Annotated in this window: 60 protein-coding genes and 1 riboswitch (2 of these 61 cut by a window edge); of the genes, 30 read left to right on the forward strand and 30 right to left on the reverse strand. The window is 72.9% G+C overall.

Annotation, left to right across the window (positions count from 1 at the left end; all coding sequences use genetic code 11):
• The 7 genes from O7546_RS26075 to O7546_RS26105 form a co-directional block, all read left to right on the forward strand.
• Positions 1-225, forward strand: the end of a protein-coding gene (locus O7546_RS26075; protein ID WP_269697722.1) for a maleylpyruvate isomerase family mycothiol-dependent enzyme. It extends 531 nt beyond the left edge of the window; the window shows 225 of its 756 coding nt (coding positions 532-756); the start codon falls outside the window, past its left edge; its stop codon occupies positions 223-225.
• 178 nt (positions 226-403) lie between these two features.
• On the forward strand, positions 404-1711 hold the full coding sequence (locus O7546_RS26080) for an extracellular solute-binding protein (protein WP_121683308.1): 1308 nt from the start codon (positions 404-406) through the stop codon (positions 1709-1711).
• Between the two features lie 70 nt (positions 1712-1781).
• The gene (locus O7546_RS26085) at positions 1782-2771 is read left to right on the forward strand and encodes a sugar ABC transporter permease (RefSeq protein ID WP_194801812.1); all 990 of its coding nucleotides are present in this window, start codon (positions 1782-1784) and stop codon (positions 2769-2771) included.
• On the forward strand, positions 2768-3601 hold the full coding sequence (locus tag O7546_RS26090) for a carbohydrate ABC transporter permease (protein WP_121683310.1): 834 nt from the start codon (positions 2768-2770) through the stop codon (positions 3599-3601). The genes O7546_RS26085 and O7546_RS26090 overlap by 4 nt, the downstream gene beginning before the upstream one ends.
• Positions 3598-4965 (forward strand): GH1 family beta-glucosidase, encoded by a 1368-nt coding sequence (locus tag O7546_RS26095; protein ID WP_194801813.1) that lies wholly within the window; start codon positions 3598-3600, stop codon positions 4963-4965. The genes O7546_RS26090 and O7546_RS26095 overlap by 4 nt, the downstream gene beginning before the upstream one ends.
• Positions 4966-4984: 19 nt before the next feature.
• Entirely contained in the window at positions 4985-5992 is a 1008-nt protein-coding gene (locus O7546_RS26100; RefSeq protein ID WP_194801814.1) for a LacI family DNA-binding transcriptional regulator, read from the forward strand.
• A 61-nt stretch (positions 5993-6053) separates the two neighbouring features.
• Positions 6054-6959 (forward strand): GNAT family N-acetyltransferase, encoded by a 906-nt coding sequence (locus O7546_RS26105; RefSeq protein WP_194801815.1) that lies wholly within the window; start codon positions 6054-6056, stop codon positions 6957-6959.
• Here O7546_RS26105 and O7546_RS26110 read toward each other — a convergent pair.
• Together O7546_RS26110 and O7546_RS26115 are read right to left on the reverse strand one after the other, a co-directional pair.
• Positions 6952-7470 carry an O-acetyl-ADP-ribose deacetylase gene (locus O7546_RS26110; RefSeq protein ID WP_194801816.1) on the reverse strand — a complete coding sequence of 173 codons (519 nt, stop codon included), beginning with the start codon at positions 7468-7470 and terminating at the stop codon, positions 6952-6954. The two genes, O7546_RS26105 and O7546_RS26110, sit on opposite strands and share 8 nt — an antisense overlap.
• A 1-nt stretch (position 7471) precedes the next feature.
• Positions 7472-8263 carry an EI24 domain-containing protein gene (locus tag O7546_RS26115; RefSeq protein ID WP_194801817.1) on the reverse strand — a complete coding sequence of 264 codons (792 nt, stop codon included), beginning with the start codon at positions 8261-8263 and terminating at the stop codon, positions 7472-7474.
• A 40-nt stretch (positions 8264-8303) separates the two neighbouring features.
• On the opposite strand from O7546_RS26115, the gene O7546_RS26120 reads away from it, so the two are divergent.
• On the forward strand, positions 8304-9296 hold the full coding sequence (locus O7546_RS26120) for a YafY family protein (protein WP_194801818.1): 993 nt from the start codon (positions 8304-8306) through the stop codon (positions 9294-9296).
• On the opposite strand, the gene O7546_RS26125 is transcribed toward O7546_RS26120, so the two are convergent.
• The gene (locus tag O7546_RS26125; protein WP_269697724.1) at positions 9287-10201 is read right to left on the reverse strand and encodes an SDR family oxidoreductase; all 915 of its coding nucleotides are present in this window, start codon (positions 10199-10201) and stop codon (positions 9287-9289) included. The genes O7546_RS26120 and O7546_RS26125 overlap by 10 nt on opposite strands.
• A gap of 76 nt (positions 10202-10277) precedes the next feature.
• On the opposite strand from O7546_RS26125, the gene O7546_RS26130 reads away from it, so the two are divergent.
• Positions 10278-10949, forward strand: coding sequence for a nucleotidyltransferase domain-containing protein (locus O7546_RS26130; RefSeq protein ID WP_194801820.1), 672 nt, complete (start codon positions 10278-10280; stop codon positions 10947-10949).
• Between the two features lie 5 nt (positions 10950-10954).
• Here O7546_RS26130 and O7546_RS26135 read toward each other — a convergent pair whose 3' ends face one another.
• From O7546_RS26135 to O7546_RS26155, 5 genes are all read right to left on the reverse strand, one after another.
• The gene (locus tag O7546_RS26135; protein ID WP_194801821.1) at positions 10955-11692 is read right to left on the reverse strand and encodes an alanyl-tRNA editing protein; all 738 of its coding nucleotides are present in this window, start codon (positions 11690-11692) and stop codon (positions 10955-10957) included.
• 11 nt (positions 11693-11703) lie between these two features.
• The gene (locus O7546_RS26140) at positions 11704-12591 is read right to left on the reverse strand and encodes an alpha/beta hydrolase (protein ID WP_194801822.1); all 888 of its coding nucleotides are present in this window, start codon (positions 12589-12591) and stop codon (positions 11704-11706) included.
• Entirely contained in the window at positions 12588-12902 is a 315-nt protein-coding gene (locus O7546_RS26145; RefSeq protein WP_013288803.1) for a DUF2516 family protein, read from the reverse strand. The genes O7546_RS26140 and O7546_RS26145 overlap by 4 nt, the downstream gene beginning before the upstream one ends.
• A 71-nt stretch (positions 12903-12973) precedes the next feature.
• Entirely contained in the window at positions 12974-13726 is a 753-nt protein-coding gene (locus tag O7546_RS26150) for a hypothetical protein (RefSeq protein WP_269697725.1), read from the reverse strand.
• Positions 13723-14367, reverse strand: coding sequence for a helix-turn-helix transcriptional regulator (locus O7546_RS26155; RefSeq protein WP_281600132.1), 645 nt, complete (start codon positions 14365-14367; stop codon positions 13723-13725). The genes O7546_RS26150 and O7546_RS26155 overlap by 4 nt, the downstream gene beginning before the upstream one ends.
• Before the next feature lie 113 nt (positions 14368-14480).
• On the opposite strand from O7546_RS26155, the gene O7546_RS26160 reads away from it, so the two are divergent.
• Positions 14481-15278: an alpha/beta hydrolase gene (locus O7546_RS26160; protein WP_194801825.1), complete on the forward strand. Its 798-nt coding sequence runs from the start codon at positions 14481-14483 to the stop codon at positions 15276-15278.
• Between the two features lie 111 nt (positions 15279-15389).
• Here the strand turns inward: O7546_RS26160 and O7546_RS26165 are convergent, their stop codons facing one another.
• The 4 genes from O7546_RS26165 to O7546_RS26180 all read right to left on the reverse strand — a co-directional run bounded on the left by O7546_RS26165 (position 15390) and on the right by O7546_RS26180 (position 18912).
• Positions 15390-16370, reverse strand: a complete 981-nt coding sequence (locus O7546_RS26165) for an asparaginase (protein ID WP_194801997.1) — start codon at positions 16368-16370, stop codon at positions 15390-15392.
• Positions 16371-16443: 73 nt separating this feature from the next.
• Positions 16444-17286, reverse strand: coding sequence for a 3-keto-5-aminohexanoate cleavage protein (locus O7546_RS26170; RefSeq protein WP_194801826.1), 843 nt, complete (start codon positions 17284-17286; stop codon positions 16444-16446).
• A gap of 112 nt (positions 17287-17398) precedes the next feature.
• Positions 17399-18508, reverse strand: coding sequence for a folate-binding protein YgfZ (locus O7546_RS26175; protein WP_194801827.1), 1110 nt, complete (start codon positions 18506-18508; stop codon positions 17399-17401).
• Positions 18505-18912, reverse strand: coding sequence for a Fur family transcriptional regulator (locus tag O7546_RS26180; RefSeq protein ID WP_194801998.1), 408 nt, complete (start codon positions 18910-18912; stop codon positions 18505-18507). Before O7546_RS26180 ends, O7546_RS26175 begins: the two co-directional genes overlap by 4 nt.
• A gap of 92 nt (positions 18913-19004) precedes the next feature.
• Between O7546_RS26180 and O7546_RS26185 the strand changes: the two genes are divergently transcribed.
• The gene (locus O7546_RS26185) at positions 19005-19868 is read left to right on the forward strand and encodes an aminotransferase class IV (RefSeq protein WP_269697727.1); all 864 of its coding nucleotides are present in this window, start codon (positions 19005-19007) and stop codon (positions 19866-19868) included.
• An 84-nt stretch (positions 19869-19952) separates the two neighbouring features.
• Here the strand turns inward: O7546_RS26185 and O7546_RS26190 are convergent, their stop codons facing one another.
• Complete coding sequence (locus tag O7546_RS26190; protein WP_026268511.1) at positions 19953-20543, reverse strand: FABP family protein; 591 nt, start codon at positions 20541-20543, stop codon at positions 19953-19955.
• A 55-nt stretch (positions 20544-20598) separates the two neighbouring features.
• Positions 20599-20703 carry a small membrane protein MtfM gene (mtfM, locus tag O7546_RS26195; RefSeq protein ID WP_013288813.1) on the reverse strand — a complete coding sequence of 35 codons (105 nt, stop codon included), beginning with the start codon at positions 20701-20703 and terminating at the stop codon, positions 20599-20601.
• Between the two features lie 23 nt (positions 20704-20726).
• Here mtfM and O7546_RS26200 point away from each other — a divergent pair, with 23 nt between their 5' ends.
• The 3 genes from O7546_RS26200 to O7546_RS26210 all read left to right on the forward strand — a co-directional run bounded on the left by O7546_RS26200 (position 20727) and on the right by O7546_RS26210 (position 23628).
• Entirely contained in the window at positions 20727-21089 is a 363-nt protein-coding gene (locus O7546_RS26200) for a DsrE family protein (protein WP_135242222.1), read from the forward strand.
• Positions 21090-21163: 74 nt separating this feature from the next.
• On the forward strand, positions 21164-21553 hold the full coding sequence (locus O7546_RS26205; protein WP_194801830.1) for an SCP2 sterol-binding domain-containing protein: 390 nt from the start codon (positions 21164-21166) through the stop codon (positions 21551-21553).
• Positions 21550-23628: a glycogen debranching N-terminal domain-containing protein gene (locus O7546_RS26210; RefSeq protein ID WP_269697728.1), complete on the forward strand. Its 2079-nt coding sequence runs from the start codon at positions 21550-21552 to the stop codon at positions 23626-23628. Before O7546_RS26205 ends, O7546_RS26210 begins: the two co-directional genes overlap by 4 nt.
• A 2-nt stretch (positions 23629-23630) precedes the next feature.
• On the opposite strand, the gene O7546_RS26215 is transcribed toward O7546_RS26210, so the two are convergent.
• From O7546_RS26215 to O7546_RS26240, 7 genes are all read right to left on the reverse strand, one after another.
• Positions 23631-24482 carry a hypothetical protein gene (locus O7546_RS26215; RefSeq protein ID WP_194801832.1) on the reverse strand — a complete coding sequence of 284 codons (852 nt, stop codon included), beginning with the start codon at positions 24480-24482 and terminating at the stop codon, positions 23631-23633.
• A gap of 55 nt (positions 24483-24537) precedes the next feature.
• Entirely contained in the window at positions 24538-25590 is a 1053-nt protein-coding gene (locus O7546_RS26220; RefSeq protein ID WP_194801833.1) for a hypothetical protein, read from the reverse strand.
• Between the two features lie 130 nt (positions 25591-25720).
• Positions 25721-26059, reverse strand: coding sequence for a DUF1416 domain-containing protein (locus O7546_RS26225; protein WP_135242226.1), 339 nt, complete (start codon positions 26057-26059; stop codon positions 25721-25723).
• A complete protein-coding gene (locus tag O7546_RS26230) occupies positions 26059-26907 on the reverse strand; it encodes a sulfurtransferase (protein WP_194801834.1) in 849 nt (282 codons plus the stop codon). The genes O7546_RS26225 and O7546_RS26230 overlap by 1 nt, the downstream gene beginning before the upstream one ends.
• Positions 26908-27113: 206 nt before the next feature.
• Positions 27114-27191: an Ms5788A family Cys-rich leader peptide gene (locus O7546_RS30795; RefSeq protein ID WP_310503780.1), complete on the reverse strand. Its 78-nt coding sequence runs from the start codon at positions 27189-27191 to the stop codon at positions 27114-27116.
• 95 nt (positions 27192-27286) lie between these two features.
• A complete protein-coding gene (locus O7546_RS26235; RefSeq protein WP_194801835.1) occupies positions 27287-28069 on the reverse strand; it encodes a DUF2993 domain-containing protein in 783 nt (260 codons plus the stop codon).
• 79 nt (positions 28070-28148) lie between these two features.
• The gene (locus O7546_RS26240; RefSeq protein WP_194801836.1) at positions 28149-29198 is read right to left on the reverse strand and encodes a hypothetical protein; all 1050 of its coding nucleotides are present in this window, start codon (positions 29196-29198) and stop codon (positions 28149-28151) included.
• Positions 29199-29443: 245 nt separating this feature from the next.
• Between O7546_RS26240 and O7546_RS26245 the strand changes: the two genes are divergently transcribed.
• From O7546_RS26245 to pstB, 7 genes are all read left to right on the forward strand, one after another.
• The gene (locus O7546_RS26245) at positions 29444-30163 is read left to right on the forward strand and encodes a response regulator transcription factor (protein ID WP_176739763.1); all 720 of its coding nucleotides are present in this window, start codon (positions 29444-29446) and stop codon (positions 30161-30163) included.
• Between the two features lie 150 nt (positions 30164-30313).
• Complete coding sequence (locus O7546_RS26250) at positions 30314-31168, forward strand: polysaccharide deacetylase family protein (RefSeq protein WP_194801837.1); 855 nt, start codon at positions 30314-30316, stop codon at positions 31166-31168.
• Between the two features lie 67 nt (positions 31169-31235).
• Positions 31236-32207 (forward strand): mycothiol synthase, encoded by a 972-nt coding sequence (gene mshD, locus O7546_RS26255; RefSeq protein WP_269697729.1) that lies wholly within the window; start codon positions 31236-31238, stop codon positions 32205-32207.
• Between the two features lie 232 nt (positions 32208-32439).
• On the forward strand, positions 32440-33543 hold the full coding sequence (pstS, locus tag O7546_RS26260; RefSeq protein ID WP_281600133.1) for a phosphate ABC transporter substrate-binding protein PstS: 1104 nt from the start codon (positions 32440-32442) through the stop codon (positions 33541-33543).
• 41 nt (positions 33544-33584) lie between these two features.
• A complete protein-coding gene (pstC, locus tag O7546_RS26265) occupies positions 33585-34670 on the forward strand; it encodes a phosphate ABC transporter permease subunit PstC (RefSeq protein WP_194801839.1) in 1086 nt (361 codons plus the stop codon).
• Positions 34667-35755 (forward strand): phosphate ABC transporter permease PstA, encoded by a 1089-nt coding sequence (gene pstA / locus O7546_RS26270; protein WP_281600134.1) that lies wholly within the window; start codon positions 34667-34669, stop codon positions 35753-35755. The genes pstC and pstA overlap by 4 nt, the downstream gene beginning before the upstream one ends.
• A 20-nt stretch (positions 35756-35775) precedes the next feature.
• Entirely contained in the window at positions 35776-36552 is a 777-nt protein-coding gene (pstB, locus tag O7546_RS26275) for a phosphate ABC transporter ATP-binding protein PstB (RefSeq protein WP_013288829.1), read from the forward strand.
• Position 36553: 1 nt separating this feature from the next.
• On the opposite strand, the gene O7546_RS26280 is transcribed toward pstB, so the two are convergent.
• Complete coding sequence (locus O7546_RS26280; protein ID WP_281600135.1) at positions 36554-37381, reverse strand: NUDIX hydrolase; 828 nt, start codon at positions 37379-37381, stop codon at positions 36554-36556.
• A gap of 448 nt (positions 37382-37829) precedes the next feature.
• On the opposite strand from O7546_RS26280, the gene O7546_RS26285 reads away from it, so the two are divergent.
• Both O7546_RS26285 and O7546_RS26290 read left to right on the forward strand, forming a co-directional pair.
• A complete protein-coding gene (locus O7546_RS26285; protein ID WP_194801843.1) occupies positions 37830-38423 on the forward strand; it encodes a DinB family protein in 594 nt (197 codons plus the stop codon).
• A 59-nt stretch (positions 38424-38482) separates the two neighbouring features.
• Positions 38483-39451: a Gfo/Idh/MocA family oxidoreductase gene (locus O7546_RS26290; RefSeq protein WP_194801844.1), complete on the forward strand. Its 969-nt coding sequence runs from the start codon at positions 38483-38485 to the stop codon at positions 39449-39451.
• A gap of 43 nt (positions 39452-39494) precedes the next feature.
• On the opposite strand, the gene O7546_RS26295 is transcribed toward O7546_RS26290, so the two are convergent.
• The 3 genes from O7546_RS26295 to O7546_RS26305 form a co-directional block, all read right to left on the reverse strand.
• Positions 39495-40499, reverse strand: coding sequence for an inorganic phosphate transporter (locus tag O7546_RS26295; RefSeq protein WP_194801845.1), 1005 nt, complete (start codon positions 40497-40499; stop codon positions 39495-39497).
• Between the two features lie 4 nt (positions 40500-40503).
• Positions 40504-41130, reverse strand: coding sequence for a DUF47 family protein (locus O7546_RS26300; protein ID WP_013288834.1), 627 nt, complete (start codon positions 41128-41130; stop codon positions 40504-40506).
• A 149-nt stretch (positions 41131-41279) separates the two neighbouring features.
• Positions 41280-42230: a PPK2 family polyphosphate kinase gene (locus tag O7546_RS26305; protein ID WP_194801846.1), complete on the reverse strand. Its 951-nt coding sequence runs from the start codon at positions 42228-42230 to the stop codon at positions 41280-41282.
• A 167-nt stretch (positions 42231-42397) separates the two neighbouring features.
• Between O7546_RS26305 and sigJ the strand changes: the two genes are divergently transcribed.
• Positions 42398-43351 carry an RNA polymerase sigma factor SigJ gene (gene sigJ / locus O7546_RS26310; protein WP_194801847.1) on the forward strand — a complete coding sequence of 318 codons (954 nt, stop codon included), beginning with the start codon at positions 42398-42400 and terminating at the stop codon, positions 43349-43351.
• Positions 43352-43357: 6 nt separating this feature from the next.
• On the opposite strand, the gene O7546_RS26315 is transcribed toward sigJ, so the two are convergent.
• On the reverse strand, positions 43358-43864 hold the full coding sequence (locus O7546_RS26315; protein ID WP_123110811.1) for a DUF402 domain-containing protein: 507 nt from the start codon (positions 43862-43864) through the stop codon (positions 43358-43360).
• A 124-nt stretch (positions 43865-43988) separates the two neighbouring features.
• Between O7546_RS26315 and O7546_RS26320 the strand changes: the two genes are divergently transcribed.
• A complete protein-coding gene (locus O7546_RS26320; RefSeq protein WP_194801848.1) occupies positions 43989-46133 on the forward strand; it encodes an ATP-dependent DNA helicase in 2145 nt (714 codons plus the stop codon).
• 52 nt (positions 46134-46185) lie between these two features.
• Here O7546_RS26320 and O7546_RS26325 read toward each other — a convergent pair whose 3' ends face one another.
• Positions 46186-47472: an AI-2E family transporter gene (locus O7546_RS26325; protein WP_194802000.1), complete on the reverse strand. Its 1287-nt coding sequence runs from the start codon at positions 47470-47472 to the stop codon at positions 46186-46188.
• A 162-nt stretch (positions 47473-47634) separates the two neighbouring features.
• Here O7546_RS26325 and O7546_RS26330 point away from each other — a divergent pair, with 162 nt between their 5' ends.
• Together O7546_RS26330 and O7546_RS26335 are read left to right on the forward strand one after the other, a co-directional pair.
• Entirely contained in the window at positions 47635-47982 is a 348-nt protein-coding gene (locus tag O7546_RS26330; protein WP_013288840.1) for a co-chaperone GroES, read from the forward strand.
• 97 nt (positions 47983-48079) lie between these two features.
• Entirely contained in the window at positions 48080-48247 is a 168-nt protein-coding gene (locus O7546_RS26335) for a hypothetical protein (RefSeq protein ID WP_167796936.1), read from the forward strand.
• A gap of 18 nt (positions 48248-48265) precedes the next feature.
• On the opposite strand, the gene O7546_RS26340 is transcribed toward O7546_RS26335, so the two are convergent.
• Entirely contained in the window at positions 48266-49759 is a 1494-nt protein-coding gene (locus O7546_RS26340) for a PrsW family intramembrane metalloprotease (protein ID WP_194802001.1), read from the reverse strand.
• Positions 49760-49782: 23 nt separating this feature from the next.
• Positions 49783-49905: riboswitch (SAM riboswitch) on the forward strand.
• 44 nt (positions 49906-49949) lie between these two features.
• On the opposite strand from O7546_RS26340, the gene O7546_RS26345 reads away from it, so the two are divergent.
• Complete coding sequence (locus O7546_RS26345; protein WP_269697730.1) at positions 49950-51221, forward strand: aminotransferase class V-fold PLP-dependent enzyme; 1272 nt, start codon at positions 49950-49952, stop codon at positions 51219-51221.
• 68 nt (positions 51222-51289) lie between these two features.
• On the opposite strand, the gene O7546_RS26350 is transcribed toward O7546_RS26345, so the two are convergent.
• Positions 51290-52543 carry an FUSC family protein gene (locus O7546_RS26350; RefSeq protein ID WP_281600136.1) on the reverse strand — a complete coding sequence of 418 codons (1254 nt, stop codon included), beginning with the start codon at positions 52541-52543 and terminating at the stop codon, positions 51290-51292.
• 69 nt (positions 52544-52612) lie between these two features.
• Between O7546_RS26350 and O7546_RS26355 the strand changes: the two genes are divergently transcribed.
• Positions 52613-53248, forward strand: coding sequence for a metal-dependent phosphohydrolase (locus O7546_RS26355; RefSeq protein ID WP_281600137.1), 636 nt, complete (start codon positions 52613-52615; stop codon positions 53246-53248).
• On the opposite strand, the gene O7546_RS26360 is transcribed toward O7546_RS26355, so the two are convergent.
• Complete coding sequence (locus tag O7546_RS26360; protein ID WP_194801852.1) at positions 53174-53506, reverse strand: DUF4031 domain-containing protein; 333 nt, start codon at positions 53504-53506, stop codon at positions 53174-53176. The genes O7546_RS26355 and O7546_RS26360 overlap by 75 nt on opposite strands.
• A gap of 33 nt (positions 53507-53539) precedes the next feature.
• Between O7546_RS26360 and O7546_RS26365 the strand changes: the two genes are divergently transcribed.
• Positions 53540-54500, forward strand: the 5' portion of a protein-coding gene (locus O7546_RS26365) for an FAD-linked oxidase C-terminal domain-containing protein (protein WP_281600138.1). It continues 440 nt past the right edge of the window; 961 of the gene's 1401 nt are visible here — the first part of the coding sequence; its start codon is at positions 53540-53542; the stop codon falls past the right edge of the window.

Raw genomic sequence — 54500 nt, forward strand, 5'->3', positions numbered from 1 at the left:
CTGAACGCGACCGACGCGGCACAGGAGTGGTACCTGCGGTTGCGGGGTGAGGGGGTCGCGCTGCTGGACACCGCGACGATCCTCGACCACGACGACCACCGCGCGCGGGCGCAGGTGTCGGGTACGGCGAGCGATCTGCTGCTGGCGCTGATGGGCCGGATCAGCTTCGACGCGCTGGACGTGGCGGGCGACCCGGCCCTGCTGGGGGGCCTGCGGGTCGGCTGACGACGGGCACCGGGCGGAGAGGGGCGGAGGCCGCTCCTCTCCGCTTCTTTTCGGACCGCTCTGAGAGCGCTCTCTTGACAAGGTCCGGGACCCTCCACCACGCTGTCGTGAGAGCGCTCTCTTAGTTCCGGAACCGCCTTCCACCACCCGTTTCGACGACCCGAGAGGTCAGGACAGCATGCTCACCTTCACGCGCCGCCGCCTGGCGGCGGTTGCAGTGGTCGCCGCCACCGCGCTGCTCGGCACCACCGCCTGCGGCGGCGGCGACGATGCCGCCGCCGACGGGCCGATAACGCTCACCGTCGACGTCTTCGGCCAGTTCGGTTACGCCGATCTCTACCAGGAGTACATGGCCAGCCACCCCGGCGTGAAGATCGTCGAGCGCGGCACCGGCGGCAACCTCGACGAGTACTCCCCGAAGCTCACCCAGTGGCTCGCCGCGGGCAAGGGCGCCGGTGACGTGGTCGCCATCGAGGAGGGCCTGCTCGTCGAGTACAAGGCCAACCCGCAGAACTTCGTCAACCTGCTCGACCACGGCGCGGCCGACCTGAAGGGCAACTTCCTCGACTGGAAGTGGAACCAGGGGCTCACCGCCGACGGCAAGCAGCTCATCGGCCTCGGCACTGATGTCGGCGGCATGGCGATGTGCTACCGCACCGACCTGTTCGCCAAGGCCGGCCTGCCCACCGACCGGGAGGCGGTCTCCAAGCTCTGGCCCACCTGGCAGGACTACATCAAGGTCGGCGAGCAGTTCACCGCGAAGAAGACCGGCGCGTCGTTCCTGGACGCCGCGACGAACACGTTCAACACGATCCTGCTCCAGACCGCCGGCAACAGCAGCGGCTACAGCTACTACGACACCGGCAACAACCTGGTCGTCGGCAGCAACCCGGCGGTGAAGCAGGCGTACGACACCACGATGGACATCATCGACTCGGGGCTGTCCGGCAAGTACGGCTCCTGGTCCGAGGAGTGGGTGTCGGCGTTCAAGCAGTCGAAGTTCGCCACCATCGCCTGCCCGGCCTGGATGACCGGCGTGATCGAGGGCAACGCGGGCGCGGGCGCCAAGGGCAAGTGGGACATCGCCCAGATCCCCGGCAACGGTGGCAACTGGGGCGGCTCGTTCCTCGCCGTGCCGAAGCAGAGCAAGCACCAGGCCGAGGCGATCGAGCTGGCCAAGTTCCTGACCAGCGCCAAGGGTCAGATCGGCGCGTTCAAGGCGAAGGGTCCCCTGCCCTCCTCGCCGCAGGCGCTGGAGGACCCGGCGATCATCGACTCGAAGAACGCCTACTTCTCCGAGGCGCCGGTCGGGAAGATCTTCGCCGAGGGCGCCAAGAGCCTGAAGCCGGTCTACATGGGACCGAAGAACCAGGCCGTACGCACCGAGGTCGAGAACGCCGTCCGCAGCGTCGAGCTGGGCAAGCGCTCACCGGAGCAGGGCTGGACCGACGCGGTCGCCAACGCCGAGAAGGCCGCCGCCAAGTAACCCGAGCAGCGCGTGCGGGCGGCCACCCGGCCACGGGGGCCGCCCGCACGGCGGAAAGGAGTCCCGGGTCATGGCCGTCCAGCTCGACGCCCGCCCGCCGGTCGCACCGGCACCCCGCCCCACCCGTCCCGGCCTGGGCAACCGGCTCAGCCGACTCGACACGAAGTACTCGCCGTACCTGTTCATCGCCCCGTTCTTCCTGCTGTTCGGCGTCTTCGGGGCGTACCCGCTGGCGTACACGTTCTGGGTCTCGCTGCACGACTGGGACCTGCTCGGCGCCGAGCACCCGTTCATCGGCTTCGACAACTACACCCAGTTGCTCGCCGACTCGGACTTCTGGCACTCGGTGGTCAACACGCTGGGCATCTTCGTGATCTCCACGGTGCCCCAGCTGCTGGCCGCGCTCTGGCTGGCCAACCTGCTCAACCGGCAGCTGCGCGCCCGTACCACCTGGCGGATGGCGGTGCTGATCCCGAACGTCACCTCGACCGCCGCCGTGGCGATCGTGTTCGCGGTACTGTTCGGCCGCGAGTTCGGCATGATCAACTGGCTGCTCGACCACGTCGGGATCAACGCGATCGACTGGAAGGCGAACCGGTTCGCCGCCTGGGTCGCCATCTCCACGATGGTCGACTGGCGCTGGACCGGCTACAACGCGCTGATCTTCCTCGCCGCCATGCAGGCCATCCCCCGCGACCTGTACGAGTCGGCGTCGATCGACGGCGCCGGCCGGGCCCGGCAGTTCTGGTCCATCACGGTGCCGCTGCTCAAGCCGACGATCATCTTCGCGGTCATCATCTCCACCATCGGCGGCCTCCAGCTCTTCACCGAGCCCCGGATGTTCAACTCCGGCACCAACGCGATCCGCGGCGGACCGCTGCGCGAGTCGCAGACGGTGACCATGTACATGTTCGAGAACGCCTTCGCACCGCACTACAACTTCGGCTACGGCTCCGCCGTCGCCTGGCTGCTGTTCGCCCTCATCGCCGTGGTCGCGGCGATAAACGTCCTGCTCCTGCGCCGGCTCGGCGGCGGCTCCCGCAAGGAGGTCTCCCGATGACCCGCCTCTGGTCGGCCAGCCGGCTCACCTACCTGGCGCTGACGCTCTCCGCCGTCCTGTCGATCTTCCCGATCTACTGGATGTTCGTGGTGGCCAGCCGGACCAGCGACACGATGGGCCAGGTGCCGCCGCCGCTCACCCCCGGCGGCAACCTCGGCGCCAACATCGCCCGGCTGTTCGACAACACCGACGCGTACTTCCTGACCGGCCTGATCAACTCGGCGATCGTGGCCACCACCGTCACGATCTCGGTGGTGTTCTTCTCCACGCTGGCCGGGTTCGCGTTCGCCAAGCTGCGCTTCCGCGGGCGCAACGCGCTGCTGCTGGTCATCGTCGCCACCATGATGGTCCCCACCCAGCTCGGCGTGATCCCGCTCTACCTGCTCATGACGAAGCTGAACTGGAACGACCGGCTGCCCGCCGTGATCGTGCCGGCGCTGGTCACCGGCTTCGGCGTGTTCATGATGCGCCAGTACGCCGGCCAGGCCGTGAGCACCGAGCTGATCGAGGCGGCCCGGATGGACGGCTGCAACACCGCGCGGATCTACTGGAACGTGGTGCTGCCCGCGCTGCGCCCGGCCGCCGCCGTCCTCGGCCTGCTCACGTTCATGACCACCTGGAACGACTTCCTGTGGCCGTACGCGGTGCTGAACGACCCGGAGAACCCGACTGTCCAGCTGTCGCTGCGGGCCCTCTCCGACGGGTACTACCAGGACATGTCGCAGGTGTTCACCGGCACGGCCATCGCCACGCTGCCGCTGCTGCTGGTGTTCGTCGTCTTCGGCCGCCAGATCATCGGCGGGATCATGGAAGGTGCGGTCAAGGCATGAGCAACGTCCGATTCCCGGAGGGCTTCGTCTGGGGCGGGGCCACCGCCGCGTACCAGATCGAGGGCGCCGCCCGCGACGACGGTCGCGGCCCGTCGATCTGGGACACCTTCAGCCGTACGCCGGGCGCGGTGTTCGCCGGCCACACCGGCGACGTGGCCTGCGACCACTACCACCGGTACGCCGAGGACGTCGCGCTGATGGCCGAGCTGGGGCTGCGGGCGTACCGGTTCTCGGTGTCCTGGCCCCGGGTGCGGCCGGACGGCACCGGCCCGGTCGAGCCGCGCGGGCTGGACTTCTACGACCGGCTGACCGACGCGCTGCTGGACGCCGGCATCGACCCGATCGTCACGCTCTACCACTGGGACCTGCCGCAGGCGCTGGAGGACCGGGGCGGCTGGACGGTACGGGAGACCGCCGAGCACTTCGCCGAGTACGCGCTCGCCGTGCACGGCCGCCTCGGCGACCGGGTCCGCACCTGGACCACGCTCAACGAGCCGTGGTGCTCGGCCTACCTCGGGTACGGCTCCGGGGTGCACGCGCCGGGACGCCGCGACGCCGGTGACGCGTTCCGCGCCGTACACCATCTGCTGCTCGGCCACGGCCTGGCGGCGCGGGCGCTGCGCGCGGCCGGCGCGGAGACGCTCGGGATCACGCTCAACCTGGCCGACGTGCAGCCGGCGGACGCGGGCAGCGCCGCCGACGCCGAGGCGGTCCGGCTGGTCGACGGCCTGCACAACCGGATCTTCCTGGACCCGCTCACCGGCGGCGGCTACCCGGCGGACGTGCTGGCCCACGTCAGCCGGATCGTCGCGCCGGACTTCGTCAGGGACGGGGACGAGAAGCTGATCGCCGCGCCGCTGGACCTGCTCGGCCTGAACTACTACGCGCCCACCTACGTGGCCGGGCGTGCGGGCGGCGCAGGCGGCGACGCGTACCCGGGGACCGCCGGGACCGTCGAGTTCCTGCCGCCGGCCGGGCCGCTGACCGACATGGGCTGGTCGATCGAGCCGGCCGGGCTGACCCGGCTGCTGGAACGCGTGGCGGCCGACTGTCCCGGGCTCCCCCTGATGATCACCGAGAACGGCGGGGCGTTTCCGGACACCGACGTCGACGAGCAGGGCGGGGTTGCCGACGCCGACCGGGTCGCCTACCTCGACGGGCACCTGCGCGCCGCGCACGAAGCCATCGCCCGCGGCGTGGACCTGCGCGGTTATCTCGTATGGTCGGTGCTGGACAACTTCGAATGGGCCGAGGGTTACCGGAAGCGGTTCGGGATCGTCCACGTCGACTACCTGACCCAGCGGCGCACACCAAAGCACAGCGCCCGCTGGTACCAGGAGGTGATCGCCCGGAACGGGCTGTGACGAGGTGGTGGTTACGGGGATGACGACGGCACAGCGACCGACCCTGGAGGCGGTGGCCCGGCTGGCCGGCGTGTCCCGGGCCACCGTCTCCCGGGTGGTGAACGGCTCGACCACAGTCGCCGAGCCGATCCGGCAGGCGGTACGCCGGGCGGTCGAGGAACTCGGGTACGTCCCGAACCTCGCCGCCCGCAGCCTGGTCACCCAGCGGACCGACTCGGTGGCGCTGGTGCTGCCCGAGGCGGCCACCCGGGTGTTCTCCGACGACCAGGTGTTCCCGGGCATCATCCGGGGCGCGGCACAGGAGCTGGAGGCGGCGGACAAGCAGCTCGTGCTGATGCTCGCCGGTTCGCCGGCCGGGCACGAACGGGTCGAGCGGTACACCACCGGGCGGCACGTCGACGGGGTGCTGTTCGCCTCGCTGCACGGCGAGGACCCGCTGCCCGGCCGGCTCGCCCGCCTCGGCATCCCGGTGGTGTGCAGCGGGCGGCCACTCGACGGCGCCGACGTGCCGTACGTGGACGTCGACCACGAGGGCGGCGTGAGCACAGCCGTCCAGCACCTGATCGCAAACGGGCGGCGGCGGATCGCCACCATCGCCGGGCCGCAGGACATGGTCGCCGGGATCGAGCGGCTGATCGGCTACCGCAGCGCGATCACCGACGCCGGGCTGCCGGAGCTGGTCGCGTACGGCGACTTCACCCGGGAGTCCGGCACCGCCGCGATGCGCGAGCTGCTCGCCGCCGACCCGGAACTGGACGCCGTGTTCGCCGCCTCCGACCTGATGGCGCACGCCGCCCTGCGGTCGCTGCGGGAGGCCGGGCGGCGGGTGCCCGAGGACGTGGCGGTGATCGGGTTCGACGACATCGAGACGGCCGCGTACACCGAGCCGCCGCTGACCACGGTGCGGCAGCCGATAGTGGAGCTGGGCCGGTCGATGACCCGGCAACTGCTGCGCATCGCCGCGGGCGAGCAGGTCGAGCAGGCGCTGGTGCTGCCGACGGAGCTGGTGCTGCGCGAGTCCGCGTGATCATCCGGTCGCGCTGATTATCCGGTCGCGGGCGGGCGGCGGCGGGGCTAGGGTCCGCCGGATGAGTGGAGCCGAGATCCGTCCCGCCCGCCCCGACGACGCGCCCGCCGTGGTGGCGTTGCGCGCGCTCGTCTTTCCCTATCTGGTGCGCGGAGTCGAGTCGACCCGCCGCATGATCGCCGAACCACCGCCCGGCGAGGACTGGGCCGGCTGGGTCGCCGAGGCGGACGGGCAGATCGTCGGCTGGGTGTCGGCGTACCGCAACACGCAGACCTCGACACCGGGCGTGGGCGAGATCGCCCTGCTGCACGTGCATCCGGAGCACCGCCGCCAAGGCGCCGGCACCGCGCTGTTCGACACCGCGCTCGGTCACCTGCGGACGCTCGGGACCACCCGGGTGCTCACCCACGCGCGCACCGAGTCGCTGCCGTTCGCGCAGCGGCACGGCTTCACCGCCAGCCGGGAGTTGCGCTACTCGGCGCTGGACCTAACCACCGCCCCGCCGATGCCGCAGCCGCCGCCGGGCGTACGGCTGGTGTCCGCCGCCGGGCTCGACCCGCGCCAGGTGCACCGGGTCGACGCCGAGTCGTCCCGGGACGAGCCGGGGGACGTGCCGACGGACGCGCTCGGCTTCGACCTGTGGCGGCACGAGTGCTGGGACAACCCGGGGCTGGACCGGGAGGCGAGCACGCTCGCCGAGGTGGACGGGGAACTGGTCGCGCTGAGCCTGGTCAAGCGGGACGGCGACCGGATGTGGTCGGACTTCACCGGCACGCTGCCCGCGTACCGGGGACGCGGGCTGGCCCGGCTGACCAAGCAGGCCGCGCTGCACGCCGCCGCCGCTCGCGGGGTACGGACCGCGTACACCTCGAACGACGAGGCGAACGCGCCGATGCTGGCGGTGAACGAGCGGCTCGGCTACCGGGCGGTGGACAGCCAGTGGTCGTGCCGGCGCAAACTCATGTGAGCCCGGCGGCCACCCGCACCGCCGTCGCGTACGTGTCGGCGCCGAACAGCACCAGCCGGGCCTCGGTGACGTGCGCCGGGGTGGCCGCGTGCAGCACGGTGAGCGCCTGCGCCACCGCGTCCTCGACCGGCCAGCCGTAGATCCCGGCGGAGATCAGCGGGAACGCGACCCGTGTCGCGCCCAGCCCGTCGGCGATGCGCAGGCTGTTGGCGTAGCAGTCGCGCAGCAGCGCCGAGCGGTCCTCGCGCGGCGAGAAGACCGGCCCGACCGTGTGCACCACCCAGCGGGCCGGCAGGTTGCCGGCGGTGGTGGCGACGGCCTGGCCGGTGGGCAGCCCGCGCGGGTAGCGGGAGGCGCGCAGCGCCTCGCACTCCTCCAGGATCGCCGGCCCGCCCCGGGCGTGGATCGCGCCGTCGACTCCCCCGCCGCCGAGCAGCGACGAGTTCGCGGCGTTGACTATCGCGTCGACCTGCTGCGCGGTGATGTCCCCCTCGATCAGGACGGTGTCCATCTCAGCTCTCCTCGACGGGCTGGCCCAGCGAGCGGCGGGCCAGCAGCGCGGCCCCGGCGACGGCGGCCGGCATGACCAGCACCGCGCCGAGCGGGATCAGGAAGCACAGGAAGACCGCCACCCCGAAACCGAGCGCGGTTGGGCGGTCGGCCCGCAGCCGCGCCCGCCGGTCCGGCAGCCGCATCCCGCGCCGGTAGAACGGCGCGCCGACCAGCTCCAGCGCCAGGAACCAGCCACCCACCAGGGCGCCGACCACCGGGACCACCGTCTGTCCCACCACCGGGATGAAACCGGCCGCGAACAGGGGTACGCCGATCAGCGCGGACAGCGCCACCAGGCGCAACGAGTCGGCGACGCTGCGCCGCAGCGAGGACCAGAGCGGCACGTCCACCGCGCCGGGGGTGCCGCCGAGGCGGTCCTCGACCCGCTCCGAGATCGCCTCGTAGAACGGGTCACCGATGACGAGCGTGACGGCGGTGAACGTGAGCACGCCGACCAGCCCGGCGACCCCGACCACCGCCAGCCCGGCGGCGACCCGCAGCAGCCCGCGCCAGGGCGACGACCAGTCGTCGGCGAACGGGGTGAGCCAGCCCGCCAGGTCGTCGACGAAGTAGAGCAGCGTGGCGAACAGGGCCACGTAGAGCGCGCCGGTGATCAGCGCCGGGATCACGCCGAGCAGCATCAGTTTCGGGCTGCGGACGTACATGCCGAAGCCGCGCAGCAGCAGCCCGGCGCCGCCGAGGAAGCGGGTGGCCGCGCCGGTGACCGGCGCGATCGTACGGGAGGCGTTCACGACGGCACAGCCTAGTGGGCCGGTGCACCACAATGGGCCGGTGCGTGCGTCCCGGCTGATCTCGCTTGTGCTGCTGCTCCAGTCCCGGGAGACGATGACCGCCGCCGAGCTGGCACGCGAGCTGGAGGTGTCCGAGCGGACCGTCTACCGGGACGTGCTGGCGCTCTCCGCCGCCGGTGTCCCGGTGTACGCGGACCGGGGCCGGGCCGGCGGCTACCGGCTGCTGGGCGGCTACCGGACCCGGCTGACCGGGTTGAGCCGGGACGAGGCCGAGGCGCTCTTCCTGGCCGGGTTGCCCGGACCCGCAGGGGACATGGGACTTGCCGACTCGGTGGCCGCCGCCGAGCTGAAGGTGCTGGCCGCGCTGCCGCCGAGCCTGCGGGACGCGCCGGCTCGTACCGGGCAGCGGTTCCACCTGGACGTGCCCGGCTGGTTCCGGGAGACCCCGGCGCCGCCGACGCTCGCCGAGCTGGCCCGGGCGGTCTGGCGGGACCTGATGGTGGAGCTGCGCTACCGGCGCGGGGACCGGGAGGTGACCCGCACGGTTGCGCCGTACGGGCTGGTGCTGAAGAACGGGGTCTGGTACCTGGTCGGCCGGGTCGGTGACGGCTGGCGGACGTACCGGGTGGACCGGGTGGTGGCGGTCGAGGTGAGCGCCGACGGCTTCGAGCGGGACGAGGACTTCGACCTCGGCGCGTACTGGCGGGAGCAGGCCGGCGCGTTCCTGCGCGAGCTGCTGCGGGAGCGGGTGACGGTGCGCCTGGGCCCGGCCGGGTTGCGGGCGCTGCGGCACCTGGTGGACGCACCGTTCGTCTACACCGAGGCGGTGGACGCGGCCGGGCCGCCGGACGAGCAGGGCCGGCTGGTGCTGCGGCTGCCCGTCGAGTCGGTCGACGTCGCGTACGGCCAGTTGCTGGCGCTCGGCCCGGAGGTGGAGGTGCTGGCGCCGCCGCGCCTGCGGGCACGCTTCGCCGAGGCGACCCGCCGCGCGGCGGCGCTCTACACCGATCCGCCGTCCGACGGTCAGCGGTAGCCGTCCGGGTCGGCCGGCTTGCCCGGCTTGACCACCTCCTCGTAGTAGCGGGCCCAGTGCGGGCGGCTGCCGTCGACGTCGGTGAAGCCGTACACCTGGGCCAGGCCGCCGCTGTCCAGCGACTGCCCGTTCCAGCGGGCCCGGTCCGGGTCGGCGGCCAGGGCGGCGACCGCGCGGCCGACGAACGCCGGCGTCTCCGACATGACGAAGTGCGGTTCGGTAGTCGCGGCGTCGCGCCAGTTGGACTCGGTGACGCCGTAGTGTTCCAGCATCGCCTCCGAACGCAGCCAGCCCGGCGTGAGCGCGACGGCGGTGCAGCCGTGCGGGGCCAGTTCGTGCGCCTGGCTGAAGCCGAGCCGGTTCACCGACACCTTCGCCAGGTCGTAGAAGACCGACAGGCGGTACTCCCTGTCGTTGTGCTCCTTGGTGCCGTCGCCGACCTCGACGACCAGGCCGCCCGGGTTGCGGATCAGCAGCGGCAGCGCGAAGTGGCTGGTGATGATGTGCGTGTCGACGGCCAGCCGCAGCGTGCGGAAACCGGCGTCGAGCGGCTGCTCCCAGACCGGCTTCTCCCAGGTGATCAGCGGGTCCGCGCCCCAGACGTCGTTCACCAGCACGTCGAGGCGGCCCTGCTCGGCGTCGATCCGCCCGACCAGGGCGCGTACCTGCTCGGGGTCGAGGTGGTCGACGGCGACGGCGATGCCGGTGCCTCCGGCTGCCGTGACCAGCTCGGCGGTCTCCTCGATCGTCTCCGGCCGGTCCATCTCGGAGCGGCGCTCCCGGGTGGTGCGGCCGGTGGCGTAGACGGTGGCCCCGGCGGCGCCGAGCTGCACGGCGATCTGCCGGCCGGCGCCCCGGGTCGCGCCCGCGACGAGCGCGACAGTTCCGGTCAGTGGTGAGTTCATGGGATCACCGTGTCAGCGATACCTGACAGCGGAAGTCCGGTTTCCCGAACGAATCGGATAAGCGATCATCACCGGTATGCACCTGCTGCTGTCCGGGATCGTCGGCTCGGTCGCGTACGGGCTGGCCGGTCCCGGCTCGGACACCGACCGGATCGGCGTGTTCGCCGCGCCCACAGTGGCGTTCCACGGCCTGCGCGCGCCGCGCGAGTCGGTGGTCACCACCGATCCGGACGTCACGCTGCACGAGGCCCGGAAGTACGCGCTGCTGGCGCTGAGCGGCAACCCGACCGCCACCGAGCTGATGTGGCTGCCCGAGGACTGCTACGAGACCCGTACCGGGTTCGGTGAGGAGCTGATCGCGATCCGCTCGGCGTTCCTCAGCGCGCCCCGGGTCCGCGCCGCCTACCTCGGGTACGCCTCGCAGCAGTTCCGCAAGCTCGCCACCCGCTCGGCGGACAGCGGCGGCCGGCGGCGCTCGGCGAAGCACGCCCGGCACCTGGCCCGGCTGCTGCACCAGGGCCGGACGCTGTACGCGACAGGCGTGCTGGAGATCCGCCTCGCCGATCCGGAGTGGTTCCGCACGTTCGGCGAACGGGTCGCCGGTGGCGCGCTGGACGAGGCGCAGGCCCTGGTGGCGGCCGCCGAGGCGGAGTTCGGCCGGATCCGCTCACCGCTGCCGGAGCGCCCGGACGAGGAGACGGTGGAACGCTGGCTGCTCGCCGTCCGGGCGGCGTACCTGCCGCGCTGAGCGGGTCAGTCCGCCAGGCGTACGCGTACCCGGCGGTTGGCCCGCCCCTTGCTCTCCACCTTGACCACCTGGACCTTGCCGATCTGGGCGGTGGAGGCGACGTGCGTGCCGCCGTCTGCCTGCACGTCCAGCCCGACGATGTCGACGATCCGCACCTCCTGCTCCTCCGGCGGGATCAGGTTCGACTGGGTACGGATGATGTCCGGCAGGGCGAGCGCCTCGGCGCGCGGCAGCACCCGCACCGCCACCGACCGGTCGGCGGCCACCTCGGCGTTCACCAGTTCCTCGATGCGGGCCTTGAAGTCCGGCGGCACCTCGGGGAGGTTGAAGTCCATCCGCGCCTCGCCCGGCTCCATGTTGCCGCCGGTGACGAGCGCGCCGAAGTCGCGGAACACCACGCCGCAGAGCACGTGCAGGCCGGAGTGGGTACGCATCAGCATGGTCCGGCGGGCGTCCTCCACCGCGCCGGCCACCTCGGTGCCGACCGGCGGCACCGGATCACCCTCGGCCGGGATCAGCCACAGGTCGTCGCCCTTGCGGGTTCCGACGATCCGGGTCTGTACGCCCTGCCAGAGCAGCACCCCGTGATCCGGCGGCTGCCCGCCGCCACCGGGGTAGAACGCGGACCGGTCCAGCACGATGCCCTGCTCGGAATCGGCCTCCAGCACCCGGCAGGTCCACTCGCGCAGGGTCGGGTCGGCGAGGTCGAGCCGGTGCGTACGGCCGTGGTGTGTGACGCCCATGGTGGCCGACGTTACCCGTTCAGGAACTCCGAGACGCGCTCCCGCAGGTCGGCGCGCTCCGTCCAGAGGACGCCGGGGCGGTCGTACACGTGCAGTGTGGCGTTCGGCAGCGCGGCGGCGAGCCGCTCGGCCACGGCGACCGGATGCAGGTCGTCCTCGGCGGCGGCGATGACCAGGGCCGGCGCGGTGACCGCGGCGAGCGACCCGGCGTCGTCGAGCGGGGCCTGGGCGGGCAGGTCGGCCAGCCCCGGCGCGAGCCCGTCGCGCAGCAGTTGATCGAGCCGCTGCCGCAGGTACGCCCACCCGGCCGGGGTGTTGCGCACCGACGGCGGCAGTTCCAGCGACACCGCGTCGGCCAGTGCCGAGGCGTCGCCCTCGGCCACCGCGTCGAGCAGGCCGGTGAGCCGGGCGCGGGCCACCTCGCCGCGCGGTGTGTCCAGCACGGCGGGCAGGAAGAAGACGAGCCTCTCGAAGCGTTCCGGGCTCTCCGCGAGCAGCCGGCAGAGCGCGCCCGCGCCGAGGCTGGCACCGAACGCCCGGGTCGCGCCGCTCAGGTCCGCCATCGCGCGCAGGTCACGGGCGAGGTCCAGGTAGCTCCACCGCCCGGGCGGGGAGTCGGAGCGCCCGTGCCCGCGGAACTGGAAGAAGATGCGCCGCCCGGCGACGCCGCTGCCGAACGGGCGCGTGGTGGCGATGCCGCTGCCCAGCCCGTGCGCGAACACGGTGACCGGGTCACCGGTGCCGGTGACCAGTCGTTCCAGGCTCACCCCGTGCGGGGTGGCGACCAGCTCCGTCTCCGGCTCGGGCAGCGCGGGCCGCCCGGTCCGGGGCGCGCCGGGGCCGGGCCCCCAGGTGCGGGGACCGCCGTCCGGCGGCGGGGGCCAGCGGAAACCTCTCACCAGGACCCTCGGCCGTCGTGCAGATCCCGCAGGCCGGGCCGCACGTCGAGCAGGTAGATCAGACCGGCCGCGATGCCGATCAGTCCGAACAGGCTGATCGGGCCGAAGCCGAGCAGGGTCAGCAGCAGGCAGACCGCCAGAATGGCGACCCAACCGCCCTTGGGCAGCGTGCCGAGCGCGGCGAAACCGTCGCCGCGCTGGGTGACCGCGTGCACCAGCGCCACTCCCTGTACGACCAGGGCGAAGACGAGCAGGATCAGCTGGATCACGTCTTGGACTGCGAACGCGAAGATCGGCGCGGCGATGGCCATGGGGGCAAGCTTATGCCGAGACCCCGGAAACGTCCGACAAGACGTTGTCCGGGGTCCGGTGGAGCATCAGGTCACTCGGCGGCCGGGCGGGTCCGCTTCGTGGCCTTCGGCAGCTTCGCCGACGGGGTGGCCGGCTTGGTCGCCTTGGTGGCGGTCGTCTTGGCGGCGGCCTTGGTCGCGGTCGCCTTGGTGGCGCGGGTGCGCTTCACCGCGGCCGGCTTGGCGGCCACCGCCTCGGCCACCTCGGCCGGGGTGGGCACCTCGGTCGTCGCGGCGGCCTTCGGCGCGGTCTCCGGCTTCGCGGTGATCTCGGTCTTCGGGGCGACCTCGGTGCCGGTCGCCGCGGTGGCCTCGATGTCGGCGTTCACCGTGTCGGCGGCCTCCAGCACGCCGGCGCCGACGACGCGCTCACCGCGGGCGACCAGCTCGGCGTACGCGGCAAGCGCGCGCTCCTGCGCGGCGTGCGCCCCGGCCACCACGACGGCGGCGTTGCGGGTGGCGGCCTCGCGGAGCTTGTCCAGGTTCGCCGCCTCGCGGAGCTTCTCCAGGTTGGCGGCCTCGCGCAGCTGGTCGAGGTCGGTGGCGACGGCGCGCTCGCGCAGCCCGGTGGCGGTCTGGTTGGCGGTCTTCAGCGTCTCGGTGGCCTTCTGGCGCAGCTCGAAGCCGGTGACGACGGCCTTGCCGCCGAGGTCGGTCACGACCCGGGTGCCGAGGCCGCTGACCACGGTGGGCAGCTTGCGCAGCTGCTCCAGGGCCAGCTCGCCGGCGCCGGCGGCGGCGTAGAGGGGTGCGGGGATGCGGTTGGTCTTCGGCTGGGTGGTCATGACTGCTCCTCTTCGGCCGCACCGGCGGCCTTCCGGGCCGCCCGGCGGGCGGTCGTGTCCTGCGGGGCGGCGGTGGTCGGGGCGGGCGCGGTGGTCGGGGCGGGCGCGGTGGTCGGGGCGGGCGCGGCACCCGCTTCGGTGACGGCCACCGATTCGAGGACCGCTTCGGTCGGCGTGCCCTCCGGCGTGACCGGACCGGTCGCGGCCGCCGCCACCGTCGCCGGGGCCTGCGGCGCGGCGGCCGGCTCGGTCGCGCCGGCCGTCTCCGCCGTCGTGGCCGCCTCGGTCGCCTCGGCCAGGCGGGCGTTCTCGCGCCGGAACGTCTCGTAGATCTGGGTGAGCGACTGCTTCTGGGCCATGGTCAGCTCGGGGTCGACGGCGATCGCCGCGAGCACGCCCTGGCCCTCCTTGTCGTCCAGCAGCCCGGCACGCAGGTACATCGCCGGGGTGGAGACACGAAGCGCGCTGGCGAGCTGCTGGAGCACCTCGGCACTCGGCTTGCGCAGCCCGCGCTCGATCTGGCTCAGGTAGGGATTGCTGACGCCCGCCTGCTCGGCGAGCTGGCGCAGTGAGATCTTCGCGTTGCGCCGCAGGTCGCGAATGAACCCGCCGACATCGGGAAGGTCCTTGCTGGTGGCCATGACTCAACGCTAGCTCGGTCCGCTAACTCCTGCAAGCAAAACGCTAGCCAGAGTTAGCAGGGTCACCACAGGCGGGTTGCGGAGGCCATGTCCGGTCCGTACCGTTCTCCCCCGTGACCAAGATCGATATCAACGGTGCCCGGCTCGCGTACGACGAGAGCGGCACCGGCACCGCCGTGGTGCTGCTGCACGCCGGCATCGCCGACCGGCGGATGTGGCGCGGGCAGATCCCGGCGCTCGCGCAGCGGCACCGGGTGATCGCGCTGGACCTGCGCGGCTACGGCGAGTCGGAGCTGCCGCCCGCGCCGTTCGCCCACCACGACGACGTGGTCGGGCTGCTCGACGCGCTGGGGATCGAGCGGGCCGCTCTCGTCGGCTGCTCGTTCGGCGGCCGGGTCGCGGTGGACACCGCGCTCGCCCACCCGGAGCGGGTCTCGGCGCTGGCACTCTTCGGCGCCCCGGTCTCCGGCAACGAGTGGTCCGAGGAGACCGAGCAGCTCTGGGAGGAACTGGTCGGCGACGTGGACCCGGAGGACTTCGCCGCCACCGCCGCCGGCGAGGTGCGGTTCTGGGTGGTCGGCCCGACCCGCCGCCCGGAGGACGTCGACCCGGAGCTCATCCGGTTCGCCGAGGAGATGGACCGCCGCGCGCTCGCCGCCGAGCAGGCGCTGAGCGCGATCGAGGTGGGCGAGCTGGACCCGCCGGCCATCGACCGGCTGGGCGAGCTGCACGTACCGGTGCTGGTCGGCACCGGCGCCGACGACCTGGCCGACATCCGCCGCCTGGCCGACCGCATCGCCGACGAGGCCCCCCAGGGCGTACGTATGCCGGACGTCCCCGACGCGGCCCACCTGCTCCCCCTGGAGCGCCCCACCGAGACCAACGCCGCCCTCCTGCCCTTCCTCCCCTGACCTCCCCCTTTGCCCTGTTGATCTTGCACTTGCGGCCCTCGGTGTGCCCCGGGATGAGCGATTTGCCGGGGCAGCAAGTGCAAGATCGCCGGGGTGGAGGGCGGGGGCGGGTTACCAGAGAGGGCGGATGGCTCCTACCGGGAGGCCGCCGCCCAGCAGGGGTGACTCGGCGTACTCGGTCAGAACGGGGGCGCGCACGTCCAGGCGGGCCAGGGCGGACACCAGGACGGGCGTGCGGCCCCTCGCGGCGCCGTCGTCGATCTTCAGAGCCACGGCGCCGACCTCCGGGATCGCCGCCGCGATCACACCCTCCGCACCGATCTTGGCGAGCAGACCGGGTACGCCCCGCATCAGCCGGGTGTCCTCCGCCTGGGTGCCGCCTACCAACTCCGGGTACGTCCGCATCGCGTCCGCCACCGTCCGCTCGACGGTGCCCGGCTCGGCCTCGACCAGCCGCAGGAACGCCCGCGCCAGCCCGGTCAGCGAGACGGCGAGCACCGGCGCGCCGCAGCCGTCCACCCCGACCGCCGCCGCCCGCTCACCGGCGAACTCCTCGATCGTCGCGGTCAGGCACTGCTGGAGCGGGTGCTCCGGCTGCCAGTAGCCGTCCAGCGGCCAGCCCGCCGCCAGGCAGGTACGCACCATGCCGGCGTGCTTGCCGGAGCAGTTCATCAGCACCCGGGCCGGACCGCCGCCGGCCCGCAGCACCGCCTCCCGGGCGGCCTCGCCGAACGGCAGGTCCGGCGGGCAGTGCAACGCCTCCTCGGTCAGGCCGGCGTCGCGCAGCAGCGCGGTCACCCGCTCGACGTGGAACTCCTCGCCGGCGTGGCTGGCCGCGACGAGCGCGATGTCGGCCGGATCGGTGAACGGCAGGCCGGCCCGCAGCATGCCGATCGCCTGCATCGGCTTGCTCGACGAGCGGGGGAAGATCGGCGAGGTGACGTCACCGGCCCCGGCGACCGGCTCACCGGCGGCGTCGAGCACCACCACGGAACCCCGGTGGACGCCCTCCACGAAGCCGGACCGGACCACCTCGGCGAGCGGCACGCCGCCCTCGTACGTTTTTCCCACGGTATGGACGGTACCGAGCAGACGGACCCGGTCGGCGGCGGGGTGACCTGCGACGTCGACCGGGGCGGTACGGGGCCGGAGCCGGGTGCGCCGCTTACCGGACGGTAGCCGGGAGGCCGAGCAGCGTACGGGCCTCGGCGGTGGTCAGCGGAGGCCGCTGGGCGAGCTGGGCGAAGCCCACCGCCCGCGCGACGAGCTGCATGTTGGACTCCACCGGGCGGCCCTTGGCGTACGTGACCGTGTCCTCCATGCCGACCCGCAGGTGACCACCGGTCGACAGCGAGGCCAGCATCACCGGGATGGTGCTGCGCCCGATGCCGGTGGCCGAGAACGTGGTGCCCTCGGGCAGGTCGCGGAGCATCTGCTGGGCCGCCACAAGGGTCGCCGTGGTGCCGGGCATGCCACCCGGCACGCCCATCACGAAGTCGACGTGCACGTGCCCGCCGTGCGGCAGGCCGTACTTGCCGAGCAGCCGCTGCAGAGCGGTGAGGTGGCCCAGGTCGAAGATCTCGTACTCGGGGACGACGCCCCGCTCCTGCATCCGGGTGTGCAGGTCGACGATGAACTCCCACCGGTTGAGGAACACGTCGTCGCCGAAGTTGACGGTGCCCATGGTGCAGGAGGCCATGTCCGGCGCGGCGTCGAGCACCGCCAGCCGGGCCGACTCCGGGTCTGTCACCGCGCCGCCGGAGGAGAGCTGCACGATCAGGTCGGTGCTCTCCCGCAGCGCCGTCACCGTGTCGCGCAGCCGCCCCTGGTCGAGCGTGGGCCGCGCGTCGTCGTCGCGGATGTGGACGTGGATCACGGCGGCGCCGAGCGCCTCGCACTCCTTGGCGGTCAGCAGCAGCTCGTCGAGCGTCACCGGCAGCGCCGGCACCTCCGCCTTCGCCGACTCCGCGCCGGTGGGGGCAACCGTGATCAACGTCCCTGTCGTCATGCCCCGGATCCTAGACCGGCACCCGGCACCGGGTCGACCGCAGAATTTCCGGTGCGAGCGGCGCCATGAAGGGATCCTTCCGTCACCGAGGGCGTTACGAAGGGGCCCTTCCTTACCCGTCGATGGCGGCGGCGCTCTCGCCGACGAGCAGGCGAGCGTCGTCGGGCGTGTTGCGCTTCAGCACGGCGAGCGCCACCTGACCCAGCTCGAAGTGCTGCACGGCGGTGCCCACGAAGCCGACCGTCCGGCCGTCGAGCGTCACCGGCGTACCGGCGACCGGCGGCTGGTCGCTCGCCACGCCGTCCAGGTGCAGCAGGACGAGCCGGCGGGGCGGCTTGCCGAGGTTGTGCACCCGGGCGACCGTCTCCTGCCCCCGGTAGCAGCCCTTGTCCAGGTGCACGGCCGGGGCGATCAGGTCCACCTCGGCCGGGATGGTCCGGTGGTCGGTGTCCACCCCGGCCCGGGCCCGCTTGGCGGCCACCCGGATCGCCTCGTACGCCCACAGCCCGGCCACCGGCACCCCGGCACCGCGCAGCTCGGCCACCACCGCGTCCATAGCGGCCCGGGGCACGAGCAGGTCGACGCCGAGCGCCACCCGCCGGGCCCAGCCGCCGACCGGGAGCGGCTTGACGTCGTACACCACGGAGGGCCGCGCGGGCAGCTCGCCGGAACGGAACTTCGGACCCGGCACCGCTGCGACGTCGGGCGCGGCCAGCCCGGTCACGCCGAGCGTGTCGAGCGCGCCCTGCGCCTCCGGCCCGACCAGCGACAGCAGCGCGTGGTCGGCGGTGGCGTCGCGCGGGTCGACCCTGCTGAAGAACCGCATCTTCTCCAGGTATGACAGCAGGCCCTCGGTCATCCCCGGCTCGGTGTCCAGCCAGGTGGTCTCGCCGTCGTCGGCGACCATCGCGTGCTGCTCGACGTGCCCGTGCGGGGAGAGCACCAGCAGCTCGGTGCCCTGCCAGGGGGCCAGCGCGGCCAGGTGCTGGCTGGTGAGCGTGTGCAGCCAGCTGATCCGTTCCTCGCCGGGGACCGCGACCACGCCCCGGTGGGAGCGGTCGACCAGGCCCACACCGGTGGCCAGGAGCCGCTGCTCGCGCATCGGGTCGCCGTAGTGGGCGGCCACCGGGCCGACGCCCGCCGCCCGGTGGGCCGGTTCCGGCTGGTCCCGGGTCTGGTCGTCGATGGCGTCGGTGGTCACCGCGCCCGCGATGTCGATCATGTGCGTTCCCCGTCCTGTGCGCAGCGGCCGCAGACCCCGAAGAGCGCGACGTGCCCGATGTCGACCTGGAAGCCGCGCTGCTCGGCCAGCTGGTCGGCGAGCGGGCGGAGCATCTCCGGGGCGATCTCGTCGATCGCCCCGCACTCCCGGCACACCAGGTGCACGTGCTGGTGCTCGCCGGCCGCGTGGTAGGTCGGCGAGCCGTGCGACAGGTGCGTGTGCGTGACCAGGCCGAGCCGTTCCAGTAGCTCGAGAGTGCGGTAGATGGTGGTGATGTTGACGCCGGCCGCCACCTCACGGACCGCGGTGTGCACCTGCTCCGGGGTGGCGTGCCCCAGATCCAGGACGGCCTGGAGCACCAGCTGCCGCTGCGCCGTCAGCCGCAGCCCGCGCGAGCGGAGCATTTCCGCGAGGGAGGATTCGGACACCGTTCGATCATAGTTCGGCCGCCGCGCGGGCCGGCCCGCCGCCGGGGGTACGCCACTACGCTGCGCCAATGGGTACGACACGGGTGGCGGTGCTCAGCCGGGGACTCGTACCGGCGGGTGAGCCGGTGCTGCGCGGCGACGACCGGGGTGTCCTGCACGGCGACGGCCTGTTCGAGACGCTGCACCTGCGCGACGGCCGCCCCTGGCTGCTGGAGCCGCACCTGGCCCGGCTGCGGGCCGGCGCGGCGGCGATCGACCTGCCACTGCCCCCCGATGCCGCACTCGTCGAGCTGCTGGACGAGGTGCGCGCCGGCTGGCCCGCCTGGACCGAGGGCGCGTTGCGGCTGGTCTGCACGCGGGGACCGGAGGGCGGCGGGCCGCCCACGGTGTACGCCACGCTGGGCGAGGTGCCGGAGTCCGCCCGGGCGGCCCGGCGCACCGGGGTGACTGTGGCCACGCTGCCGCTCGGGGTGGCCGCCCGGTCCCGCCCTGAGCTGGGGTGGCTGCCCAGCGGTGTGAAGTCCACCTCGTACGCGCTCAGCACCGCCGCCCGGCGCTGGGCGCAGCGGACCGGCGTGGACGACGTGCTCTGGGTCTCGACCGACGGCTACGTGCTGGAGGGCCCCACCGCGAACGTGGTGTGGCTGCGCGGCGGCACGCTCTGCACGGTCCCGGCGGCGGAGACCGGCGTGCTGCCCGGCGTGACCGCCCACCACCTGCTGAGCCGGGCGGCCGAGCTGGGCCTGACCCCGGCCGAGCACCTGCCCACGGCGGCCGACCTGCACGAGGCCGAGGCGATCTGGCTGACCAGCTCGCTGCGCGGCCCGGTGGAGGTCACGTCCCTGGACGGAACCCCTCGCCCGGGTTCCCCCCTGACCCCGAGGCTGCAATCTCTCCTGAACTTCCCCCGTCCCCCACTCGGTGGATCATGAAGTTGGCGGCGTTCGTTGTCCGATTTGTCGCCGCCAACCTCATGATCGACGCGATCACACGCAGGGGAGGGGTCAGGGGCGGGGTCAGCCGGCTACGCGGGTGAGGCGGGCGGAGAGGTGCGGGCTCAGGGGCTGACCCACCGCGGCCATCTCCTGCGCGTAGAGCAGGGCGCCCTCGACGATGCCGAACAGCCGGGCTCCGGCGGTGACCTCCTTCGCCGTGGCGGTACGCACGACGGCGTCGGTGGCGAACTCGATCTGAGTGCCCTTGCGCTTGCCGATGTGCAGCTCCATCACGCCGGTCGGCGTGGTCATCAGCGCCTCCAGCTCGTCCGTCACCCGCTCACCGTCGAGCACCGGACGCCACCAGCCCACCTCACGACCGGCGGGACGGACCGGACGGCTCTGCTCGTCGAGGATCCACGCCCGCGACTCGTAGAACAGGAACGGCCTGCCGTCGTGGCTGATCCGGATCTCCTGCGCGTAGTCGAAGTCCTCGATCGTCGGGAACCCACCCCGGCCCCGGCCGCGCCACACCCCGATGTACGGCAGCAGGCCGTCCAGGCTCGGGTGCAGCTTCGGGCCGACGCGCAGGTCGTGGCTCTCCTCGTACGGGTACTCCTCGACCGGCGGCGCGTTCAACCACGGCGGCTGAAGCGGATTCTCACTATTCACAGCGCCACCTTCGTTCGCGACTGCGGGGCTCGCAAAACCGGCTCTCTCCTCGCGCTCACCATTTACCTCTAGCGATTCGCACTGCGACATAGACCAGGCCACCGGCGAGCGCGCCCAGGCCGGCGACCAGCAGGCTGACGAACCCGATCTCGGTAACCATCCGGACCATCCTATGCTGGCGTCATGGCGCGCACTCTCGTCGTCAAGGCCACCGCCGGCGCGGACTCACCGGAACGCTGCGCCCAGGCGTTCACAGTCGCCTCCACCGCAGCCGCAGCCGGGGTGGACGTGTCGCTCTGGCTCACCGGTGAATCCACCTGGTTCGCACTGCCCGGGCGGGCGGAGACGTTCGAGCTGCCGCACTCGGCGCCGCTCGGTGAACTGCTGCACGTGGTCCTGACCACGGGCCGGGTGACCGCGTGCACCCAGTGCGCGGCCCGGCGGGACATCGGACCGGGCGACGTCATCCCCGGCGTACGCATCGCGGGCGCCGCGGTGTTCGTCGAGGAGGCGATGGCCGAGGGCGCGCAGGCGCTCGTCTACTGAGCGGGCCCGCCCGGGTCGTCCACTCTGACCGGTGAGCCGATCCTGGCCCGACATGTCCGGATTACGCCTACCATGTGAACGTGAGTGAGGCGATCCAACAGTTCTTCGCGTCGCTACCGGCGCGCGCCGCATCGGTGCTGAACAGCCCGATCGGCGGCACGCTCCAGATCGACCTGGCCGACGGCAACCGTACCGAACACTGGTATGTGCGACTGGCACCCGGATCGGCCCAGGTGAGCCGGGAGGAGCAGGGGCAGGCCGACGCCGTGCTCACCCTCTCCACCGATCTGTTCGAGAAACTGGTCACCGGCCGGGAGGCCGGCATGGCCGCGGTGCTGCGCAACGAGGCCACGTTCAGCGGGCACGTCGTGCTGTTCCTGGCGTTCCGCCGGTTCCTGCCGACCCGGCCCGACGTACGGGATCCGCGGGACGCCGCCCGCGACCACGTCCGGCGGCTGGTGTGAAAGACCGGGTCAGCATCCTCGACGGCAACACATTCCTGGTCAGCGACGATCGCGGCAACATCCAGCCGTCGTACGACTTCCCCACCGGGTTGTTCTCCTTCGACACCCGGTTCCTGTCCACCTGGATCCTCACCCTCGACGGGGAACCTCTGCACGCGCTCTCCATCGACGACTCGCTGTCGTACAAGACGCGGTTCTTCCTGGTCCCCGGCGAGCCGACGCACTACCTGGACGCGAAGGTCTCGGTGATCCGCAGCCGCGCGATCGGCGGCGGCCTGGACGAGGAACTGACAGTGCTCAACCACTCCGAGCAGGAGATGGAGTTCCACCTCCGGCTGGACATCGGCTCCGACTTCGCCGACCTGCTGGAGATCAAGAATCAGCGGGGCAAGGAGGGACACACCACGCCCACGGTGGAGAGGAACGGCCTGCGGCTGACCTACCGCCGGGCGGCGTTCCACCGCGAGACGCTGGTGACCAGCAGCGCGCCGGCCGAGGTCGACGAGAGCGGGATGACGTTCCGGATGCGGGTCGGCCCGCACGGCGAGTGGACCACCCGGTTGCACGTCGACACGGTCATCTACGGGGCACGGGGCGAGGACGTCCGGGCCATCCTGCCGCTGGGCGGCCAGCGCACGGCGGTCGAGATCGAGGCGGAACAGAGCGCCCTGATCAGCCGCGCGCCGAAGCTGGGCTGCGACTGCGAGCCGCTGGCCGGAGCTTATCGGCGCAGCCTCAACGACCTGGCCGCTCTCCGGTACGAGTCGATCACGCTCGGCGTCCGGCTGCTCGCCGCCGGCCTGCCCTGGTTCATGACGCTGTTCGGCCGGGACAGCATCTTCACCTCGCTCCAGGTGCTGCCGTTCCTGCCCGAGCTGGTCAAGCCCACGATCGTCATGCTCGCCGGCCTTCAGGGCAGCCGGGTCGACGACTTCCGGGACGAGGAACCCGGCAAGATCCTGCACGAGCTGCGCTACGGCGAGAGCGCCGGGTTCGAGGAGCAGCCGCACTCGCCGTACTACGGCGCCGCCGACACCACGGCGCTGTTCGTGATCCTGCTCGACGAGTACGAGCGGTGGACCGGTGACGCCGACCTGGTGCGCAAGCTGGAACACGAGACGCGGGCGGCGCTGACCTGGCTGGACACGTACGGCGACCTGCTCGGCACCGGCTACGTCTGGTACATGTCCCGCAATCCGGAGACCGGGCTGCCGAACCAGTGCTGGAAGGACTCGCCGGACGCCATCTCCTACGCCGACGGGCGGATGCCCGAGTTCCCCCGGGCCACGTGCGAACTTCAGGGGTACGCGTACGACGCGAAGCTGCGCGGCGCCCGTCTGGCCCGCACCCACTGGAACGACCCGACGTACGCCGACCGGCTGGAGCACGAGGCGGCGGCGCTGAAGGAACGGTTCAACCGCGACTTCTGGATCCCGGACCGGGAGTACTACGCGTTGGCGCTCGACCCGCTGGGCCGGCAGGTGGACGCGCTCACCTCCAACATCGGCCACCTGCTGTGGAGCGGCATCGTCGACGAGGAACGGGCCCCGGCGGTCGCCGCCCACCTGCTCGGCCCGCGCCTGTTCTCCGGGTGGGGCGTACGCACACTCGCCGACGACCAGGGCCGGTACAACCCGGTCGGCTACCACGTCGGCACGGTGTGGCCGTTCGACAACTCGATCATCGCCTGGGGCCTGTGGCGGTACGGCTTCCGGCAGGAGGCCGGCCGGATCTGCGACGCCCTGCTCAGCGCTTCGCACTACTTCGACGGGCGGCTGCCCGAGGTGTTCGCCGGCTACGAACGCGCCCTCACCGACTATCCGGTGGAGTACCCCACCGCGTGCAGCCCGCAGGCGTGGTCCGCCGGCACGCCGCTGCTGGTGCTCCGGGTGATCCTGGGACTGGAACCGCAGGGCGAGCACCTGATCATCGACCCGGCCGTACCGCCCGGCATGGGCCGGGTGGAACTGCTCGACATCCCGGGCCGCTGGGGGCGGGTGGACGCGCTGGGCCGCAGCCGGGAGCCGCACTCCGAACAGCCGTCGCCCCCGGCGCTGACCCTGCCCGGCGGCTGACGTCAGGCAGGGCAGGACGCGGTGACGGCGACCCGGACCCGCTCACCGGCCCGCAGCGCCAGCACCGCCGGGTCGCCCGGGCGTGCGTACGCGTCGGCCGAGTCCACCACCGGCGCGGCGCCGGCGCCGAACGCGGCGGACAGCGACCGGTCGGCCGGCACTGCGGCCTCGGACCGGGCCGTGCGGACGGTCCCGCCACCCGGGCAGGGCGCGGCCAGCACCTGGACCGGCCCGGTCGCGCCGCCCCAGCGGCCCAGCGCCGACGCCAGCACGGCCGACTCGGCGTCGGCGTCGGCGGACGGGGCCAGGTAGCCGGAGCCCGCCGGGCGGCAGCCGGTGTCGGCGGTGAGCAGCACCCGGCCCGGGCCACCGGCCCGGCCCTCGACCGTGACGAACTCGCCCGCGTCGGCGCGCAGCAGCGGCTCACCGTCGAGCGTCGACACGCCGGCCCGCCAGCCCGGCGGCAGCCGGTCGGCGATGCCGCGCAGCACCTCGCGGACGTCGCCGCCGCCGATCGCCACCTCGACGCCGCGCTCCAGCGTCGCGCCGTCGTCCATCGGCGTGATCCGGCAGCCGCGCTCCAGGCGGTCGGGCAGGAGCGCCGGTACGCCGGCGGTGCCGGCCGCGGCGGTCAGTTCACCGATCGCGCGGTCCACCACCGGGCCGGCCTGGTCCAGCGAGCGCTGCTCCTTGACCGTCGGCGCGTCGGTGCGTACCGACCACCAGGTCAGACCGGCGAGCAGCACGGCCCACGCCACGGTGGCGACCGCCAGCCAGCGCAGCCGGCGTCGGCCACCGGGGCCGGGCCGGCCGGGCGGGGTGGGCGGGGCGTAACCCGTCTCGACGGCAGTCACCCGGCAATGGTGTCACGTGTCCGCGAGGCGCCCGGCCGCGCCTCGGCACCCTCGCTCAGACCGGCACCGACCGGCGGGACAGCAGCCACAGCAGGTAGAAGGGACGCTGCCGCAGCTCGCCGCGACGGTCGGCGTACTGGTCGGCGGCGAGCACAGCGGAGAAGAAGCCGCCCGCGCCCAGCATGCCGAGTACCGGGGCCAGATGCGTGCCCTCGACCGCCACCAGGGTCGCCGCGACCGTCGCCACCGCCGCGCCGGCGGCCTGTACGGCCGAGCGCCGGGACACCCGGGCGACCTCGGCCCGGGCCGCCCGCACCCCCTCCTGGATCTCCGCGTCGAGCTTCGCGAGCTGCACCAGCGCCCGATCCGGATCGGTGTCGACCTCCAGCATCCGGCCCCGCAGGTACGCCTGGGTCGCGGCGAGCGCGTCGCTCTCCTGGGTCAGGATGGCGCAGTAGTCCCGCAGCGAGGTGCCCTCCAGCATCGGCAGATCGAGCTGGAGCAGCGGGGTGACCAGTCGAGCCTTCACCGGATCCCCGCTCGGCACGTCGACGACCCGGTGCCCTTTGACGATCAGGTCGAGCGTGCGGTCCGGGTTGTCGCCCAGCTCGATCCGGCCCGATGTGTCGAACAGCGAGGAGGTGGACTGGGCGTCCGGCGCGCGCGACTCCAGGTGGCTGCGGCGGAAGGTCTGCGGGAAGTAGACGAGCTGACCCAGCTCCAGCAGCGGCGCGCAGTCCCGCAGGTACGCGCCGAGGCGGTCCAGGTCGTCGCATTCGGCGTAGAGCTCGTCGATCCGGATGTCCTCGTACCGGCAGCGCGGGTCGCAGTGATCCGGATCCTTGCCGCACCTTTTGCAGATCTCCCGGTGGGCCAGATAGCAGCGCTCGCCGCCCGGCTGGGAGAGGACCAGCTTGGCCGTGACGAGCGTGGCCCGCTTGGTCAGGAAGGACAGGTCGGTGTCGAGGCTGGCCACCGAAACGTCGAACGGGCGCGACCGGCTGGACCCGTCGGCGCGCTGGAGTTCGCGGGCGATCTCCTCGCCCCGGTTGCCGTCGATGAAATCGATCAGATAGCGGCGGGCGTGGGCAGCGGCGTCGTCGGGCACCTGATCCCCCTCCGGCGCGTCCGGGGCGCACCGCCGTCCAGCCTGCCAGCCACTGTCGAGGCGCACAGTCGCCGGAACGGCTCGTGGCCCGCCACCGGGTTGGGTGGCGGGCCACGATCTCCAGCGTGGGTCAGGCGGCGACCGAGACGGTCACCTCGTTGATCCCGCGGGCCGCGGCAACGGCGGTGTCGCCGTTGCCGTGGCGGGACAGCGCCCGCAGCGTCCACGAGCCCGGCGCGGCGAAGAACCGGAACTGCCCGGCCGCCGACGTCACCACCTCGGCGGTGAACTCGCCTGTCGAGTCGAGCAGGCGCACGTACGCGCCCGGCACGACCTCACCGGACTCGGCCAGCACGCGGCCGGTGATGACGGTCTCCTTCTCCAGGTCCAGGCTCGCCGGGAGGGGGGCGGACTGGTCCGGCGCGGCGCAGCCGGCGGCAGCCGTCGAGGCGGCGGAGGCGGCGGTCATCAGGCCTCCCCCGGCTCGTCGCCGAGCGCCACCGGCACGCCGACGAGCGAGCCGTACTCGGTCCAGGAACCGTCGTAGTTCTTCACGTTGCGGTGCCCGAGCAGCTCCTGGAGCACGAACCAGCTGTGCGAGGAGCGCTCGCCGATCCGGCAGTACGCGATCGTCTCCTTGCCGTCGTCCAGCCCGGCGTCGGCGTAGATCTTGCGCAGCTCGTCGTCGGACTTGAACGTGCCGTCCTCGTTCGCCGCCTTGGACCACGGGACGCTGATCGCGGTCGGGATGTGGCCGGCCCGCTGCGCCTGCTCCTGCGGCAGGTGGGCGGGGGCGAGCAGGCGGCCCGCGTACTCGTCGGGGCTGCGCACGTCGACCAGGTTCTTGGTGCCGATCGCGTCGACCACCTCGTCGCGGAACGCGCGGATCGAGGTGTCCGGCTCCTGCGCGACGTACTGCGTCTTCGGCCGCTCCACCACGTCGGTGACGAGCGGACGGGCGTCCAGCTCCCACTTCTTGCGGCCGCCGTCGAGCAGCTTGACGTCGCCGTGGCCGTAGAGCTTGAAGTACCAGTACGCGTACGCGGCGAACCAGTTGTTGTTGCCGCCGTACAGGATCACGGTGTCGTCGTTGGCGATGCCCCGGTCGGACAGCAGCGCCTCGAACTGGGTCTTGTTGACGAAGTCCCGGCGGATCTGGTCCTGCAGGTCGGTGCGCCAGTCGAGCTTGACGGCGCCGGCGATGTGCCCGGTGTCGTAGGCCGAGGTGTCCTCGTCGACCTCGACGAAGACGACGCCCGGGGCGCCGAGGTTCTTCTCGGCCCACTCGGCCGAGACGAGTGCGGTGTCGCGACTCATCAGATCACTCCCTGGTGAGGATGGTTTGGTGAGCCTGCGCGTGGAGATCGATGTCGATGGTTGTCGCACCACACGCGGACCCTGAGCTAGGAACGGATCACGGGTACGTGCGACGGCGCCGCTGCCGGGCGTTGAGGAGGGGGGAACCGGGAAAGGTTCGTGGACCCTGGTGGCCGCCGTTCAGGCGGCCGGAGACAGCCCCGCCGTCAGATGACGGGGCGACACAGGCAGGTGGCCACGCGGCACAGGTCGACCGCGCGCCGTTTGGTGAGGTGGGTCCCCATGGGCAGGGAGATTACCAGCCGAGGCGACAGGTGCCACCAGGCCGACCAGCATCCGGGACGGCCGGCCCGCTCCCCGGACCGGCCGCGTGCGGCTCTCAGCCCGCGGAGTTGATGGGCACGTTCGCCGCGTCCGCCGTGACCACCAGGCCCTCCGGCTTCGGCTCCACCTTGCGCAGGTTGAGCTGGAACGGCAGCTCCGGCAGCGGCACGTCGATCGAGATGCCCTGCGCGTACCGGGTCAGCGCGGCCCGCGCCAGCGGCACGTTCGGCAGGCCGTCCGCGGTGAGGTCGTTGAAGCGCAGCGCCACCTTGTTGCCGGCCACCGTGACGTCGGCGGTGCCGTTGACGGTGAGCTTGATGCCGAGGACGTCCACCGGGGCGGTGACGGCGAGCTTGCCGTTGCGCTCGCCCAGCGTCAGCCCGGGACGGTCCAGCAGCTTGGCCAGGCTGTCGTAGGTGACGGTGCCCCGCCCGTCCACGCTCTCGGCCACCACGTCGCCCCGGCCGGAGCGCAGCGTGTCCAGCGAGGCGGTCACGTTGCGCGCATCCACGTCCAGCTTCGGCACCTCGACGGCGTCGCCCTGCACGTCACCGCGTACGTCGGTGAGCTGGATCGAGATGCGCTCGTACCGGCCGTCGAGCACCTGGGTGAGGAACGGGAAGCCACCCACCTCGACCTGCGGCGCGGCGGACTGCGCGTCCTGCTTGGCGATCTCCTGCCGGACCTGGTCGGCGATGGCGCGCTCGGCCACTCCGGCGGCGACCCGGTCGGCGACCACGAGCAGCCCGGCCAGCACCAGCAGCAGGACGAGGAAGCCGATCAGCACCTTCCGGCCCCGTCGCCGGGGTCGACCCTCCGCCGGATACGCCTCTGCCACGCCGCCTCCCGTCCTCGCCGCCGTCACCGCGCCTCGCGGCGCAACCGTACTTACCCGAGGCGAATCCTCCCCAACCGCGTCACAGGAACAGCACGCACATGGCGTACGCGGCGGGCGCGGCCAGCGCGAACCCGCCCAGCGGCCCCTGCATGTGCCGGGCCACCCACATCGTCGGCGGTTCACCGGCCATCAGCCGGCCCGCCTCGGCGTACCCCACGGCGAGGTCGGCCAGGACGGCGGTGGCCGCGCTGACCACCCCGACCAGGGCGGCGCTGGTCGGGGTGAAACCGACCAGGTAACTGCCGAGCACGGCGCTGGTGAGCGTGCCGAGCATGGCGCCGACGACCACGCCGGCCGCGCCGCGTGGCACCTGCGGGGCGAGCCGGGGCCACGGCGCGACCGCGTCGGTGAGCCGGGCGACGAGCAACGCCACCCCGGCGGCGGTGAGGCAGACCGTGATCGCCTGGGTGCCCTTGGGGATCCGGCTGAGCACGACGAGCGTGGCGAAGGAGACCACGCCGACCACGATGAGCAGGGTGCCGCCGAGCGAGTCGGTCACCCGGACCCGGTCCACCCGCCGCACGAGCTGCCCCAGCACGGCGAGCAGGAACCCGGCTGCGGCGGCGTAGCCGAGCGGGGCCAGGCCGGCGATGTCCGACCGCACGGCGGCGACGTCGGCGATCACCGCCGTCGCGGCGCTGACGAGCGCGACCACGAGCAGCGCGGGCGGCCGCATGGCCATCGTCCAGGCCAGCACGAACAGCAGCTGGACACCGAAGATGATCGCGGCGAACGGCAGCCGGTGCCCCGGGCCCGAGGTCTGCGCGCCGAGCACCAGGCCGACGCCGAGCAGCGCGGCGAAGCCGGCCACGGTGAGCGCCAGCGGGCGGCGGACCGGGACCGGCGGCACCTCCTCCTCGGGTTCCTCGTCCGACTCGTCGTCGGGACGCCGGCCGGGCCCGCCCTTACGCAGCCGGCGCGGGCCCTTGCGTTCCGGCCGGTCGCCCTCCTCGTCCGCGGGGCCGGTGCGCGGGGCGGGCGGGTAGCCACGGGCGGGGGCCGACGCGCCGGTGGGCGGCTCGTCGGTCCACGGGTCACGGCCGGTGTCGCGCGAGGTGGAGGGAAACACGCCCCGATCGTGCCAGACCCGGGCGGCTCGGCGGAGGTCCCGGTTTCAGCGACGTTAAAACCTGCGCCGCGATCGAGGGCAGAAAGGGCAAACGGTAAATCGCGCGAAGGTGACGCCCGGTCCATCGGTTACGCTCAGGCCGTTACCCGCCCGTCGACGACGCCGGGACCCACGCAAGTTCACAGTGCCGCCCGTAGCCGGGCGTGTCGCTGGTCGCGCGCGGCCGGAAGGCCGCCGGGACGGAGGTGATCGTGGAGCTCCTGCTGCTCGTGACCGCGCGGGCCGGTGAGCCGTCGGCGGTGTTGCCGGCACTCGACCTGCTGCCCCACTCGGTCCGCACCGCACCCCGTGACGTCCGCACGCTGGTCTCCGGCCCGACGCCGGACGCCGTCCTGGTGGACGCCCGTTCCGAGCTGAGCGAGGCGCGGGCCACCTGCCGGATGCTGCACGCCACCGGGCTCGGCGTACCGCTCGTCGCGGTCGTCACCGAGGCGGGCCTGATCGCGCTGAACGCGGACTGGGGCGTCGACGACGTGATCCTGGCCGGCGCCGGGCCGGCCGAGGTGGAGGCGCGGCTGCGGCTCGCGGTGGGCCGGCTCAGCAACGCCACCGCCGGCGCCGGCGGCTCGATCCGGGCCGGCGAGCTGAACATCGACCCGGACACGTACGCCGCCAAGCTGAAGGGCCGGCCGCTCGACCTCACGTACAAGGAGTTCGAGCTGTTGAAGTTCCTGGCCCAGCACCCGGGTCGGGTGTTCACCCGGGACCAGTTGCTGCGTGAGGTCTGGGGCTACGACTACTTCGGCGGCACCCGGACGGTGGACGTGCACGTGCGGCGGCTGCGCGCCAAGCTCGGCTCGGAGTACGAGTCGATGATCGGCACCGTCCGCCAGGTGGGCTACAAGTTCGTCGTCCCGCCGTCGCGCTCGCTACCCGAGCCGGAGCCCGCTCCGCTGCCGGTCTGACCGCCTCCGCACCACCTCGCTACGGGGCATTTTTCTCGTATGCCCTTTTTGCCCGATCAGTCAGCCATATCCTGGCTGCCGGAATTGTCGGGCTAAGGGGGCGGCGGTGCGTGCGGTGAACACGGGGGCGACGAACGGGCGGTGCCGCTGATGCGGGCCCCGACGCTGCGCGCCGCCGGGCTCGTGACAGTCGTGCTGGCCGGCCTGCTCGGTTCGGCCTTCGTGCTGGGCCGCAGCCTGGTGCCGGACCCGCACCCGTCGGCCGCCGGAGTCGCCACCACGCTCACCGGGCCGCGCTACGGCGAGCAGCCACCCAGCACCGACTTCCCGGGCGGCACGACCAGCCCACGGCCGAGCCCCGACGCCGCACCGGACGCCGCCCCCGTCCCGGCCGACGGCGACGGCCCGTACGGCGCCCAGGTCGCCACCGGCTCGTCCCGGGTCGCGCTGACCTTCGACGACGGCCCCGATCCACGCTGGACCCCGCAGGTGCTCGCGCTGCTGGCCCAGTACGGCGTACGGGCGACGTTCTGTGTCGTCGGCGAGAACGTCGAGGCCCACCCGGATCTGGTGCGTTCGATCGTGGCCGAGGGCCACACGCTGTGCAACCACTCCTGGAACCACGACGTCAACCTGGGCAAGCGATCCCCGGCGACGATCCGCGCCGACCTGCTGCGCACGAACGACGCGATCCTGGCCGCCGCGCCCGACGCGCGGATCGCGTACTACCGCCAGCCCGGCGGGGCCTGGATGCCGTCCGTCATGTCGGCCTGCGCCGACCTGAACCTCACCCCGCTGCACTGGAGCGTGGACCCGTCGGACTGGAAGGCGCCGGGCGCCACCACCATCGAGGCGATGGTCCGCTCGCAGATGGGGCCCGGCGCGATAGTGCTCATGCACGACGCGGGCGGGGACCGGTCCGGCACGGTCAGCGCGTTGCAGCAACTCCTGCCCGAACTGCTGACCCGGTTCGAGTTGGAGCCGCTGCCCGTCGGCAGCCCGTGACGAGCGCCACCGATCCCCGTCGTCGTCCGGCGCGAACCGCGGCCCGCCGGGCGCTACCGTGACTCAGATGAGCAGCACCGAGCCGACGAGTGGTCCCGCCGCCGACCGGATCGCCAGGGCGGACCGGCTGACACCGGACGGGATCGACCGGCCGGACCGGCTGACGCCGGACGAGGTCGCCGAGGTGCTCGCGCTGGCTCGCGCCGCCGGTGACGCCGACGGCGCCGACCCGCTCGACGAGCACGTGCTGCTGCGGCTGCGCGACCCCGAGGCCCCCGCCGTGCACCTCACCGCCCGGACCACCGACGGCACCCTCACCGGGTACGCGCACCTCGACACCACCGCCCCGGCCGACGGAGTCGGCGTGGAGATGGTCGTGCACCCCGCGTACCGGCGGCGCGGCTCCGGCCGGGCGCTGGCCCGTGCCGTGGTGGCCGCCGCTCCCGGGCCGCTGCGCGCGTGGGCGCACGGTGACCACCCGTCGGCCGCCGCGCTCGCCGTCGACCTTGGTTTCTCCCGGGCGCGGGTGCTCTGGCAGATGCGCCGTCCGCTCACCGCCGAGATGCCGGCGCCGGTCGTACCGGAGGGCGTGACGCTGCGCGCGTTCCGCCCCGGCGAGGACGACGAGGCCTGGCTGGCGGTGAACAACGCCGCCTTCGCCCAGCACCCCGAACAGGGCAGGTGGACGCTCGACGACCTGCGCGTCCGCATCGCCGAGCCGTGGTTCGACAGGGCCGGGTTCCTGCTCGCCGTCGACTCCGCCACCGGGCGGCTGCTCGGCTTCCACTGGACCAAGGTGCACGAGCGGCAGGGCTCGGCCCGCATCGGCGAGGTGTACGTGCTCGGCGTCGACCCGTCCGCGCACCGGGGCGGGCTGGGCCGGGTGCTCACCGCCGCCGGCCTGACCCACCTGCGCGACGAGCGCGGGCTGGACCGGGTGATGCTCTACGTGGACGAGAGCAACACCGCCGCGGTGGCGCTCTACGAGCGGCTGGGCTTCGCGCACTGGTCCGCGCACGTCAACTACCAGCTCGGCTGAGCGTCCGCCGGCCCTGGAAATTCGCCACAAGGGCGATAGCAGGCTGCTAGTTCACGAAATGGACAACCCCTCCTCAGCGTACGGCCACCTCGTCGGCTGAACGTGTTCACCGCGCGTTCACTTGCGTCCGGCGAACCGTCCACCTGGCCCTCCTACCTTCATGTCAGCCGGTCAGCGCCGGCCCCCGGCACTCCGGGCGACCTGACCAAAGACGTGAAGGGAAACCCCTGAAGTGAAGCTCCAGCGGCACGGCGCCATCGCCTGTCTCGCTCTTACCGCGGTTCTCGGTCTCAGCGCCTGCGGCTCGGACAACAACGAGCCGGCCGGCGCCTCCACCGCCGGTTCCGCCGCGGCGGTGGACTGCGCGACGGGCACGCTGAACGCGCAGGGCTCCTCCGCCCAGAAGAACGCCATGTCCGAGTGGATCAAGGTGTACCAGCAGAAGTGCGCCGGCACCACGATCAACTACGAGCCCAGCGGCTCGGGCGCCGGCATCCAGGCGTTCATCGCCGGCACCGCCGACTTCGCCGGCTCGGACTCACCCCTCAAGCCGGAGGAGCAGCCGCAGGCCGACGCCAAGTGCGTCGGTGGCCAGGCGCTCAACCTGCCGATGGTCATCGGCCCGGTCGCCGTCGTCTACAACGTGGGCGGCGCGGACAACCTCCAGTTCAGCCCGGCCACGCTGGCGAAGATCTTCGCCGGCAAGGCGACCAAGTGGGACGACGCGGCCATCAAGGCCGACAACCCGGACGCCAAGCTGCCGTCGACCGCGATCCAGGCGGTGCACCGCTCCGACGAGTCGGGCACCACCGACAACTTCACCAAGTACCTCTCCAAGACCGCCGAGGCGGACTGGACGCTCGGCAACTCCAAGGCGTGGAAGGCCCCGGGCGGCGTCGGCGCGGCCAAGTCCGACGGTGTGGCCAGCAAGGTCAAGAGCACCGACGGCACCATCAGCTACGTCGAGTGGTCGTACGCCGAGAACTCCGACCTGAAGATGGCGAAGATCCGCAACGGCAACGGCGAGTTCGTCGAGCTGACCGGCGACTCGGCCGGCAAGACCATCGCCGGCGCCAAGTTCGAGGGTCAGGGCAACGACCTGAAGATGTCGATCGACTACAACACCAAGGAGGCCGGGGCGTACCCGATCGTCCTGGCGACCTACGAGATCGTCTGCAGCAAGGGCCTCGCCGCCGACAAGCTGCCGCTGGTCAAGGGCCTGCTCGGCCACGCCGCCAGCGCCGAGGGGCAGAAGGAGCTCGTCGAGCTCGGCTACGCGCCGCTGCCCGAGACCGTCCGCACCAAGGTCGAGGCCGCGGTCAAGAGCCTCTCCTGAAGCTCTGACCGACACCTCCTCAACACGAAGCGAGCGAGCAGATGGGTGACACCCCTCACCGCTCGGCCCACGCCGGCACCGGCGGGAACCCCGTGACCACGAGTCACGAGCGACCCGCCGGTGCCTCGGCGCGTGTGGTCGAGCGCCCCGGTAACCCGGGCCGCCCCGACGGTGGCCTCGGCGGCGGCGGTGCCCTCCCCCGGGCCCGCGCCTTCGGCGCGGAACGGGCGTTCCGCGGCCTGACCCTGGCCGCCGGCACCACGGTCCTGGTGGTCATCGCGGCCATCGCGATCTTCCTGGTCGCCAAGGCCGTCCCGGCGCTGCGGGCGAACACCGAGTCGTTCTGGACGTTCGAGGGCTGGTTCCCGAACGACAACCCGCCGCAGTTCGGCATCGGCGCGCTCGCCTTCGGTACGGTCCTGAGCTCGCTGCTGGCGCTGCTCATGGCGGTGCCGGTCGCGCTGGGCATCGCCCTGTACCTGTCGCACTACGCGCCCCGGCGGCTCGGCAACGCCCTGGGCTTCCTGATCGACCTGCTGGCCGCCGTGCCGAGCGTCGTGTTCGGCCTGTGGGGCCGGGACTACTTCGCCCAGCCGGTCGCCGACCTGTCCGCCTGGCTGAACAGGTACTTCGGCTGGATCCCGATCTTCGGCGACGGCCCGTACGGCAACTCGATCCTGCTCGGCTCGGTGGTGCTCGCCATCATGGTGCTGCCGATCGTCACCTCGCTGTCCCGCGAGGTGTTCCGGCAGACCCCGACCGCCAACGAGGAGGCAGCGCTCGCGCTCGGCGCCACCCGCTGGGAGATGATCCGCACCGCGGTCCTGCCGTACGGGCGGCCCGGCGTCATCGCCGCGGTGATGCTCGGCCTGGGCCGGGCGCTCGGCGAGACCATCGCGCTGGCGCTCACGCTCGGCTCCACGTACGCCATCTCGTTCAACATCCTGGCCAGCGGCGGAAACTCGATCGCCGCGAACATCGCCAACCGGTTCGCCGAGGCGAACGACACCGGCCGGGGCGCGCTCATCGCCTCCGGCCTGGTGCTGTTCGCGATCACGCTGATCGTCAACATCACCGCCCGGGCGATCATCCACCGGCGGCGCGAGTTCACGGAGTCGGCCGCATGACCACTACCCTCACCCCCCGCCGCCCGCGCCCGCCGGCCCAACCGGCCACGCTGCGGGCGAGGCGGCTTCCCGCGTACGCCGCTCCGGCCCTCGCCGTCACGGCCCTGCTGCTCGCGGCGGCTCTGGTGTACGGCGCCGGCATCGGCGGCCCGGTCCTGGTCGTGGTGGTCGGCGCGCTGCTCTACCTGGCCGGTCTGTTCCTCGCGGCGAACGCGGTGGAGGGCCGCCGGTCGGCCCGCAACCGCACCTGGAGCGCGCTGATCCACTCCGCGTTCGTGCTGGCGGTGCTGCCGCTGGCCTCGGTGGTCTGGACGCTTGTGAGCAAGGGCTCCGAGCGGCTGGACGCGAACTTCTTCGGCACCTCGATGAACAACATCGGGTCGCGGGACGCCAACGGCGGCGCGTACCACGCGATCGTCGGCACGTTGCAGCAGGTCGGCATCGCCACGCTGATCACGGTGCCGCTGGGCGTGCTGTGCGCGATCTACATCGTCGAGTACGGCCGGGGCCGGTTCGCGTTCACCATCCGCTTCTTCGTGGACGTGATGACCGGCATCCCGTCGATCGTCACCGGCCTGTTCGTGCTGGCCTTCTGGGTGCTGATCGTCTCGCCGTGGTTCAACGACGGCCGGCCGGGCTTCTCCGGCTTCGCCGCCGCGCTGGCCCTGAGCGTGCTGATGCTGCCCACTGTGGTCCGCTCCACCGAGGAGATGCTCCGGCTGGTGCCGGCGCCGCTGCGCGAGGGCGCGTACGCCCTGGGCGTACCGAAGTGGAAGACCATCCTGCGGGTCGTGCTGCCGACCGCGCTGCCCGGCATCGTCACCGGCATCATGCTCGCCATCGCGCGGGCCGCCGGTGAGACCGCACCGGTGCTGCTCGTCGCCGGCGGCGGCGCGGCGATCAACTTCAACCCGTTCGAGAACAACCAGTCGTCGCTGGCCCTCTTCGTCTACCAGCAGGCCGGTGAGGCGTCGAGGTACTCGCCGGCACGGGCGTGGACCGCGGCGCTGACCCTTGTCGCCCTCGTCCTCGTCCTCACCGTGGCGGCGAAGCTGCTGTCCCGCCGCAACCGGCTCGGCCGATGAACCCCGGAGGTACCACCACCATGGCCAAGCGCATCGAAGCCACGAACGTGACCGCCTACTACGGCGGGTTCAAGGCGATCGAGAACATCAACCTGACCGTCGAGCCGAAGACGGTCACCGCCCTGATCGGTCCGTCCGGCTGCGGCAAGTCCACCTTTCTGCGGTCGATCAACCGGATGCACGAGGTGCTGCCCGGCGCCCGGGTCGAGGGCAGCCTCACCATCGACGACCAGGACATCTACGACCGCGACGTGGACGTCACCGCGGTCCGCCGGATGATCGGCATGGTCTTCCAGCGGCCGAACCCGTTCCCCACCATGAGCATCTTCGAGAACGTGGTGGCAGGCCTGCGGCTCAACGGCGTACGGCGCAAGTCGATCCTGGAGGAGGCGGCCGAACGCGCGCTCCGCTCGGCGAACCTGTGGGACGAGGTGAAGGACCGCCTCGCCAAGCCCGGCGCGGGCCTGTCCGGCGGTCAGCAGCAGCGGCTCTGCATCGCCCGCACCATCGCTGTCGAGCCGCAGGTGGTGCTGATGGACGAGCCCTGCTCGGCGCTGGACCCGATCTCCACGCTGGCGATCGAGGATCTGATGTTCCAGCTCAAGGACAAGTTCACCATCATCATCGTCACGCACAACATGCAGCAGGCCGCGCGGGTGTCGGACCGGACCGCCTTCTTCTCGATCGAGAAGACCGGCGACCCGGGCCGCCTGATCGAGTACGACAACACCCAGAAGATCTTCAGCAACCCGAGCCAGAAGAAGACCGAGGACTACATCACCGGCCGCTTCGGCTGAGTCAGCGCAGCAGGAAGCGGGGCTCGGCACCGTCCAGGCCGTCGATGTGGGGCAGGATCGGCGTACCCGGCTCGCGCTCTGCCGCGGCGCGGGCCACGGCGGCGAGGTCGCCCGCGGCGGCGACCTCGGCGAGCGTGACCATGGTCGGCGGCAGCATGGTCAGCTCGCCGGTCTCCGCCCGGGCCAGCGCGTCCGCCGGGCGCAGCCACAGCGTGTGGTCGGCCTCGCCGGAGACGTCCCGGGTCCGCTGCCCCTCGGGCAGCAGGGCGACGAAGAAGTACGTGTCGAAGCGGCGCGGTTCGAACTCCGGGGTGATCCACCGGCTCCACGGCAGCAGCAGGTCGGACCGGAGCGTCAGGCCCCGCCCGGCCAGCAGGTCCGCGAAGCCGACCCGCCGGCCCTCCAGATCCTGCCGGGCCGCCTCCCAGTCGTCGCCGCTCACGTCGCCGACCACGGTGTCCGGGTCCGGCCCGGCGAGCAGCACGCCCGCCTCCTCGAAGACCTCGCGGGCGGCGGCGCACACCACCGCCTGCGCGTCGGACGGGTCGAGCCGGAGCCGCTCCCCCCACGCCGCCGGTTCCGGCCCGGCCCACCCGAGGTGCGCCTCCGAGTCGGAGCGGTCCACGCCGCCGCCGGGGAAGGCGTACATGCCGCCGAACGTCATCGCCGCCACCCGGCGGATCATGTAGACCTCGAAGCCGTCGCCGGCCGGGCGGAGCAGCAGCACGGTGGCGGCGACCCGGGGTACGGCGGGCACGGCGCCCTCGGCCTGGAACCGGCGGGCGTGCTCCACCAGGGCGGGGGGTGCGGCGAAGCCGTCGATCGTCATGCGCCGAGCCTAGTTCCCGCCGGGCGGCCCGGCCGGGGGCGGCCGGGCGGGGGCGCACACCGCTCACCCGCACTCCCCGACCACGCCGCCTGGTGACGATGCGTAGCCCTCGGCCCCGAGCAACAGCCACCCCTCCGCCGACTTTGCTCTGCAGCCAGATCCGCAGCGGCAACCTTCCGTGAGCGGTGCGTAGAGGGCTGCAGAGCAAAGTCGGCGAGAGGTAGCCATCCCGGGCCGCGCAAGCGCTGCCTTATGTCCGGTCAGCCGCCTTTGGGCAACCGACTTCAGCGAGGAGACGAGCAGCGCCCGTCACGCTACGCAAACTTCACGCTCTGTGTTCGCCGGAGGTGGCATCAGCTCGCCGCCCCGGCCGTGCGCGGCCCGACCGCGCAGACCGTCGCCGATACGGGGCAGCAGCCCCCGGTCGTGACTGGCAGGGTGGTGACCCGTGATCGACGACTTCGCGAAGCAGTATCTGCACAACGACCTACGCCAGATCCGCGAGGTGGTGCTGTGGAAGCTCGACGGGTTGTCCGAGTACGACGTGCGCCGCCCCCTGGCCGCGTCCGGGACCAACCTGCTCGGCCTGGTCAAGCACCTGTCGTTCACAGAAGCCCGGTACTTCGGCGAGGTGTTCGGCAGGCCGTTCCCGGAGCCCCTGCCCCGGTGGGATGCTCCGGATCCGGACGGCGCCGACATGTGGGCGAGCGAGCACGAGACCCGCGAGGGGGTGATCGGCCGCTACCGGCGGACATGGGAGCACGCGGACACGACGATCGACGCCCTCGCGATCGACGCCCCCGGCCGCGTGCCGTGGTGGCCCCGCCCCGACGTCAAGTTGTTCAACGTCATGGTCCACGTGCTGACCGAGACCAGCCGGCATGCGGGGCACGCCGACATCCTGCGGGAGCAGCTCGACGGCTCGACCGGGGCATGGGCCGAGTACGCGCACCTGGAGCCCGACGAGCCGACGCTGACGGCGCGTCGGGCGATGATCGAACGGGCCGCCCGGGCCGCTGCCGACGCCCACGGCACCGCCTGACGTCCCGACGGGTGGATCACCCTGCCGGCCCCGGAGCGGGAAGGGATAGCGTGCCGGGCATGACGCGTTGGGGAATCCTGGCCACCGGAAACATCGCCGCCCGCTTCGCCGAGGACCTGCGGCTGGTGCCGGACGCCGAACTGGTCGCGGTCGGCTCGCGTACCCGGGAGAGCGCCGAACTGTTCGCGCGCCGGCACGACGTGCCGCGGGCGTACGCCTCGTGGGCGGAACTGGCCGCGGACCCGGACCTGGACGCGATCTACGTGGCCACCCCGCACGCCGCGCACCACGAGGCGGCGCTCGCCTGCCTGGCCGGCGGCAAGGCCGTGCTGGTGGAGAAGCCGTGCACGCTGGACCTGCCGACCACCACCGAACTGGTGGACACGGCCCGCGCTCGGGGTCTGTTCCTCATGGAGGCCATGTGGATGCGGACGAACCCGCTGATCCTGCGCGTGCTGGAGCTGATCCGGGACGGCGCGATCGGTGAGGTGACGCACGTACGGGCGGACTTCGGCGTGGCCGGGCCGTTCCCGCCGGAACACCGGATGCGGGCCCGCACGCTCGGCGGCGGCGCGCTGCTCGACCTCGGCGTGTACCCGCTGAGCCTGGCCCACCTGGTGCTCGGTGTGCCGCAGCACGTGCAGGCATGGGCGAAGCTGACCCCGGAGGCGGTGGACGAGAACACCGGCATGGTGCTCGGCTGGGACTCCGGCGCGGTGGCGACGCTCAGCTGCGGCATGGTCGGGGCGACCGCGATCTCCGCGTCGATCACCGGTACGACCGGCCGGATCGACCTGCCCGAGCTGTTCTTCCGGCCCGCGCACGTGGTGCTGCACCGGGCCGGCGCCGAGCCGGAGACGATCCCGGCGGACCTGACCGGCGGCGGCTACCAGTACGAGGCGATCGAGGTGCAGCGCTGCCTGGCGGCCGGGCTGACCGAGAGCCCGCTGGTGCCGCACTCCGCCACGCTCGAGGTGATGGGCCTGATCGACGACATCAAGGCCCGGATCGGCGTCTCCTACGCGTGAGGGGTCCCCCGCCACGGCGGGGAACCCCTCGGCGTCAGGTCACTCAGAACAAGGGCCGGACCAGCAGGTACGCGAGGCAGGCGATCGCGGCGGCGGCCGGGAACGTGATGATCCAGGCGATCACGATGTTGCCGGCCACGTTCCAGCGCACCGCGGAGAGCCGTTTCGTCGCACCCACACCCATGATCGCCGAGGTGATCGTGTGCGTGGTGGAGATCGGCGCCTTCAGCACCAGCGCGTTGAAGTAGAGCACCGCGCTGGCCACGGTCTCGGCCGCGAAGCCCTCCGCCGGGCCGAGGTCGATGATCTTCCGGCCGAGCGTCCGGATGATCCGCCAGCCGCCCGCGTACGTGCCGGCCGCCAGCATGGCCGCGGAGGTCCAGAACACCCAGCCAGGGATGTGCGTCTTGCTCTCCTGGAAGCCGCCGGTGTAGAGCGCGAGCACGATGATGCCCATGGTCTTGGCGGCGTCCTGCATGCCGTGGCCGACCGACATGGCGGCGGCGGACGCGGTCTGCGCCCACCGGAAGCCCCGGCTGAGCTTGCCGGGCTGGCCCTTCCGGAACAGCCACATGATCGCCAGCATCATCAGGAAGCCGAGGATCAGGCCGACCACCGGCGAGAGCACCATCGGGACGAGGACCTTCTCGATGATGGTGCCCCACTGGACGATGCCGTCGGCGGCGAACAGGGTGGCGCCGACCAGGCCGCCGAAGAGGGCGTGCGAGGACGAGGACGGCAGGCCGAAGTACCAGGTGATCAGGTTCCAGATGATCGCGCCGAGCACGCCGGCGAAGACCACGCCGAGGCTCTCCACCCCGGTCGGCAGCGTCACCAGCCCGTCGCCGACCGTCTTGGCCACCCCGGCGCCGAAGTGCGCGCCGACGAAGTTGCCGACGGCGGCCAGCGCGAGCGCGATCCGGGGGGTCAGCGCCCGGGTCGAGATGCTGGTGGCGATCGCGTTGGCCGCGTCATGGAAGCCGTTCGTGTAGTCGAACGCCATGGCGACCGCGATCACCGCCAGCACGGCGATGAGTTCGGGACTCACTGGATCAGGACTCCTTGACCGCGATGGTCTCGACGGTGTTGGCGACGTGCTCGAAGGCGTCGCAGGCGGCCTCCAGCTCGTCGGCCACCTCCTTCATCTTCAGCACCGTGAGCGCGTCGTACTCACCGGAGAAGAGGCGTACCAGCAGCATCCGGTACGCCTGGTCGCCGTCGTTCTCGAGCCGGTTGCACTCGATCCAGTAGTCCTCGAGATCCTTCATCGACTTCAGCCGGGGCATCGCCTCGGCGGTGAGCTTGGCCTGCAGGTCGAGCACGTTGACCAGCTCGTGCAGCTCGCGCGGAAGCGACGGGAGCTTGGTCAGGCCGTACAGGTAGAGCAGGTTGCCGACCGCCTCCAGGTGGTCCATCACGTCGTCGAGCAGCGAGCCCAGCCGGTAGATGTCCTCCCGGTCGAACGGCGTGATGAACGTGGAGTTGATCTTCTTGTACAGCTCGTGCGTGATCTGGTCGCTGTCGTGCTCGATGTCGGTCAGCCGCTCGCTGATCGACTGCACGTCGGCACCGGGCAGACCCAGCTCGTTGAGCAGTTCGGTCCCCTTCACCAGGTTCTGCGCGGCCCTGGTGAAGAGCTCGTAGAAGGCGCCCTCGGTGGGACGGAAGGAAAACTTCACAGCACGGACCTCGTCGTGTCGGTGGAAGGGTGGCCGTCGCCCCCCGGGCGTCTGCTCTGCGCATGCTAGGGACCGCGCCGAACCCACTTTCGATCGGCCCACCCCTGGTCAGGCCCGATTCACCGCTCGTTCACCTTCCGTTCATCTGGTCACCCGCCGAGTTGGTTCCGTAACCGGTCACGCTCCCGTTCGACGTCGAAATCGGCAGGCGGATACCCCAGATCCAACCCGTCGAACGTCTCCCGCAGCAGGTGGGCGACCGCCCAGTCGCGGTACCACTTGCGGTCCGCCGGCACCACGAACCAGGGCGCGGCGTCCGTGCCACAACGCTGGAGAGCCTCGGCGTACGCGTCCTGGTAGTCGCCCCAGCGTGCCCGGGTGTCCAGGTCGCTGGGATTGAACTTCCAGAACTTCGCCGGGTCGGTGAGCCGCTCCATCAGCCGCTCGCCCTGCTCGGCGTACGAGATGTGCAGCATGACCTTCACCACTGTGACCGCCTGCTCGGTCAGCTCCCGCTCGAAGTCGTTGATGATCGCGTACCGGGACCGCCAGGTCGCCTCGTCGACCAGCCCTTCGACCCGGGCGATGAGCACGTCCTCGTAGTGGGAGCGGTTGAACACGCCCACGTACCCGGGTGGCGGCAGCGCCCGGCGTACCCGCCACAGGAAGTCGTGCCGCAACTCCTCCTCGGTCGGCGGCCCGAACGAGCGGATGTGCAGCCCGAGCGGGTTCATCGCGCCCGCCACCCGCTTCACAGTGCCGTCCTTGCCGCCGCAGTCCATCGCCTGGAGAACCAGCAGCACCCGGCGCGGCCGGTCGCCGTCCAGCCCGGCGTCCGCCTGCGCCGGAGCGCTGGTGGCGCTGCCCGGTCCGGCGGCGCCCTGCGCCGAGGCGTACAGCATCTCCTGCTGCCGCCCGAGTTCCGCGCCGATCAGCTCGACCTGGGCCCGCGCCCACTCCTTGCGCGCCGGTCCGCGTCCGGCCGCCACCGGCAGCCCCGGCGTCGACCGGGGATCGACAGCCGCCAGATCCACAGTCCCCGGCGGAACCCGGAGCAGTTCCCGCATGGGCCCACCGACGGGCCGCACCACCTCACTCATCCCCCGATCCTCACCCCCGGAGCCGCTCCCCGCCCGCCTCGTCCCGCCGATCTTGCGGTTGCGGCCCCCGGTACGCCCGGAAAGCACCTTTTGCCGGGGCGGCAAGTGCAAGATCAACGAGGGTGGGTGGGGTGCCGTGGCGAGGGGTGGGGCGGGAGAATGTCTGGGTGGACGAGCTTGCGGGGGAGTTCGAGGCGGAACGAGGGCGTCTCCTGGCTGTGGCGCAGCGGATGCTTGGCAGCCGCAGCGAGGCCGAGGACGCGGTGCAGGAGACCTGGCTGCGCTTCTCCGGCGCGCTGAGCGACCCGGAGGAGCGCGCCCGCGTACGCGATCTGCGCGGCTGGCTCATCACCACCTGCTCCCGGATCTGCCTGGACGTGCTCCGCTCCGCCCGGGTGCGCCGGGAGGCGTACCCCGGTCAGTGGCTCCCCGAGCCGATGGTGACAGCGGTGCCGGCGGCGGACGGATTCGCGCCCGACCCGGCCGAGCGGGCGATACGCGCCGACCAGCTCGGCACCGCGCTGCTGGTGGTGCTGGAACGGCTCACGCCGGAGCAGCGGGTGGCGTTCGTGCTGCACGACGTGTTCGCGGTGCCGTTCTCCGGCGTGGCGGACGTGCTCGCGGTGACGCCGGAGGCCGCACGTCAGCTGGCGTCGCGCGCCCGGCGCGCGGTGCACGGGCCGGACGCGCCCCGGCACAGCGCCGACCTCGCCGAACAGCGGCGGGTGCTCGCCGCGTTCGCCGCTGCGGTGGAGTCCGGTGAGCTGGAGCAGCTGGTCCGCGTACTCGCCCCGGACGTCGTGTCGATCGGCGACGCCGGCGGTCACTTCCCGGCCGGACGCCGGCCGGTGGTCGGCGTCGACTCGGTCGCCCGCCTGCTCCTCGGCCTCTACGGCCAGGCCCGGCAGCGGGGTGGCCTGCGCGGACGCCCGGTGCTGGTGGACGGCACGCTGGGATGGCAGACGGAGTTCTTCCACCGGGACGGGCGAACCATCCGGATGGTCACCTCGTTCGCGGTCCACGAGGGGCGGGTCACCGGCGTGTTCAACCAGCTCAACCCGGCCAAGGTGAGCGACCTGCCGCCGCTGGGGCCGGACGCCGTCTGGCCGCCGCGCTGGTGAGGCGGCTCAGACCACCAGTGCGAGCCACTTCCGGTACGACGTGGCGAACGGCTCGGTGCCGTCGCCGAGCGCGCCGAGCAGCCAGCGGGACGCGGCCTCGGCCTCGGTGACCACGTCCTCCGGGTAGCCCCAGCGGGCCCGGTGCACGGCGAACTCGTCCTCGTCGCGCAGCTCGACCAGGCCGGTCTCGCGGCGGCGCACCACGTCCAGGTCGAGGTCGATCAGGTGGACCGTCTCCTCGCCCTCCCAGCGGGCCGGGGTGGCGATGTCGCAGTAGACCTCACTGGTGCGCGGCGGCGGGTTGAACATACCGGTCCACCAGCCGTGGTGCGGCACCAGCAGGACGAACGGGATCCGCTCGACCGACGGGCGACCGTGGTAGACGGACTCGGTGCCGGCGGGCACGCCGAGCCAGACACCGAGATCGTCCTCGGCGAGCCGGCGGGCCGGGTAGTCGCGGTGTGCGCTGCCGTCGTACTTGCGGTAGATCACGCGGACCACATCGCTCGGCATGCCTGGCACCCTAACCGATTCCGGCCACGCCACGCGATCGGGAGGTAACCGGACGCGACCCGCCGTCCCGCCACGCCGTCGGAGCGGCCGGACCCCCGTCGGTGCCGGCGGGTACGGTCGCACGGTGACCCCGTCCCGCACCGCCACCGGCCCGGCCGTCCCGAAGAAGCGCCGCAAGGGCCGCGCCGGTGCCGGGGAGTTGCTGACCGCCGCGGTGGGCGCGGTTCCGGGCGGCGCGGCCCGGCCGGGTCAGCAGCAGATGGCCGAGGCGATCGAGCGCAGCATCGCCTCCGGCGAGCATCTGCTGGTGCAGGCCGGCACCGGCACCGGCAAGTCCCTGGCGTACCTCGCTCCGGCGCTGACAGTGGACGGGCCGGTGGTGGTCTCCACCGCCACGCTGGCGTTGCAGTCCCAGCTCGTCGAGCACGACCTGCCGAGGCTGGCCGACGCGGTCGAGCCGGTGCTGGGCCGCCGTCCCACCTTCGCCGTGCTGAAGGGGCGTCACCACTATCTCTGCCTGGCCCGGCTGGACAGCTCGGTCGAGGACGAGCCGGACGACGCGCTGTTCGACGCGCCGCGTGCCGGCAACAGCGGCGGCACCAAGTGGCTCGGCGAGGCGGGCCGCCTGGGCAAGCAGGTGCAGCGGCTGCGCGACTGGGCCGAGGAGACCGCCACCGGCGACCGCGACGAGCTGGACCCGGGCGTGGACGACCAGGTCTGGCGCAGCGTCTCCATGCCGGCCCGGGAGTGCGTGGGCGCGAGCCGCTGCCCGTTCGGGCAGGAGTGCTTCGCGGAGGCGTCCCGGGCGCGCGCCCGCGAGGCCGACATCGTGGTCACCAACCACAGCCTGCTCGCCGTCGACATGCTCGCCGGACGGCACATCGTGCCACCGCACAAGCTGCTCGTGGTGGACGAGGCGCACGAGCTGGCCGACCGGGTCTCGTCGGCCGCCCAGGCGGAGCTGGTGCCGGAGCTGATCGACAGGTCCACCCGGCGGGCCCGGCCGCTGCTGCGCCCCGACGTGGCCGAACGGCTCACCGAGGCGGGTGACGCGCTCGCCGTGGGGCTGGCCGAGGCGCCGGCCGGGCGGCTCACCGCCGGTCTGCCGCCCGCGCTGCGCGAGGCGTGCACGCTGCTGGACTCGGCGACCCGGGCCGCGCTGGAGGGGATCGGCGACGTGAAGGCCGACGACCCCGATCCGGTACGCAAACAGCAGGCCAAGGCCGTGCTGGACGAGCTGTCCACCACCGCCCAGCGGCTGCTGGAGGAGGCCGACCACGACGTCGCCTGGGTCGAGAAGCCGGACAACGGCAGCCGCCGCGCGCTCGTCGTGGCGCCGCTGTCGGTGGCGGGCACGCTCGCCACCCACCTGTACGACGAGCGCACGGTGGTCGCCACCTCGGCCACGCTGGCGCTGGGCGGCCGCTTCGACACAGTGGCCCGGGCGCTGGGGCTGGACGCGCCGCCGCCCGCCCCGCCGTCACCGGCCGCCGCCGCGATCGCCACCGCTGCCGCCGCGGGCCGTTCCCCGGTCACGCCGGTGGCCGCCGCCGAGGGCAGCCGCGCGTCGGTCGGCACCGTACCGGCGACCGAAGGGCCGGGCTGGAGTTCGCTCGACGTCGGCTCGCCGTTCGACTACGCCCGGCAGGGCATCCTGTACGTCGCCGCGCACCTTCCCCGCCCCAGCGTCTCCGGGTTGCCCGGACCGGCCGGTGAGGAGTTGCTGGCGCTGGTCGAGGCGCTCGGTGGTCGTACCCTCGGGCTCTTCTCGTCGCGACGGGCCGCGCAGCAGGCGGCGGAGCTGGTCCGCGCGCGGACCGACCTGCCCGTACTGCTCCAGGGCGAGGAGGCGCTGCCGCTGCTTGTGCGCCGGTTCCGTGAGGTGCGGGAGAGCTGCCTGTTCGGGGTGATGTCGCTCTGGCAGGGGGTGGACGTGCCGGGCGACGCCTGTCAGCTCGTGGTGATCGACAGGTTGCCGTTCCCCCGCCCGGACGAGCCGCTCGCGGCGGCGCGCGCGGCGGCGGTGGACGCCGGTGGCGGCTCGGGTTTCGCGGCGGTGAGCGTTCCGATCGCCGCGGTCCGGCTGGCCCAGGGTGTCGGCCGGCTGATCCGGGCCACCGGTGACCGGGGCGTGGTGGCGGTGCTCGACTCGCGGCTGGAGACGGCCCGCGGATACGGCCCGTTCCTGCGCCGCTCGCTGCCGCCGTTCTGGTACACCACCCGGCCCGAGGTGGCCCGGGGCGCGCTGGAACGGCTCGCCAAGAGCTGACGCCCGCGCCTCCCCGGGCGGGGTGACGCGGGCGTCGGCGAGTGTTTCCCGGTCAGGGCGCCTGGGAGGCGACCACCACCGCGTCCGGCGGGGTGTCCGGCACGGTACGCGCGGCGAGCCGGCGCACCGCGGTGTTGAGGACGGCGATCAGCGGTACCGCGACCAGCGCGCCGGCGATGCCGGCGAGCACCACGCCGGCGGCGATGCCGATGATCACGGCGAGCGGGTGGATGGCCACCGCGCGCCCCATGATCAGCGGCTGGAGCACGTGGCCCTCGACCTGCTGCACGCCGACCACCACGCCGAGGATGATCAGGGCGGTCACCGGGCCGCTGTCGACGAGCGCGACCAGCACGGCCACCACTCCGGACAGGAACGCGCCGACGATCGGGATGAACGCGCCCAGGAAGACCAGCGCGGCCAGCGGGAACGCGAACGGGATGTCGAACAGCACCAGGAAGATGCCGATGCCGACCGCGTCGATGAAGGCGACGAGCACCGTGGCCCGCACGTACGCGCCGAGCGTCGCCCACGAAGCGCGACCGGCGTCGTCGACCTTCCAGCGGGCCGCGACCGGCAGCAGCCGGACCAGGAACCGCCAGATCGAATTACCGTCACGCAGGAAGAAGAACGTGGCGAACAGCACGAGCACGGTGCCGGTGAGCACCTCGGCGAGCGTGGCGGCGGTGCTGAGCGCACCGCTGGTGAACCGCTCGGTGTTGCCGTTGATCCAGTTCTGCGCCTCGTTGATGTAGCGGTCGAGCTGGCTGTCGGACAGGTGCAGCGGGCCGGTCTTGAACCAGTCCTGGATCTGCCGAACGCCCTGCGAGGACTTCTCGCTCAGCTCCGGTACGCCCTTGATGAACTCGTTGACCACCAGCGTCAGCGTCCCCACCACGGCGGCCAGGCCGCCGACGAGCACCACACCGGTGGCCAGGGAGCGCGGCAGGCGGGCCCGGAGCAGCCAGCCGACCGCCGGGGCGAGCAGCGCGGAGAGCAGCAGCGCCACGGTCAGCGGGATGATCACGATGCTGATCGTGCCGACGATCTTGAGCAGGGCCCAGGTGACGATGCCGATCACGATCAGCCGCCAGCACCACGCGGCGGCGATCCGCAGCGCGTGCGGCACCTCGGTGTCGTCCCGGCTCACAGTCGAGGAGTGCAACGCCGCCGGCGGCTCGACGCCCACCACTGTCGCCTCCGGAGAGGCGGCCGGGCCCGGGGAGGCGGGCGAGGCCACGCCCCCGTCCGCCGCCTCCGCGGCGGCTGCCCGCCGGGTCCGGGCGGCTTCGCGGCCCGACTCGTACGCACGGCGGAGCCGTCCGCGCATCCGCTCCATGCGGCTCAAGCGCACCTCCGGCAAATCGGCCCCACCGGGTCACAGGGGGCACAGGATACGTCCGTACGCCCCACCCTAGGGCGACTCGGCCACACATTGCCCTCCCGGCGCTCTCACCAACCGCGCCGGAATCGACAGACGGCCACGCGGTAGCGTCTTCGCGTGACCGCCGACCAGAGTCTCGACGCCGGGCTGCCGATCCGCCTGCTGCACGACCGCGTGCTGGTGCGTACCGAGGGTGCGGAGGGGGAACGCCGCTCCACCGCAGGCATCGTGATCCCCGCGACGGCAGCCGTGGGCAAGCGGCTGGCCTGGGCCACAGCGGTCGGCGTCGGGCCGAACGTCCGCGCGATAGTGGCCGGCGACCGGGTGCTGTTCGACCCGGACGACCGCTCCGAGGTCGAGTTGCACGGGCGGGCGTACGTGCTGCTGCGCGAGCGGGACGTGCACGCCGTGGCGGCCGAGCGGGTGGAGAGCACCGCCGCCGGCTCCACCGGTCTGTACCTGTAGTCCTCCCCTCCGCCGCCGCTCGCTGCGCGGCGGTGCCGTTTGCGGCGCTGCCCGGCGGGAAGCCCAGGCACCTCAGCGCGCCCTGGGGAGGGACACCATGCCGGTAGTGATCAAGAAGATCCTCGCCTGGGGATTCCTCGCGTTCCTGATCTACTTCATGGCGTTCCGACCGGACGGTGCGGCGCAGGTGTTCAAGGGCATCGGGGCCGCGCTGATGGCCATCGCCCAGGGGCTCGGCGACTTCCTCACCGGCCTGATGAGCTGACCGGCCCCGGATCGGCTCTCAGCGCCCCGGGTGCCAGGGCGCGCCCGGGTGGTGCCAGCCGCCCGGGCCGTGACCGCTCGGGCCGTAGCCGCTCGGCGGGAAGGCGGGCGGCGGGGCCAGCACCACCGGGATCGGCACCACCGGGTCGTCCGGCGCCTCCACCGGGCGCTGCGAACCGTCCGGGAACCGCAGGTGGTAGCGCTGACCGTCCCAGACCCCGACCGGCGCCTGCGGGTCACGACCGACGAAGAACGACCGGTACGCGGTGATCGCGTCCAGCAACTCCCGTTCCTCCCGTGCCGTCCGCTCCCGCTCGGCGGGCTTGTGATCGAGTCCCCGGCGCATCCCGTCACGCAGCAGCGCCAGCCGGGTCGCGGCGAACTGGTAGCCGCGCATCGCGCGTACCCCGCCCTCACCGGCGACCCGCCGGGCCCAGGTACGCGCCGCGTGCCGCCGGCCCAGGCTCCCCAGCGCCGCCACCTCGGGCGGGGTGAGCCAGCCCGCGCGTACGTAGTCGGGCAACGTGCGCTCGGTGAGCCGGCCCTCCCAGGCGCGCAGCCAGATCGCCAGCCCCACCATCGCGAAGAAGATCGGCATCATCAGGCCGATGAAGCCGTAGAGCGCGATCACCGGCTGCCCGATGGCCTGGGCCAGCGTCGGCAGCAGGTTCCAGGTGCCGTGCAGGATCATCGCCACGAGCAGCCCGGCGAGCGGCGCGAGCACCCGTACCCGGCGGTCGGCGGTACGCGCCGCGATACCGAGCCCGACGCCGGTCATCGAGGTGAACAGCGGGTGGGCGAAGCCGAACAGCAGGATCCGGCCGATGAACAGCGCGATCACCAGCTGCGTGCCGGTGGCCGGGCCGTACTGCTCCACGCCGGTGCGGTAGCCGTAGCCGCCCAGGTAGAGGATGTTCTCCACCATCGCGAAGCCGACCGCGGAGAGCCCGCAGTAGACCAGGCCGTCGGTGATTCCGGAGAACTCGCGGCGCCGGAAGATCAGCAGCAGGAGCGGGCCGGCCGCCTTGGTCAGCTCCTCGATGAACGGGGCGACGAGCACCGCGGTGAGCGCGGCGGGCAGCCCCAGGTCGTCGAAGATCTGCGCGCCGGTCTGGTTGACCTTCAGCGAGATGGCGGTGGAGACGAAGGCACCCCAGGCGAAGCAGAAGACGAGATAGGGCAGCGGCTCGGGCTCGTAGCGGTCGAGCCACAGGAGGCAGGCGACCAGCACCGGCACCGGCAGGACCGCCGCGACGGCGCCCACCAGGAGCGCCTCCGCGCCCAGGCTCTCACTCAGCTTGTAGACCATGTAGAGCGCGCCGGCCGCGATCAGCAGCACCACCCCGGCCAGCACCGACGCCCGTCGCCAGTCGAACCGGCGCGACGGCATCCCGGGCGTCGGTGCCCCCGCGGGCGGTGCGGTGGGCGCGTGCGGTGGCGGCGGTGCTGCGCCGGGCGGGGTGTCGGCCATGCGGTCAGCGTAGTCACCCGCGACCCACTGGTCCGGTCGCATCGTCACGGCTATGCTCCCGAACAGGTCACGAGCGCCAGCGTCAAGCCCCGGCTTGCTGGCCGGCAACCCTCGTCGAGGTTCGCGGTGGGGTGCCCCGGGTGATGACCGGGCCCGGTGCCGCTCCGCGCGCCGGGCAAGCGCGGACCCCGTCCCGGCACGCCTGGGGTCCCTGTGACCCGGAGGCTCCGGCATGACCGTCACCCTCGTACCCTCACTGCCCGTGCTGCCCGCGCCGGTCCGGCCCGACCCGCTCGACGTGCTCGGCGTACCGGGGGAGATCAACCTGGACCACGCCGCCAGCGCGCCGTGCGCGCGGGCCGCGGCCGACGCGGTGGCCGGGCTTCTTCCCTGGTACGCGAGTGTGCACCGGGGCGCCGGCGCGCTGTCGCGGCGCTGCACGCTGGCATACGAGCGGGCCCGGCAGACGGTGGGCGACTTCCTCGGCGCCCGCCCCGGCGACCACGTGATCTTCACCCGGAACACCACCGACGCGCTGAACCTGCTGGCCCGGGCGCTGCCCGCCGGCACCACAGTGATCACGTTCGGCGGCGAGCACCACGCCAACCTGCTGCCCTGGCCGCGCGGCTCGGTACGGCTGCCGGTGCCGGACAGCCCGGCCGGCGCGGTCCGGTCCCTCGCGGCGGCGCTCGGCGAACTGGCCCGCGACGCCCGGCCCGGCCTGCCGGTGCTGGTGGCGGTCACCGGCGCCGGCAACGTCACCGGCGAGTGCTGGCCGGTCGCCGAACTGGCCCGGGTGGCGCACCGGTACGGCGCCCGCATCCTGGTCGACGCCGCGCAGCTCGCCCCGCACGCCCCGGTCGACCTGACCGCGCTGGATGTGGACTACGTGGCCGTGTCCGGGCACAAGCTGTACGCCCCGTTCGGCGCGGGCGTGCTCGCCGGGCGGGCGGACTGGCTGGACGCGGCCCCGCCGTACCTGGCCGGCGGCGGCGCCACCAGCCACGTCGGCGCGGCGACGCACGAGGTGCGCTGGACGACCGGCCCGGCCCGGCACGAGGCCGGTACCCCGAACCTGCTCGGCGCGGTGGCGCTCGCCGCGGTCTGCGAGGCGCTCGGCGCGGCCGACCGGGACGCGCTGCACGCCCGGGAACAGGCGCTGCTGGCCCGGCTGCGTACCGGCCTGGCCGCGCTGCCGGACGTGGTGGAGCTGCGCATGTTCTCCTCCGAAGCGCCCCGGGTGGGCATCGTCAGCTTCGTGGTCGCCGGGCGGGACTCCGCCGAGGTGGCCGCCCACCTGGCGAGCCGGCACCGGATCGGGGTACGCGACGGCCTGTTCTGCGCCCACCCGCTGACCCGGCGCCTGCTGGCCGAGGCCGCCGCCCGTACCGGCCGCACCGACCTGCCCCCCACAGCCCTGCGCGCCAGCCTGGGCCTGGGCACCACAGAGCCGGAGGTGGACACCCTCCTGACGGCCCTATCCGCCCGACGGGGACGATCATGAAGTTGGCGGCCGCAGAAAGCGCTTCCCCGCCAGCCAACCTCATGATCAACGGGGCCTACCGGGGTGGGTCAGCCGACGGGTGGGGCTGTGGGTGGGTGGGCGGCGGGGTTCCGGGCGGCGGGTTCGCCCTGGCGGTTCTCGCCGAACGCCTGCCGGACCAGCCGGTTCGCCTCCTCCTGCTCGACCCCGGAGGCCACCATCAGGTCGCTCGCCGTGGTACGCACCTGCGCGATCACCACGCTGCCGGAGAAGCCGACCCCCTCGGCGTACGCCCGGCCGGCCTCGCTCACCGCGCGCAGCGACCGTTCGCGGGCCTCCTGCGGCTCCTGCCCGGCGGCGAACTCCTGGCGGAGCAGGCGCACCGACTCGGCCAGGTGACCGATCGCGTCCGGCATCGGCTCGGGGGCCGGTTCGTCGTCCTCGATCATGGTGACCGCGCGGCGGATCAGCGTGCCGGTGTTGCGCATGGCCCGGTCGATCGGGTCGGCCGCCTCCGCGTAGTGGGTCAGCTCGCTGCGCCGGTGCCAGCGGGCCGGGGAGAGCGTGCTGGTCTCCTTGGCGCCCTCGATCGCCTCGGAGAGCGCGGCCAGTTCCTCCTTGTTCTCCCGCAGCCGGAACAGCGCCTGCTGGGCGGCGTCCCGGTCCCGGTTGCGCACCGCGTCGGCGCAGGCGTCGAGCTGGCCGGCGAGCAGGTCCAGCGCGGGCCGGGCGGCCCGGTTGATCACCCGTAGCGGGTTGAGCGGCAGCAGGATGGCGGTGACCAGCAGCGCGATGCCGCCGCCGAGCAACGCGTCGATGAACCGGGGGAACTCCAGGTTCTCGGTGGACGGGCTGAGCGTCACGATCAGCACCGCGGTGGCCGCGGCCTGGATCACGATGGCGACACTCGCCCCGGCGAAGATGCTCAGCAGGATCGCCGAGGTCACCACGAGCGCGAGCTGCCAGGCGCCGGTGCCGACGAAATAGATGAGCGCGTCGCCGACGAGCACGCCGACCGCCACCCCGGCGATCAGCTCGACCGTACGCCGGAACCGCTGCCCGACCGAGGCGGCGAGCGTGCCGACAGCGGAGATCGGGGCGAAGACCGGCTGCGGGTTCTTCAGCAGCCGGTGCGAGATCAGATAGGCCAGACCGGCCGCGAGGCCGGCCTGCACGGCGAGGCCGAACGCGGTACGGACCCGGTGCAGCCGGTCGTGCAGCGTCGCCTTGCCCCGGTGCCGCAGTTCCTCCATCGCGGAGGCGATCCGCTGCCCGTCCCGGTCCGCCAGCCCTTCGCGCAGCTTGCCACGACGCAGGAACTGCAGTCGTCCGTCCCGGGCCATGGCCGGTACTACCCGTACCGCTCCGGCTGAATCCCTCCGACCGGGCCGGAGTGGGGCAGACTGCACCCGATGGACGACCTGACGGCACGCTGGCGGGACACGGCACGGGCGGCGGGCGCGACCGATCCGGCGGCTGTCGACCGGGCCGGTGCCCGGCTGCTGGCGGGCTGGCGGGAGCCGCACCGGCGCTACCACGACGAGGCGCACCTGCGGGCGGTGCTCGACGTGGTCGACGCGTACGCCGGTCTGGCCCGCGACCCGGACCTGGTCCGGCTGGCGGCGTGGTGCCACGACGCCGTCTACGACCCGCGCGCGGCGGGCGATGCCAACGAGCGGGCCAGCGCCGACCTGGCCGGGGAACTGCTGGCCGCCGCCGGGCTCCCGGCCGCGACGGTGACCGGGGTACGCCGCCTGGTGCTGCTCACCGCCGGCCACGCGGTCGGGCCGGACGACCCGGACGGCGCGCTGCTGTGCGACGCGGACCTGGCGGTGCTCGCCGCCCCGGCGGAGCGCTACGACAGGTATGCCGCCGCGATCCGCGCCGAGTACGCGCACGTGCCCGATCCGGACTTCCGCACCGGCCGGGCCGCGGTGCTGCGGCACCTGCTCGACCTGCCGGCGCTGTACCGCCTACCCGAGCCGTACGCCCGCTGGGAGGACCGGGCCCGGGCCAACCTGTCCCGGGAGCTGGCCGCGCTCGCCTGAGACGCGGTGCTTGGGGCGGCGCAGACCGGCGTCCCGCAGCAGGCGGACGATCTCCCGCGAGGGCACGACGGTGGCGCCCAGCCAGACCGCTGTCCGGAACCGCTCGGCGGGCACGTCGTAGTGGTCCCTGTCGAAGCCGCGCCGGGGCGCGCCGAGCATCTCGGCGAACGCGTGCAGCTCGGCGTAGGAGACGTCGCTGATCAGGTGCGACCAGAGCCGGCCGCGCCAGGGCACGGCGGGCGGGTCCAGGTAGAGCACGGCAACAGACGGTACGCCGGTAGCCTTCCCGGCATGGCCGCCCATCCCCTCCTCGACGACCTGCGGGCCGCGCTCGGTGACGCCGCCGTGCTGACCGACCCGGACCTGCTGGCCGGGCACGCGCGCGACGAGGCCGACCTGTGCGACTCGGGCACCCCGCTGGCGGTGGTACGCCCCCGCGACACCGACGAGGTGGTGGCGGTGGTCCGCGCGGCCGGACGCCACGGCGTACCCGTGGTGCCGCAGGGTGCGCGGACCGGGCTGGCCGGCGCGGCGAACGCGGTCGACGGCGCGGTGGTGGTGAGCACGGTGGCGATGGACGCGGTCCGGGAGATCGACCCGGTCGGCCGGATCGCCGTGGTGCAGCCGGGCGTGGTGAACGCGGCGCTGGCCCGCGCGGTACGGGAGCACGGCCTCTGGTATCCGCCGGACCCCGGCTCGTGGGAGTCGTCCACCATCGGCGGCAACGTGGCCACGAACGCCGGTGGCATGTGCTGCGTGAAGTACGGCGTGACCAGCGAGTACGTGCTGGGCCTGGAGGTGGTGCTCGCCTCCGGCGAGGTGCTGCGCACCGGGCGGCGTACCGCCAAGGGAGTCGCCGGGTACGACCTGACCCGCCTGTTCGTGGGCTCGGAGGGCACGCTCGGCGTGATCACCGAGGTGACCGTGGCGTTGCGTCCGGCTCCGGAGGAGTCACTGACCCTGGTCGCGGTCTTCCCCACGGTGGCGACGGCAGGCGGTGCGGTCGCCGGGATCGCCGAGCGCGGGCTCACGCCGAGCCTGCTGGAACTGCTGGACCGGACGCATCTGCTGGCTATCGAGGCGTACCGGCCGATGGGTCTGCGCACCGATGCCGAGGCGCTGCTGCTCGCGGCGGTGGACACCGGCGCGCGGGCCGCCGACGACCTGGCCCGGCTCGCCGAGGTGTGCACCGCGGCGGGCGCCGACGAGGTCTACGCGGCCACCGACGCGGCCGAGGCCGCGGCCCTGCTCC

Source organism: Micromonospora sp. WMMA1976 (assembly GCF_027497335.1).
GTDB classification, from domain to species: Bacteria; Actinomycetota; Actinomycetes; order Mycobacteriales; family Micromonosporaceae; genus Micromonospora; species Micromonospora aurantiaca.

Excerpts from the sequence above, each read along its gene's own strand:
- O7546_RS26080 (WP_121683308.1), top strand. The coding sequence starts at position 404 with ATGCTCACCTTCACGCGCCGCCGCCTGGCGGCGGTTGCAGTGGTCGCC.
- O7546_RS26085 (WP_194801812.1), top strand. The coding sequence starts at position 1,782 with ATGGCCGTCCAGCTCGACGCCCGCCCGCCGGTCGCACCGGCACCCCGC.
- O7546_RS26090 (WP_121683310.1), top strand. The coding sequence starts at position 2,768 with ATGACCCGCCTCTGGTCGGCCAGCCGGCTCACCTACCTGGCGCTGACG.
- O7546_RS26095 (WP_194801813.1), top strand. The coding sequence starts at position 3,598 with ATGAGCAACGTCCGATTCCCGGAGGGCTTCGTCTGGGGCGGGGCCACC.
- O7546_RS26100 (WP_194801814.1), top strand. The coding sequence starts at position 4,985 with ATGACGACGGCACAGCGACCGACCCTGGAGGCGGTGGCCCGGCTGGCC.
- O7546_RS26105 (WP_194801815.1), top strand. The coding sequence starts at position 6,054 with ATGAGTGGAGCCGAGATCCGTCCCGCCCGCCCCGACGACGCGCCCGCC.
- O7546_RS26110 (WP_194801816.1), bottom strand. The coding sequence starts at position 7,470 with ATGGACACCGTCCTGATCGAGGGGGACATCACCGCGCAGCAGGTCGAC.
- O7546_RS26125 (WP_269697724.1), bottom strand. The coding sequence starts at position 10,201 with ATGAACTCACCACTGACCGGAACTGTCGCGCTCGTCGCGGGCGCGACC.
- O7546_RS26130 (WP_194801820.1), top strand. The coding sequence starts at position 10,278 with ATGCACCTGCTGCTGTCCGGGATCGTCGGCTCGGTCGCGTACGGGCTG.
- O7546_RS26135 (WP_194801821.1), bottom strand. The coding sequence starts at position 11,692 with ATGGGCGTCACACACCACGGCCGTACGCACCGGCTCGACCTCGCCGAC.
- O7546_RS26145 (WP_013288803.1), bottom strand. The coding sequence starts at position 12,902 with ATGGCCATCGCCGCGCCGATCTTCGCGTTCGCAGTCCAAGACGTGATC.
- O7546_RS26150 (WP_269697725.1), bottom strand. The coding sequence starts at position 13,726 with ATGACCACCCAGCCGAAGACCAACCGCATCCCCGCACCCCTCTACGCC.
- O7546_RS26155 (WP_281600132.1), bottom strand. The coding sequence starts at position 14,367 with ATGGCCACCAGCAAGGACCTTCCCGATGTCGGCGGGTTCATTCGCGAC.
- O7546_RS26170 (WP_194801826.1), bottom strand. The coding sequence starts at position 17,286 with ATGACGACAGGGACGTTGATCACGGTTGCCCCCACCGGCGCGGAGTCG.
- O7546_RS26175 (WP_194801827.1), bottom strand. The coding sequence starts at position 18,508 with ATGATCGACATCGCGGGCGCGGTGACCACCGACGCCATCGACGACCAG.
- O7546_RS26180 (WP_194801998.1), bottom strand. The coding sequence starts at position 18,912 with ATGCTCCGCTCGCGCGGGCTGCGGCTGACGGCGCAGCGGCAGCTGGTG.
- O7546_RS26185 (WP_269697727.1), top strand. The coding sequence starts at position 19,005 with ATGGGTACGACACGGGTGGCGGTGCTCAGCCGGGGACTCGTACCGGCG.
- mtfM (WP_013288813.1), bottom strand. The coding sequence starts at position 20,703 with ATGGTTACCGAGATCGGGTTCGTCAGCCTGCTGGTCGCCGGCCTGGGC.
- O7546_RS26200 (WP_135242222.1), top strand. The coding sequence starts at position 20,727 with ATGGCGCGCACTCTCGTCGTCAAGGCCACCGCCGGCGCGGACTCACCG.
- O7546_RS26225 (WP_135242226.1), bottom strand. The coding sequence starts at position 26,059 with ATGACCGCCGCCTCCGCCGCCTCGACGGCTGCCGCCGGCTGCGCCGCG.
- O7546_RS26230 (WP_194801834.1), bottom strand. The coding sequence starts at position 26,907 with ATGAGTCGCGACACCGCACTCGTCTCGGCCGAGTGGGCCGAGAAGAAC.
- O7546_RS30795 (WP_310503780.1), bottom strand. The coding sequence starts at position 27,191 with ATGGGGACCCACCTCACCAAACGGCGCGCGGTCGACCTGTGCCGCGTG.
- O7546_RS26250 (WP_194801837.1), top strand. The coding sequence starts at position 30,314 with ATGCGGGCCCCGACGCTGCGCGCCGCCGGGCTCGTGACAGTCGTGCTG.
- mshD (WP_269697729.1), top strand. The coding sequence starts at position 31,236 with ATGAGCAGCACCGAGCCGACGAGTGGTCCCGCCGCCGACCGGATCGCC.
- pstC (WP_194801839.1), top strand. The coding sequence starts at position 33,585 with ATGGGTGACACCCCTCACCGCTCGGCCCACGCCGGCACCGGCGGGAAC.
- pstA (WP_281600134.1), top strand. The coding sequence starts at position 34,667 with ATGACCACTACCCTCACCCCCCGCCGCCCGCGCCCGCCGGCCCAACCG.
- pstB (WP_013288829.1), top strand. The coding sequence starts at position 35,776 with ATGGCCAAGCGCATCGAAGCCACGAACGTGACCGCCTACTACGGCGGG.
- O7546_RS26280 (WP_281600135.1), bottom strand. The coding sequence starts at position 37,381 with ATGACGATCGACGGCTTCGCCGCACCCCCCGCCCTGGTGGAGCACGCC.
- O7546_RS26290 (WP_194801844.1), top strand. The coding sequence starts at position 38,483 with ATGACGCGTTGGGGAATCCTGGCCACCGGAAACATCGCCGCCCGCTTC.
- O7546_RS26305 (WP_194801846.1), bottom strand. The coding sequence starts at position 42,230 with ATGAGTGAGGTGGTGCGGCCCGTCGGTGGGCCCATGCGGGAACTGCTC.
- O7546_RS26315 (WP_123110811.1), bottom strand. The coding sequence starts at position 43,864 with ATGCCGAGCGATGTGGTCCGCGTGATCTACCGCAAGTACGACGGCAGC.
- O7546_RS26325 (WP_194802000.1), bottom strand. The coding sequence starts at position 47,472 with ATGGAGCGGATGCGCGGACGGCTCCGCCGTGCGTACGAGTCGGGCCGC.
- O7546_RS26335 (WP_167796936.1), top strand. The coding sequence starts at position 48,080 with ATGCCGGTAGTGATCAAGAAGATCCTCGCCTGGGGATTCCTCGCGTTC.
- O7546_RS26340 (WP_194802001.1), bottom strand. The coding sequence starts at position 49,759 with ATGCGACCGGACCAGTGGGTCGCGGGTGACTACGCTGACCGCATGGCC.
- O7546_RS26345 (WP_269697730.1), top strand. The coding sequence starts at position 49,950 with ATGACCGTCACCCTCGTACCCTCACTGCCCGTGCTGCCCGCGCCGGTC.
- O7546_RS26350 (WP_281600136.1), bottom strand. The coding sequence starts at position 52,543 with ATGGCCCGGGACGGACGACTGCAGTTCCTGCGTCGTGGCAAGCTGCGC.
- O7546_RS26355 (WP_281600137.1), top strand. The coding sequence starts at position 52,613 with ATGGACGACCTGACGGCACGCTGGCGGGACACGGCACGGGCGGCGGGC.